Raw genomic sequence first — 57,671 nt, 5'->3', positions numbered from 1 at the left:
TGTGTTCTCACGCAATAGTAGTAAGACGGAGCGAGGGCCGCCAACTTGAATTCGTCGGACGTCGATGCAGGGACAGGCAGACGTCATCGTGCGCGCGGGCGACACTGACCGGCAAGTCCGTGGATTACAGCACGCCGACTTATCGTTTGCTGCAAGAGTGAATTATCGTCTCGGGGGTTTTCCCTGGACTAACCGCTTTCTACAATCCGCGCATGGTGCCGAGTATTCGTTGCGGCATCGGAGCACACCATTCCCGGAGGGAAGCATCATGAAATCGCTGATTAAAACAGTGGCGCTCGCTGTAGCTCTCGCAGCGCCGCTTGCTTCGTTTGCACAAACCGAACAGCCGTTGACGCGCGCCGAGGTCAAGGCCCAATTGAAGCAGATCGAGCAGGCCGGCTATAACCCCGCCAACGCCGTCGATTCGAATTATCCCGCCGACATTCAGGCCGCCGAAGCGCGCGTCGCCGCGCACAGTGCCATGGCTCAAGGCGACACGACGGGTTACGGTTCCACGGCGACGGGCTCGTCGCAAACAGGGACCGCCACGCCGGCTCAATGAGAGCCCGCTTTCCTTTGTCGATGTTCCAGTCGATACGCGAAAGGCGCAGTCTGCGGACTGCGCCTTTTCATTTGCGCGCGCGCTATTCACCTTAAGATGACGCTTCGCGATCAGGAGCGTTCATGGGATCAACCGTCAAGAATTCGCTGCTATGGGTTTTCGAGCCTCTCGAGAACGATCCCGGATTCATGAGAAAGCGCTTATTCGCCTTCGAAGCGGCTTATGTGGATGGCCTGCTGTGCCTCGCGGTCGGCAATGGCGAGGAGCCGTGGAATGGCTTGCTCGTGTGTACGTCGCGCGATCGGCACGCGGAGATCATTCGCGAGTTTCCAGAACTGACGCCGCATCCGGTGCTCGGCAAATGGCTTTATCTTTCGCAAAGGGACGAGCAGTTCGAGGCGCTCGCCGCTGCGATTGTCGCGACGGTCAAGCGGCGCGACGCGCGCGTGGGAGTCGAGCCGGGCGCGAAAAGGAAAAAAGCGATCAGGTGACGTGCGTTCGCGACAAAGTGCCTGCTTTCAAGGGCTTTTCCGAGCTTGCAGGCATTGCGTGGACGTAGAACAGCGCGGCGATTTTTGACTAAACTTTGAGGACATCTTCTGCTTTAACTTCTCTGGTAGAACATCATGCGCCAGACGATCCATCGCTTATTGCTCGCGGCACTTCTTGCCGCAACCACGGGCGCGCTCGCCGAATCGATACAGATCGAGTCCGGCACTTACGGCGCAAATTGTGGCGCTTCACGCGGCAACGTGACGCGCGTTCTGGCCGGACACTGCAACGGCCTCGACACTTGCCAATATCCGCTCGCGCTCTCGACGCTCAACCAGAACCGCCAATCTTGTCCGGCCGATCTGGTCGCCGAATGGTCCTGCGGCGCGGGTCAGTTTCACGAGGCCGTGGTTCGCGCCGCCGCGACAACCTCAGGCACGCTCGTGCTGAGTTGCTTGCCGTCGACAGGAGCGGGCAAATAGCGCGAACTTCGACACCGCTCCTTGCACGGCTTATGCCGAGAGTTTTTGCATCTCCGCAAACAGATCGGCTTTTCCTTCGAAGCCGATACCCGGCAAATCGGGCATCGTGATAAAGCCGTTTTCCACTTTCACGCCATCAGGAAAGCCGCCATAGGGCTGGAACAGATCCGGATAGGATTCGTTACCGCCGAGGCCCAAGCCAGCCGCGATATTCAACGACATTTGATGTCCGCCGTGAGGAATGCAGCGGCTTCGCGACCAGCCGTGTTGATGCAGCATGTCGAGCGTGCGCAGATACTCGACGAGTCCGTAACTCAATGCGCAATCGAACTGCAACCAGTCACGGTCGGCGCGCATGCCGCCGTAACGAATGAGGTTGCGGGCGTCCTGCATCGAGAACAGGTTCTCACCCGTCGCCATCGGCTTGTCGTAGTAGTTGCGCAGCGTGGCCTGCAATTCGAAGTCGAGCGGATCGCCCGCTTCTTCGTACCAGAACAGATCGTATTGCGACAGCGCCTTCGCGTATTGAATGGCCGTATCGAGATCGAAGCGGCCATTTGCATCGACGGCGAGTTTCTGTCCGTCGCCGAGCACGCTGAGTATCGAGTCGATGCGGCGCAGATCTTCGTCAAGCGACGCGCCGCCGATCTTCTTCTTCACGACCGTATAGCCACGGTCGAGATAGCTGCGCATTTCGTCTTTCAGCTTCTCGTGATCCTGGCCGGGATAGTAATAACCGCCCGCCGCGTAGACGAAAATCTTGCGCTCCGGCCGGCCATTACCGTAGCGCTCGGACAGCAACTGGAACAGCGGCTTGCCTTCGATCTTCGCCACCGCGTCCCAGATCGCCATGTCGATCGTGCCGATCGCGACCGAGCGCTCGCCGTGGCCGCCGGGCTTCTCGTTCGTGAACATCGTCGCCCAGATCTTGTGCGGATCGAGGTTGTGGCCGCTATCGTCGACGAGCGAGGCCGGGTCCGCTTCGAGAACGCGCGGAATAAAGCGTTCGCGCATCAGCTTGCCCTGCCCGTACCGGCCGTTTGAATTGAAGCCGTAACCCACAACCGGCTTGCCGTCGCGGATAACGTCCGTCACCACGGCGACGAGACTCAGCGTCATCTTGCTGAAGTCGATGTAGGCATTGCGGATCGGGGAACTGATCGGAACAGTCTTTTCGCGGATTTCCACGATTCTCATGAGTGCATCTCCTGAATTCTGTGTACGCGCTGCGCGCGCCGGGCTGCAACGGAAGCTAGCTTAGCCGCGAAAAGATTCAGTAGAATTCACCTGAATTCATTTCATTTTTTACTTCCAGTAAACAACGGGAGTGACCGCCGCGTGCCCTCCGATGCTTCGTCCGATTTCGAATTTTTCATTCTTCTCGCCAAACTGAAGAGCTTGTCGGGCGCGGCACGCGCGCTCGATCTCACGCCGCCCGCGGCAACCAAACGTCTCGGCATCATGGAACAACGACTTGGCGCGCGGCTCGTCAACCGAACGACGCGAAGCGTCAGTCTGACGCCGGAGGGCGAGACGTATTTGCGCTACGCCACGCAAATCGCGGCACAGGTGCGGCAAATGGAAGACGAGATTTCGGGCGCCCGGTCCGATCCTCAAGGGTTGCTGCGCATCAACGCGACGCTCGGCTTCGGGCGCACGACAATCGCGCCGCTCGTGTCCGAATTCGCGAAGCGCTTCCCCCATGTCGAGATCCAGTTTCAGGTGACGGATCGGCCCATCGACCTGGTCGAGGAGGCGTTCGACATCGCGATCCGTTTCGGAACGCTGCCCGACAGCCGGTTGAGCGCGCGACGCCTCATGAGCAATCGCCGCTTTCTTTGCGCATCGCCGAAATATCTCGAACGCTTTGGCACGCCGGAGCGTGTCGAGGATCTTGTTCGCCACCGTTGCATCATTCACCGCCAGAACGACGACGCGTATGGCGTGTGGCGCTATATGCAAGACGACCACGTCGAAGCGCTGAAAGTCAAAGGCGCGCTTTCAAGCAATGACGGCGATATCGTGTTGCGTTGGGCGCTCGACGGTCATGGCATCTTGATCCGCTCAGAATGGGATCTGGCGAAATATGTTCAGAGCGGCCGATTGAAGCTAGTTTTGCCGAATATCGTGCTGCCGTCGGCGGACCTGTTTGTCTACTATCCCAGTCAGCGAAACCAGACCGCGCGCGCGAGAGCATTCATCGATTTTCTGATCGACCATTTTCAGGCGCCGTTCACGCCGGTCGAAACGGGTGCCTTGCTTTACGGCCAGAAAAAGAAAGCGGGGCGCAAATCCTAAGTGCGTGTTTGCTGCTGCGAGAACGCTGCGTGCCGATCTCGCCACCGCGCGCGCTGACGTTTCCAATCAGAAAGCCATCCTGCCGCGCTGCGAGCGCCAGATCCCAGCAGCCAACCGGCAGCGCTTAAAGTTTTCATCCTGCGACGAATGTTATTATCGGAAACACAAGACACGACCGCCCGTTAGTGGCAACACCGCAGCAACCCCATGGACACGCACACCACGAAGCCCGCCGAACCTTCCTCCGCCGACCTCGGACGCCGCGTGCGCGCCGCGCGTCAGGCGCAGAACCTGACGCTCGAAACCGCGAGCCGCCTGTGCGGCGTTTCGCGCTCGACGCTGTCCAAAGTCGAAAACGGCCTGATGTCGCCCACGTTCGACGTGCTGCAAAAAATCGTCCTCGGGTTGAAGATCGAAATCGGCGAGCTGTTCGGCTCGACGCCGAAAGTCAGCGCAAGCGGCCGCCGCGCGCTGACGCGCAAGGACGAAGGCCAGCGCCACGCGTATCGCGGCTATCAGATGGAACTGCTCGCGACCGACCTTGCGCACAAGGCGATGCTGCCGTTTCGCATCCGCATCTCGGCGCACACGCTCGACGCCTTCGACGACTGGGGCCGTCACGAAGGCGAGGAGTTTCTGTATGTCATAAGCGGCAGCGTGTGTCTCTATTCCGAGCTGTATGCGCCGACGCATCTGAACGCCGGCGACAGCCTCTACTTCGACAGCCGCACCGGCCACGCCGCAGTTTCGACAAGTGAAGACGATGCCGAAGTATTGTGGATGGCGACCAGCGCCGACATTGCTCAACCGTCGGCCATCGGCGAACCGGTCAAGAAGTAGCGCGGATTTTCACACACGCGCCTGCGCGAGCGCGCTGAGATTGCCTTCGCCAAAGCCATGATGCCCTTGGCGCTGCACGATCTCGAAGAAAATCTCGCCCACGCGGCGGCGCACGAAAGTCTGGAAAAACAGCAGCGGCACACCGTCCGCGCCAATTTCGCCGTCCACCAGAACGCGCGTGCGCTTCAGCCGCTCGATGTCGAGACCATGGCCCGGCAAACGCGCGTCGAGCTGCTCGTAGTAACGCGGCGGCGGCTCGACGAATTCCACGCCGTTCGCGATCAACTGCTCGACGCACGCGAAGATATCGTCGGTGGCAAGCGCAATGTGCTGCACGCCTTCGCCCGGATGATCCGGCAAATACTCATGCATCAGATTCGTCCGGCGCGTGCCCTCTTCATAAAGAGGAATGCGGATCGCGCCGCACGGCGACACCATCACGCGCGATTCCGCCGACACGTGCCAGTTGGCGTGCAGCTCGTGAATCTCGCGGAAATTGAGCAGATCGCGGTAAAAATCGAGCCATTCCTGCATGCGGCCCTCGCCGACCGTTTGCGTCAGATGATCCACCGCGACAAGGCCCGTGCCCGCGTGGCTCAGGTCGGCCTGCGCGGTGTCGATCTGGATCGGACGAAAGTCGATGTCGAAGATCGAGATATCGCCGAGGCCCCCGCGCTGGCCGCCGCGTCCGCGCCAACGATCGACAAAATAGATATGCGAATCGCCAATGCCCTGAATGGCCGGAATCTGCAACTCGCCCGCGCCGATTCTTTCGCCTTCAAAAGCCCACGCGCCGAGTTCGGTCGCGCGGTCAAAGGCGCGCTGCGCGTCGGCTACCCGAATGCCGATCGCACAAATGCCCGTGCCGTACTCTTCCGCGTAGCGCGCGGCGAACGAATCGGGCTCGGCGTTGATCAGAAAATTCATCTCGCCCTGGCGAAACAGCGTCACGTCCTTGCTGATGTGACGCGCGATTGCCTTGAAGCCGAGCTTCGTGAAGGTTTCGCCGAGTGCTCGCGGATCGCGCGCGGCAAATTCCACGAATTCGAGGCCGGCCGTGCCGAGCGGATTGTGCTCAGGCGCCGACACGGCGCGCAGCGCGGCATCTGAAGTGGGCAAGTCGCTGGGCATGGCAATCTCCTTATTTCGACGCTGTTTCCGTGTTTCCGATGTCGGTGCACGCCGTGTTTGTACACCGGCTGGCGTCCCCTCCGCAACCTTCGTTTTGTACCGGATGGTTCACCGCAAGCCTGAATGCGCCGCCGCCACGCGCGTCAGACCGTAGGCGTGGCGGGGCGCCCGCGTTTGCGCGCAGGCTTGCCCGCGCTCAAGGTCATTCGCAGTTGCGCGACTTCGCGCACGGCGTCGATAAAAGCCCTTCCTACCGGCGACGGCTGCGTATCGGAGCGCCGGATCAGTCCAACGGGCTCGTCGGTGCCCGCAAACGGCAACGGCAAACGCACAAGCATGCCATGCGCCAGCTCGTATTCCACGGCGCTGAGCGGCACGAACCACACGGCGTCGTTCTGAAGCGTCAAGGCGCGGCCCGTCGAAACCGACAACACTTCGACGAACGCCGACAACGGCGGCACGCCCCACGCGCTCAGCAAACTTTCCGCCGATTGCCGGATCAGCGTGCCGAACGGCGGCAGCACGATAGGAAAATTCTGCAACGCGGCGGACGGCACGCCCGCGGCTACATCGAGTGAATGCCCTGCCCGCACGACGGCGATCAGCGGTTCGCTGAAAAGTTGTTCGAAGCTGAGTCCGACCATGCGCTCGGGATCGGCGAGGCGCCCGACGGCGAATTCGATGGTGCCCGCTTTCAGACGCTCCAGTAGTTCCGGGTTGGCGCCCGTTGCGAGGCGCACGATCACGCGCGGCCAGAGCGACGCAAAGCGCTTGAGGACAGGCGGCATCAGCGCGCCGGCTACGGTCGGCAGAATACCGACTTCGAGCGTGGCCGCCGCCGCGCCTTCCGCGCGCGCCAACAGATCGACGCCCTGCCGCAATGCGCTGACGCACGCGCTCGCGTGCGGCATGAAAAGTTGCCCTTCACGCGTCGGCACGGCGCCATGACGGCCGCGCTCGAACAGTTTTACGCCCAGAATAGTTTCGAGTTCGGCGACGGTCTTGGAGACGGCCGGCTGCGTGATCGACAGGCTGTCGGCCGCCCGCTGGACGCTCCCGAACTGGGCGACGGCCAGGAAACACTGAAGATGACGGAATTTGACGCGGCTATCCGCGAGGCTGCGTTGCATAACGAAAGGTTATATCAAAAGCGCCAAAACGTCATTTTTCATAACCGTTCAGTTTGGATAAAGTCACTTTCACAACGTCGTATTCCACCATCCCCGAAGGAGACACAGATGGACGATTCCTTTCTCAGCGCGCGCGACTTCGCGTCCCACCCCGAATACATCTATCCCAGCTACGGTTCGTCGGTTAAACGCGGCCCGACGCGTCCGCTGATTCCGCTGAAGGAAAAACTGCGCGACCAGCGCGTGCCCGTCTACGGCACGGAAGACCTCGGCGCGCTCGACAACGACCTCACGCGCAACGCGGTCCGCAATGGCGAACCGCTCGGCGAGCGCATCATCGTGACAGGCCGCGTGCTCGACGAAGGCGGCCGCCCGGTGCGCAATACGCTGGTGGAAATCTGGCAGGCGAATGCCGCCGGCCGCTACGTGCACAAGGTGGATCAACACGATGCGCCGCTCGATCCGAATTTTCTCGGCGCGGGCCGCTGCATCACGGACAACGAAGGCCGCTATCGCTTCCTGACGATCAAGCCGGGCGCTTACCCGTGGGGCAACCATCCGAACGCCTGGCGTCCGAATCACATTCACTTTTCGCTGTTCGGCGAGCATTTCGGGTCGCGCCTCGTCACGCAAATGTATTTCCCCGGCGATCCGCTGCTCGCGTTCGACCCGATTTTTCAGGGCACGCCCGAGCAGGCACGCGAGCGCCTGATTGCGAACTTTTCGCTCGACACGACGCAAGAATCCTACGCGCTTGGCTACGATTTCGACATCGTGCTGCGCGGCCGCAACGAAACCCCGATGGAGCGCTAAGCCATGACCACTCTCAAGCAAACGCCCTCGCAGACCGTCGGCCCGTACTTCGCTTACGGCCTGTGCCCGCAGCAATACGACTTCGACTTCAAGAGCCTGTTCACGCCGGTTCTGGCCGACCGTGAAGCGGCCGGCGAGCACATCACGATTGTCGGCCAGGTGTTTGACGGCGACGGCAAGGTGATCGGCGACGCCATGCTCGAAGTGTCGCAAGTCGACGCTGACGGCCACTATCCGGAATCGCGCGAAGAAATTCTGAAGACCGGTTTTCGCGGCTTTGCGCGCGTCGGCACGGGCACGGACCCGCACAAGCGCTTTGTCGTGGAAACGGTGAAACCGGGCCGCGCGAGCCCTGACGAAGCGCCGCATCTGAATGTGATCGTGACGATGAGAGGCATGCTGCTGCACACGTTCACGCGCGTTTATTTCGAGGACGAAGCCGAAGCCAACGAGCGCGATGCAGTGCTGGCAGCGGTTCCCGCCGAGCGGCGCAATACGCTGATCGCACGCCGCGACGCGAATACCGCCAATGTGTATCGCTTCGACATTTATATGCAAGGCGACAAGGAAACAGTTTTCTTCGATCTGTAACGCGGATTCGCTACACGTTTATATCGCTTTCATTTACACTGAAAACGATTCGTCTTAGCGACTGGATCGCGAAACTCCGAGTATTTAAGCCCGCCTTGCGCGGGCTTTTTTTCGCGTCGGAATGAATTACGCGGCGGCATTTGGGGTGCAATTCGCGAACAACGTGCAAGCCCGCCGCGCGCGGCATTTGCGGCCGACCTGGTGTTTTAAAGGCAGCTTCAGCATATGACAGGCACGGGTATATTTCTTTGCATCACAGCGCTTCTTATAGGCTATTGCTTTATACGCATCGGCAGCTAAAGAGGAAGTGAATAAAGCAGAAGCAACGCCGTGACTCTCATGCTATGTTTCGACCACGTTGCCCACTCGTGCGCAATAGACAGGATAGACAGGAGACACAGTTATGCCAGCCTCAACCGCCGTCATCACTATTCTTGCCGCGCTCTTATTGGGCGCGATGAGTCCGGGACCGAGCTTCGTGATCGTCGCGCGCAATGCGATCGGGCTGTCTCGCGGCGACGGACTCGCGACCGCGCTCGGCATGGGCATCGGCGGCGTGTTTTTCAGCGGCATTGCATTGCTAGGCTTGTACACGTTGCTCGCCACCGTCGAATGGCTTTATATCGGCTTGAAAGTGGCCGGCGGACTTTACCTTGTTTATCTGGCGTCGAAAATCTGGCGCGGCGCGGCCAAACCGCTCGCCTTCGACGCTACACAAGCCGCCTTTACGAACCGGCGCAAATCTTTCTGGATCGGCCTCAGCACACAACTCAGCAATCCGAAGACGGCGGTTTACTACGGCAGTATCTTCGCGGCGCTGCTGCCGCAACATCCGCCGCTGTGGTGCTACTTCGCGTTGCCGCCCGCGATCTTCGCTATTGAAGCGGGCTGGTACACGATCGTGGCGTTGTGCTTTTCGAGCAAGCGGCCGCGCGAAATCTATCTTCAATGGAAGGCATGGATCGACCGCGTGGCCGCAAGCGCGGTGGCGGCGCTTGGATTGCGCCTCGTGCTCAACGCGCACAAAGTGGGCATCTGACACTGCGCCGGCTGAAGCGGCTCGCCTTCGACGCGATACGTGATACGTGATACGTGATACGTGAAGCGTGATACGTGAAGCGTGATACGTGAAGCGTGATACGTGAAGCGCGATACGTGATACGTGATACGTGAAGCGTGAAACGCGAAGTGTGAAGGCAAGCCTCCAAGCGCCATGGCCGCGCTGAAACTGAGCCGTTTCGTCGAACAGTTACAAGTTAAATGTTGACGCGTGCGCGTCATAGCGGTTACTGTGGCACCCGAAGTTCAAGAAGTTCGATTGCTGTTCATCAATGTCTCGCTCCCTCAGCGGTATTCGTTGTCCTCTCCCTCCTTGACGCTTCTAGCGCTCTTTCACAGAGCACATTTTCTATTTCATTCCTCAAGGATTCTTCATGGATACCGGTATTGTTAAGTGGTTCAACGACAGCAAAGGCTTCGGCTTCATCACCCCGGATAACGGCGGCGCAGATCTGTTTGCGCACTTCTCCGAAATCAGCGGCAGCGGCTTCAAGTCGCTCGCTGAAAATCAGAAGGTGAGCTTCGAAACGAAGCAAGGCCCGAAAGGTCTGCAAGCGGCCAACATCACGCCGCTGTAAGTTTGAAGGGCTCGGTGTCCGGCAACGGACATCGGGCTGCAGCGACATCCTCGCGGAGCTTCGTCTCCCACAGTTGGCGCGCCATCGCTTTTGAGTTGCACGAATTAATGCAACTCGCTCAAGCGCCAAACGCCTCGTTGCACCTCATTCTCCCCTCGGCTTTAACGCCCCTTTTTAGCTTTCCGGCTGCGTTCTGATTCGGCTCGCAATGGCTTTGAATCGGCTTGTCCGCGCGACTCAATGGAATTCGCACGGCATGCGCGCATTCGACAATTATTAAAATATAAAATGCAAACCAAACATATTCATCATTACAACGGCTATGCCGTGGAACCTTCGGCGCATCGCCTGCCCGACGGCACATTTTCGTCCAACCTGTTGCTCGAACGCGCCGACAGCGCGCGCGCAGAAGGGCGCTACCAGTTCTATTCGCTCGATTATTTCACCGACGAAGAACAGGCCTTGCAGCATTCGACGCACTGGGCCCACAACTGGGTCGATACGCGCGGCTGAGGCATCAATAGCAGACGAGAAATAGCAAACGCGATGTGACACCCGGTCCGCGCCTCCCCGTTCTCGCAAGCATAAAAAAAGGTGCCGCGAACGGCACCTTTTTGTACAACAAGCAGCTTCTGCTGAAGCTTAGAAGCGGTGACGCAGACCGACCGTAGCAGCCGTCTGGTTCTTCGACGACGATGCAGCTTGCGTGATGTCGCCGCTGTAGATCGAAGCGACACCGCCGTTGCCCATTGCGTGCTGGTACACGGCTTGAGCGTAGACGTCCGTGCGACGCGACAGCGCGTAATCAGCCTGCACGCCGATCTGGTGGTAACGCACCGACGTCGAGCCGCCGTTCGCGCCAACGCCATAACCCTTGCCGTCGGTGAACGTGTAAGCCACGCCCAGGCCCAGAGCCGGGGTCAGGTTGTACTTGCCGTTGACTTCGTAGTTGTTTGCACGCAGCGATTGACGTGCGCCTGCAACGTTGTCGATACGCGATTGCGTCCATGCCAGACCGACCGTAGCCGGGCCGAACGAGTACGCACCTGCTGCGCCGAACTCACGCTGACGGAAGTTGCCGGTCAAGCCCAGGATCGAGCCGTCCGAAGCGCCGCCATTGCTAGCCGTGCCGGCTGCGTTCGTTGCGCCCGGGTTGTTCTGCTGTGCGTAAGCAGCGCCCAAACGCAGACCTTGCCACTGGTATGCAGCACCCAGGCTGTATTCGCGGTTGTTTGCAAATGCACCAGCCTGGTTCGAGAAACCATACGTGCCGCCGAACGTGACGCCGCCGTAGTTAGCGCTCGAGTACTTGATCGAGTTGTTGACTGCGGAGCCGCCGTTGGTGTTCAGGTTGTCGTTGTTGAACGGGTGCGCGAAGTACGTGCCGCCCCAGCTGCCCGTTGCGGTCAGCGGTGCGAGGTAGTCTTGCGCTGCGTCGTATTGACGGCCCAGCGTGACGGTACCGAATTGTGCGCTCGACAGACCGACGAAAGCCTGACGGTTGAACATGCCGTTGTTGTTCGCGAACTTGCCATTGTTGATGTTAAAGCCGCTTTCCAACGTGAAGATTGCCTTCAGGCCGCCGCCCAGGTCTTCCGAGCCGCGCAGACCGAAGCGGCTCTGGTCGATGCCGCCGCTGCCGGCTGCCCACTTCGAGTTATGAGCAACGTTGCTCGTGTAGGTCACGCCTGCGTCCAGCAGACCGTACAGCGTGACGCTGCTTTGTGCGTGAGCGACGGAAGCGAACGATGCGGCAACCGCAACGACGATAAGACTCTTTTTCATGCGTGGGACTCCTGTTCGATAAATTTCGCGGGGGAGCGGGACTTGCCTCGACAGCGCAGCGATGCGCCATCGCCCTTGTCGCCGAACCGTTGGTCGGCTCGGCTGGGCACCCTCTAAACGAAGCGTGAGTGTAGGGGGACACCCTAATAGCGGCGCCCGCAATTCGCACAACACGATCTTTCCGATTTCGCAACAATCGAACAGGCGTTTTAGCTAAGTGTTTGTTTTTCAGAAATTAATTGGAATGAGGGTCAGGCAGAACGCCTGCTATGAACATAAATTTTTTGCAACTTTTCAATAACTAAAGTTGTGTGTATGCAACAGGTTGTAATACCCCAGACGCAATATTGATGGTTAAGAGCGGCATTTCCAAATCAGACATTGCTCATTAATTAAGCAATGTGCCCTGACGTCCGAATGCACGGGATTTTATTTGTGAAAAGTGGGAACTTAATTGAATTCACCATGTCTCCATTCTCATCCCGTTTATTCGAAACACTCATTCGAGACTCGAATATCGCGGCATTCAGCCTTGCGCGACTTAGCGCGCACTCGTTAATGGCGAGTATCGGCGAGATCAATCCGAGAGCCGCCACGCCGGCACTTCTCACCGCGCACAAATAGAAAAGCCGCCCTTCAGGCGGCCTGACTCCAACTGCTGCAATTACGCCGATCGAATTGACGCACAGGGAATACGCTTTCTATCGATGGTCAAAAAATGAAGCCTTCAGCACGGGCGCGCCCGGAAGTGAATTGCGGCGCCGACCGCCGCGTGACAAACCCGGTGCTGAAAGCGGACGGCAATGCATTGAACAGCCTTCCAGCTACATTAACGGCACGGCCGTGCACTTTTTGACGGGTAGTTTCCCTAGTATCGTTGGCAGCTTCTCCTACAACTTGCGTTAGGAGTTCTTCTGCAACTGCTCCAGTGCGTCCTCATCCTCGGGGGAACTGCCGGGCGCCAGCGGATCGGTCTCGGGCGGCGTGCCCGGCAGCGGACGCGGCTGATCTTCGGGCGCGTCCAGCGGCTCGTTCGAAGGATCGGCTACGGGATCAATGGTCGGATCGGTTTGCATGATGGGCTCCAGTGGATGGGAACATCTCCCGTCACTCGCCGCGCAACCGCTATTCCCGCGAACAGGCGCTTTCAGCGCATCAAGCAGCCGCTTCGGCCGTCGATGTAGAAATTGCTCCGCGCGCTAGCGAAAGTTTCAACCGCCGTCTGCGCGACAACGCTCGTTATTCGCAAAAAGCGGTTCAGCGGCGACCGACGCCGCGTCGGGGAGCGTCGTCGCCGGTGCCGGTCAGGAACGGCTCCAGGCCGAACAGCCACGCGAAGTAGAACGTGGCGCGCGTAAGCGTACGGCGCCGGCGGCGCTCGCGCGCCTGCGCGCCCGCGCCCGGCAGCGGGGTGACGAGGATGGGTTGAGACTTGGAAAGCTCGCTAACGGTGTGGTGTGGCCGCATGATCGTTCTCATTATTGATGTCGCGTGGACGCCGACTCTGAGCAAACCGTGTGCCGCAGCGTGGAACGCGAATTTTCCGGTTTTAAACGCAGCTGGTTGGCCTGGTTTTCGACAGTCGGTGTTTACCCCTCAGACCACGCTTTGACCTTGCACCTTCGCCAAATCGATCACAAAATGTAAGCGCTATCATCAACGACAGATGCGGAACGCCTTGAAATAGCTCGGGTGAGCATGTCTTAAATGTAAGCGCTAACACGCATCGCCATCGCGCGGAATACGACACGAAGGGGCACAGACTCCCACGAACCGCGCGCCAGATCCGACGCGCAACTTCCGGCCGCCCGACATCGCATCGGCGCGGACGTCTATCTCAACTGCTGACATGAAACGGAGACAACGATCATGAGCGCAACCCCGAGCCACGAGCAGACGCCGCCAAAGATTCGCCGCGCCCAGATCGTGGCGCTCACGCTGCTGATGGTGAGCGGCATCGTCAACTACCTCGACCGTGGCACGCTCGCCGTCGCCAACCCGTTGATCCGTCAGGACATGGGGCTGTCGCTCGGGCAAATGGGCCTGCTGCTGTCGGCGTTCTCATGGAGTTATGCGCTGTTTCAGTTGCCGGTAGGCGGACTTGTCGACCGGATCGGACCGCGCCGGCTGCTCGGCATCGGGCTGATCCTGTGGTCGCTCGCGCAGGCGGCCGGCGGCTTCGTCTCCACGTTCGGCTGGTTCATTCTTGCGCGGATTCTGCTCGGCATCGGCGAAGCGCCGCAGTTTCCGTCGGCGGCCCGCGTGGTGAGCAACTGGTTTCCGCTGCGCGAACGCGGCAAGCCAACCGGCATTTTCAACTCGGCCTCGCCGCTCGGCACGGCGCTCGCGCCGCTCTGCCTGTCGGTGCTGGTCGTCAATCTGAACTGGCGCTGGGCGTTCATCGTGACGGGCATCGCCGGGCTGATCGTCGCCGTCGTGTGGCTCGCCGTCTATCGCGATCCGGTCAAGGCGGCCCTGAACGACGCCGAGCGCCGCTATCTGGACGGCGATGAAACCGACACGAAACCCACGCCCGCCGTTACCTTAGCCGACTGGCGCTCGCTGTTTTCGCACGGCACGACGTGGGGCATGCTGATCGGCTTCTTCGGTTCCGTCTATCTGAACTGGGTTTACCTCACCTGGCTGCCCGGCTATCTGACGATGGAACGCCACATGACGCTGATGCACACCGGCATCGCGGCATCGGTGCCGTTTTTCTGCGGCTTTCTCGGCGCGCTCACGGCAGGCTGGTTTTCCGATCTCATCACGAGCCGCAGCGCGAGCCCGGTGGCGAGCCGCCGCAATGCCGTGGTGATCACGATGCTCGGCATGGTCGCGTTCACGATTCCCGCCGCGCTGGTCCAGAGCAACACGCTCGCGATTGTGTGCATCTCCGTGGTGATCTTTCTGGCGAACGCCGCGTCGGCGTGTTCATGGGCGCTCGCTACCGCCGCCGCGCCGCCGAACCGCGTCGGCTCGCTCGGCGCGATCCAGAACTTCGGCGGCTTTCTCGGCGGCGCACTCGCGCCGATCCTCACCGGCTACATCGCGCAATCGTGGTCGTTCGTGCCGGCTCTGCTGACGGCCGCGGGCGTCGCGTTCATCGGCGCAATGAGCTATTTGCTGCTGGTGCGCAAGCCGATCGCCGACGAAACCGCCTCAAACGAAGCCATGCAGGCACCCGCGTGAGCGCGGGGGTAGTGGCGTGTGGCTCGAGATGGGCCCGACTAACGATTCTCTTCAGGAGCAACCAGGCATGACCACCGTGAAGCAACCCACCTCGTCAATTGAGGGCATCGTTCCCGTCATGCTGACGCCATTCGACGATGCCGGCGCGATCGACTACCCCGGTCTGGAACGTCTGATCGAGTGGTACATCGCAAACGGATCGGACGCGCTCTTCGCCGTCGCGCAGTCGAGCGAGATGCAGTTCCTCACGCTTGCCGAGCGCGGCGCGCTGGGACGCTTCGTCGTCGAGAAAGTGGCCGGACGGATTCCCGTCGTGGTGTCCGGCCACGTCAGCGACGATCCCGACGCGCAAGCGGAAGAACTGAACGTCGCCGCCGCGACAGGCGCACAAGGCGTCGTGCTGGTGACAAACCGGCTCGATCCCGCTCACGAGGGAACCGGCACGTTCGCCGCGAATCTCAAGCGGCTGCTCGCGCGGCTTCCGTCCGACGTGCCGCTCGGCTTGTATGAATGCCCCGCGCCTTATCGCCGTCTTCTTTCGGATGACGAACTAAAGCTGTGCATCGACACTGGCCGCTTCATCATGCTGAAAGATGTGAGCTGCGATCTGGCGACGGTCAAGCGCCGCGTCGCACTCGCCGAGGGCTCCTCGCTGAAAATCCTCAACGCCAACGCAGCCATTGCGTGGGACGCGATGAAAGCCGGCTCGGCGGGCTTCAACGGCGTGTTCACGAACTTTCATCCGGACCTGTACAACTGGCTGCGCAATCGCGCCGCGCAAGACCCGGCGCTCGCGGAAGAACTTGCCACGTTCCTCGTGCTTGCGGCCGTCTCCGAATCGCTCGGCTATCCCGCGCTCGCGAAGATGTATCACCAGCGCATCGGCACGTTCGGCTCGATTCGCTGCCGCGTGATCGACTACGACGTGCGCGAACGATTCTGGGCGCTGGACGCGGTACTCGACAAGATCGTCGCGGGCACCGAGCATTTCCGCGCGCGCATCGCCGCGCTCGATACGAGCCGCTAGATGCCGCCAGATGCCGCCAGATGCCGCAATCCGTTATCGCGCCGATGCCGCAACGAACGCGGCGGTAAGATAGCGGGCTTCCGGTTTCGCCTTTGTTTCCCAAGCTCATGTCCGACACGCCTGATTCGCCCGCCTCCTGCGCCGCCACCCGAACGCAAACCAACCGTGCGCGCCGCGGTACGGGCCGCACGGTGTTGTCGGACGTCGCGAAGCTCGCGGGCGTTTCCACTGCAACCGTGTCGCGTGTCTATAACGAGCCGGAGAAAGTGAGCGCCGCCGTGCGCGAACGCGTCGAGCAGGCCGCGGTCACGCTCAACTGGTTTCCGAATGCCGCCGGGCGCGCGCTCGCGTCCACGCGCAGTCACATCGCGGGGATCATCATTCCCACGCTCGACGATCAGGTGTTCGCTTCGCAGGTGAGCGGCATGCAGGCGGCGTTCGCGGCGCGCGGCATCACGCTCGTGCTCGGCTGCTCCAACTACGATCCCGCGCAAGCGCTCGTGCAGGTGCGCGCGATGCTTGCGCGCGGCGTAGAGGCAATGGCGGTCGTGGGCGAGGCACATCCGCCCGAACTGTTCGACGCGTTGCGACGCTATCGCGTGCCGCATGCGGTCACGTACGCGTATCGCAAGGACAGTCCGCATGTTTGCATCGGCTTCGACAATTTCGCGGCCTACGTGCAGATGACCGAGCATCTGATCGGTCTCGGCCATCGCTCGTTCGCTGTCTGCATTCAGCCGACGCGCGACAACGATCGCGTTCAGGCGCGCGTCGCGGGCATTCGCGCGACGCTCGAGCGGCACGGACTCGCCGTGCGGCCCGAACACATGTGCGAAGGCGAATCGACCATCGCCTTTGGTCGAAGCAGCTTGCGCTCGATCTGGCAAGCGCCCGGCGAGCGCCCCACCGCGATCATCTGCGGCAACGATCACATCGCGCTTGGCGTACTGCGCGAAGCGGACGAACTGGGCATTGCCATTCCGGGCGAACTCTCCGTGACGGGATTCGACGACCTGGAAATCTCGAAAGCGATTTGCCCCGCACTGACCACCATGCGCGTGAACACGTACGAGATCGGACAGTTGACCGCGCAACATCTGCTCGACATGCTCGACGGCAAGCGGCCGAAAAACGGTCACGAAGTGCGCGCGCTATTGCATGTCAGGCAGTCCACCGGACCCGCGCCCAAAGCGTGATTCACGAGCAGTGGCTACAGCGATAGCGGCAAGCGGTTCGTCTCCTTGATGGTATGCATGACGAACGCGCTTCTCACTTCCCTCACGTGCGGCAACGCCGCCAATACTTTGCGGCTGAAAGCCGCGAACGCGTCGAGATCGGTTGCGACGACGCGTAGCAGATAATCCTCCTCGCCCGAGAGGATGTAGCACGACAACACCTGATCGACCACTTGCAGCGCGCGCTCGAATTCGATCGCATCGCGCTCATGGTGCGACGTGATCTTGACGAACACGAACGCGTCGATGCCGAGTCCCAACGCCTTGCGGTTCAGAAGCAGACTGTAGCCGTCGATCACGCCGGTTTCTTCCAACCGTTTCACGCGCCGCCAGCAGGGCGATACAGAACTGTTCGTTTTTTCCGCGAGTGCGGCCATCGAAATTCGAGGATCGGCCTGCAAGAACGAGAGAATTTCCCGATCAGCAGGCGAAAGCAGGGCTTGCTCCATAAGAGGCTCCGTGGGCTTCGTTAGCACCGTTGACTTGCGAGGCGACGTCTCAACCAGACACGAATTACCTTCTACTCGAATATAAACGAAATGTCTTGCCGATATCAGGCGGCACGCAGGCAAAGATAGAAAAAACCGATCTACCCGCCATTCCTACAATGTTCATAGGTCTGGGAGTGATCATGTGCAACGAATCGACGCCTGACGATCTGGACTCGGCATACTCGCCCAGTTCGGTCGCCTCCAATTACCGCGAAGTCATCGCGGACTACGAGACAAGCAGCCAGAAGACGCTTCAGCGTGTGCGCGCCATGCGCGTGCCCTATGGCGAAACACCCGACGAATACACGATCCTGCTGGAGCCGCCAGGCGACTCATCTGTGTCGCTGCTGGTCTTTTTCCACGGCGGCTATTGGCAAGAGCTTTCCGCAGACGAGTCGTGCTTTCCCGCCGACTCCCTTCTCTCGCGAGGTTGCGCCTACGCGGCGGTGAATTACACGTTGGCCCCGCATGCGACGCTGCCCGCCATCGTCGCTCAATGCGTGAAAGCCCTGATGTGTCTAGCGAGGCTCCGGCCGCGCGCACGCATTGTCATTGCCGGCAGTTCCGCCGGCGCGCATCTCGCGGCCATGTTGATGTGCACCGACTGGAAGGCTCACGGATTGAACGACTCGCCGTTCAGCGGCGCCATTCTGATCTCGGGCATTTACGACTTGCGCCCGCTCGTGACCACTTATATCAACGAGCCGCTGAAACTGGATAGGGAAAGCGCGGCCGCCATGAGCCCGCAATGTCTTGCGCTGCGAGTGCGCATTCCCACGGTTGTCTGCTGGGGCGAACACGAAACGGGCGCCTTCAAACAACAGAGCCGCGACTATGCGGCCTTGATTGCACAGGCCGGCGGCGACGTCTCGCACTACGAAGTCGCCAATCGCAATCACTTCGACATTCTCTTCGATCTGGCGAATCCCGCGAGCCGGCTCGGCATCGACACCCTTCTACTACTTGGAGACAAATCATGAATATGCCACGCAAGCGCGTCATTCCCGAAGTGCGCGATCCCCGTCTCGAACTGTCGCTCGTCAAGGACGTTTCTATTTCCACTAACGAAAGCCGGGAAGAAACGGTCAAGAGCACCTCAGGCGAACCGCTGATCGCATTCGACGGCAAAAGCAATCCGTTCATCGACTATCATCGCAACGATTTGCTGCTGAGCATCCAGCATATGCGCAGTCAGGGCCATGACGAAATGGTCTTCATCCTGATGACGCAATGCAAGGAACTGACGTTCAAGGCGATTCACTACGAAGCCTACAACATGCAGTTGCGCATCCAGAACGGCGACGTCGCCGGCGCGCTCGCGTTAGTGCCCAGAATCAAGCGTCTTTTCGAGTATCTCGTGAAGACGTGGGACGTGCTCTCGACTATCACGACGAGCGGCTTCAACGAATTCCGCGACTGTCTCGGCGTTTCATCCGGACAGCAATCGTACATGTACCGGCACGTCGAATTCATTCTCGGCAACAAGTCGGTGCGCCTCGCGCAGGCCCACGCCAATAATCCGGAGGTGTATCCGCAACTGCAAGCGTCCCTCAATGCACCGAGCCTTTATGACGACGTGCTCGCATTGCTGCACCGTCGCGGCATTGTGGTTCCCGCGAGCGCGCTGAAGCGCGACTGGTCCGAGACTTATGCGTCGAACCCCGAAGTGGAGAAAGCATGGCTGGAGGTCTATGGCGATCCGACGCCGGATAACGATCTCTACTTGCTCGGCGAAGGCCTCATCGAAATCGCCGACCTGTTTTCGCAGTACCGGTGGCGCCATTTCACGTCGGTTGAACGCATTCTCGGCTTCAAGCCGGGCACGGGCGGATCGGCTGGCGTGGGCTGGCTCAAACATGTGGTCGAGCATCGCTTCTTCCCCGAACTGTGGGCCATTCGTACCGTGCTGGGGGCGTGATGGATCGCAGCACGACAACCACAGCGGCAAGCGACATGGAACACGCGTCGGCGGCAATGCGCGACAGATTCTGCATTCCCGAGGGCGTCCGCTATTTCGACGGCAACTCCCTCGGCCTGATGCCTAAAGTCGTGCAGTTGCACGCGTCGAACGTCATCACGCACGAATGGGGCCATGGTCTGATTCATTCGTGGCACGACGCCGAATGGCGAACCCTGCCGCAACGCACCGGCGCCAAAATCGCAGCGTTGCTCGGAGCGAAACCGGAACAGGTCGTCGCTTGCGACTCCACCTCGGTCAATCTCTTCAAGGTGCTGGTCGCCGCGGTTGGCCTCAGATCCAGCCGAAATAAAATCGTTACGGATTCCGATTCTTTTCCGACCGACCTCTATATCGTCGAACAGGTTGCCCGGCTTTTCGGCCTGACCGTCGTCGCCGTGCCCGCGCGCGAGATCGAACTGAATCTCGACGACCAGGTTGCCGCCGTCGTGTTGACGCACGTGGACTACCGCAGCGCCGAGATCTATGACATGCAGGCGTATACACGGCGAGCGCACGAATGTGGCGCGTTGATCGTGTGGGATCTGTCTCACACCGCCGGGGCCGTACCTTGCGATCTCGACGGCAGCGGTACGGACTTTGCCGTTGGATGCGGCTACAAATATCTCAACGGCGGACCTGGGGCTCCGGCGTATCTCTATGTTGCCGAACGCCACGCCGATCTCTGCGAACAACCGCTCGCAGGATGGTTCGGTCACGCACGCCCGTTCGACTTCGCGCCGAACTACACGCCGGCATCCGGCGCCGCGCGATTTTTGTGCGGCACGAATCCCGTCATCGGGCTGTCCGTGCTTTCGCGCGCGCTGGATATTTTCGAAGGCATTTCCATGGACGATCTTCGCAGCCAAAGCATTCGGCTCACCAGCCTCTTTATCGAAAGCGTGGACACGTACCTCAGTTCGCATGGCTTCACTGTTGCTTCGCCCCGCGACGCCGCGCGGCGCGGCAGCCATGTGTCACTGCGACATCAGCGGGGCTATGGCGTGATGCAGGAACTCGCGAAGCGCAAGTTCATCGGCGACTTCCGCATGCCCAATTACATGCGGTTCGGTTTCGCGCCGCTCTACAACACCGAGGAAGACGTCCACGCGCTGATCGATGCGATCGATCAGATCATGACCTCGCGCGCGTGGGAAAAGCCGGAGTATCAGGAACGCCGCGACTTCACGTAAAGCAGCAGCGCGGCGCGCCCATCGCGCCGCGCAACGATTACAAAACACGGAGATATGATGTCATCGGAAAATTTCGATTCAATCGCCGCGCGCGAGAGCGACCTCGAAAAGCGTCTCACGCCACGACAACTCACGATGATCGCCATTGGCAGCGCGATCGGAACGGGCCTCTTTCTCGGCAGCGGAGCCGCGATACAGATGGCGGGGCCGAGCGTGATCGTCAGCTATGCAATCGGCGCGTTCGTGGCGCTTCTGCTAATGGGTTGCCTCGCCGAGATGGTGATCGCGCATCCCACGACGGGCTCTTTCGGCGCCTATGCGGAGCATTATCTCGGCGCGCGGATCGGCTTTCTCGTGCGTTACACGTATTGGGTGTCGGTCGTGCTGGTGATCGGCGCGGAAGTCACCGCCGTTTCCGTGTACATGCAATACTGGTTCCCCGCAACGCCGGCGTGGATCTGGATAACCGGGTTTTCCGCGCTGCTGATTCTGGTCAACGCAAGCAGCGTGAACATATTCGGCGCGGCCGAGTACTGGTTCGCAACAGTCAAGGTGGCCGCGATCGTCGGCTTCATCGTCATCGGCGGATTGACCGTTTGGCAAGCGCCGGCTAGCGGCACTGTCGGGCTGGGCAACTACTTCTCCAACCAGGGCTTCTTTCCAAAGGGCTTCGCGGGAACGTGGTACGCCGTCGTCATCGCGATCTTCAGCTTTATCGGCATCGAGTTCATCGCGGTTGCGGCGGGTGAAGCCAAAGAGCCGCAGCGCGCAGCGCGTACCGCATTTAAATCCGCTGTTTTCCGGCTGTTCCTGTTCTACATCGTCACCATTGCGCTGACGGTAGACATCGTTCCGTGGCAGCGGGCGGGCACGGGAGAAAGTCCATTCGTGCTCGTCATGCGTTTGATCGGCGTTCCGTTCGGCGCGAGCGTAATGAACTTTGTTGTTCTGACCGCCGCTTTGTCGGCCATGAACGCTCAGTTGTACGTAGCGACTCGCATGATCTTCAGTCTCGCGCGCGGCGGCCACGCGCCGGCGTTCCTCGGCACCATCGGACGCAACGGCGTGCCGTCTCACGCACTCCTCTTCTCAACGTTCGGCGTGGCGTTCGCGGCTATCTGCAGCGTGATCATTCCTGGACATTCGTTCCTGCTCGTGATGTCGATTGCGATGTTCGGCGCGTTGTTCGCGTGGTTCATGATTTTCGTCACGCACTATCGCTTCCGGCGCGTGGCCGAACGCAACGGCACGCGTCTCACCTTCCGCATCTGGGGATTCCCTTTCCTGACAATCGCCGGCGGCACGCTGATGTTCGCCGTACTCGCGACCACGCTTGTGCTGCCCGCCTTTCGCATGACGCTGCTCACAGGCATCCCGCTACTGCTCGTGCTGAGCGTGGCCTTCGGCTTCGTCAAAGGCCGCTCGGACGAACGTCTCATCGAAACGGAAGCATTGTGAAAACCTACCCCACGCCATTCATTGCCGCCGCCGTGCAGGCGGCGCCCGTCTACCTCGACGCGGACGCCACGGTCGAACTCGCCTGTTCGCTCATCGACGAAGCCGCGAAAAACGGCGCACGCCTCATCGCGTTTCCCGAAGTATTCGTCGCGGGCTACCCGTACTGGAACTGGACGATGACGCCCGTACAGGGCAGTCCGTGGTATGAGCGCCTTTACATCAACTCCATCGACGTCCCCGGTCCGCACGTCGAGCGGCTTTGCGCAGCGGCACGCGAAGCGAACTGCTTCGTCGTCATCGGCGTGAACGAACGCGGTGCGCACAGCTACGGCACGCTGTACAACACCGTGCTTTTCATCGGCGCGGACGGCACGCTGCTCGGGCGGCATCGCAAGCTCGTTCCGACGTGGGCGGAGAAGCTGACCTGGACCGGCGGCGACGGCAACTCGCTGACCGTGTACGACACCGAAATCGGCCCGCTCGGCGCGCTGGCTTGCGGCGAAAACACCAACACGCTCGCGCGTTTTTCGTTGCTGGCGCAGGGCGAGCTGATTCACGTTGCCAACTACATCGCGCTACCCGTCGCGCCCAAAGACTACGACATGGTCGAGGCAATCAAGGTGCGCGCGGCCGCGCATTCGTTCGAGGGCAAGCTCTTTTCGATCGTCTCCTGTTCGAGCATCTCCCAGGAAATCATCGACTGTGTCGCGGGCGATGACGCGAATGGCCGCGCGCTGCTCGAACGCGAACATAGCGCGTTCTCGGGCATCTTCGGTCCGGACGGGCGACTTTTGACCGAGCCGCTGATCGACCGCGAAGGAATCGTCTATGGCGAGATCGACCTGACGCGCTGCATTCAGCCCAAGCAGATGCATGACATCGTCGGTCACTACAACCGCTTCGACATCTTCAGTCTGAGCGTGGACAAACAGCAGAGGGCCCCGATACAGATCACGGGCCGGCGCGCAGACCAGTCGTCTCTCGATAGACGCGATAGCGTGACCGAGAGTCTCGCCGCCGCGTCGTCCACGGCGCTGATGGAGAAGCGCCATGCATGACGACAACGTGGCCGGACGAGCACGCGTCGTCGAAACGCCCGAACTTGCCGCGTTTTACAGCGCGCTCGCGCAGCATGAAGCGGGCGCGCTATGGACGGTGGCGAACGACATCGAGCCATGGGAACCCAGGCCGCATGCCATTCCGATGTTGTGGCGCTATGAGGCACTGCGGCCCATGGTGCTGCAATCGCTCGACCTCGTGCGGCCCGAGGATGCGGGACGGCGCGTGGTCATGCTCGTGAACCCGAAGCGGCGCGATGTCAGCGCGGCCGTGGGTTGGCTCTACACCGGCATTCAGGTGATGAAGCCCGGCGAAGCGGCATCGGCACACCGGCATATGGCTTCGGCGTTGCGCTTCATTATCGAGGGCAGCGGCGCCTACACCATCGTCGACGGCGAGCGCCTCACGCTCAGGGCAAACGACTTCGTGATCACGCCCAACGGCACCTGGCATGAACACGGCAACGACGGCGGCACCTCGCCCTGCATCTGGCAGGACGGCCTCGACATTCCGCTGATCAACGCGCTGGAGGCGAACTTCTACGAGGTTCATCCGCAACTCCATCAGGATGTCGCGCGGCCTCTCAACGCCTCGCACCTGACCTATAGCAACCCCGCGCTGAAGCCGCTCGAGCCGGACTGGCAAAAGCCCTATTCGCCGCTGTTGAAGTTCAGTTGGGAGAGCACGTACGAGGCGCTGTTGCGCTATGCGCGAACCACGGACGGCTCCCCTTTCGACGGCGTCGTCATGGAGTACGTCAATCCGCTCACGGGTAAGTCCGTGATGCCGACGATGGGAGCGCAGATGCAAATGCTGCGCGCCGGCGAAAGCACGCAGGCGCATCGGCACACAGGCAATGTGATCTATCACGTCGCCAAAGGGTCCGGGCACTCGGTGATCGGCGGCAAGCGGTTCGACTGGAACGAGCACGACATTTTCTGCGTGCCGTCCTGGACGTGGCACGAGCATGCCAACGCATCGGCTACCGACGACGCGTGCCTCTTCTCCTTCAACGATTTTCCCGTCATGCATTCGCTCGCGATTTATCGCGAGCAGGCCTATGTGCCCAATGACGGCCACCAGACGTATTAAACGACCATCGAGGAAAACATGCAGTTAGTCACCTATCAGGATCGCGCGCGCGAGCAGGCGGCGCGCGTGGGCGTTGTGCTCGGCGACTATGTCGTCGATGTGGCACTGTTGGGTTTGCAAGCCAACGCGAGCCTGCCGTCGACGATGCTAGGCCTCATCGACGCGGGCCCCGCCGCACTGAATCTGCTTCGCGGTCTGATCGACACGCATCGCGCGCAATGGCCCGTCGGCACCGCGACCTGGCTGAGCAACGTCAGATTGCTCGCGCCGATTCCGCGTCCGCGCAAGAACATCTTCGGCATCGGTTTGAATTACGTGGACCATGTCGCCGAATCGAGCCGCTCACTCGATACCGACAAGGAAATGCCCGCAAAACCCGTGGTTTTCAGCAAACCGCCGACCACGGTGATCGGCCCAGGCGACGCCATCGAACACGACAGCGCGATCACGCAGCAACTCGACTGGGAAGTCGAACTCGGCGTCGTAATCGGCCGAAGCGCCAAACGCATCGCGCAAGCCGACGCCATAGACTACGTGTTCGGCTACACGGTGATCAACGACATCAGCGCGCGCGACAACCGCCGTGCCGGTCAGTGGATTTTTTCGAAAGGCCAGGACACGTATTGTCCGATGGGACCGTGCATCGTCACGGCTGATGAAATCTCGGACCCGCATGACCTGGAACTTTCGCTGACCAAGAACGGCCGCGTCATGCAGCGCGCGAACACGGCGCAAATGTACTTCAGGATTCCCGTGTTGATCGCGGATATCGCCGCGGCCATCACGCTCGAACCCGGCGACATCATCGCGACGGGAACGCCGTCTGGGGTCGGCGCGGGTCGCACGCCGCAGGAATGGATGCAACCCGGCGACATCATCGAAGCACGCGTCGAGCGCATCGGCACACTGCGCAACCCCGTTGTCTCCGTTTAGCAGGAAAGCCTCATGATTTCGAATAAAACTTTTCGCATCGGCCAGATCGTTCCCAGTTCCAACGTGACAATGGAAAAGGAAATTCCGGCCATGCTCCGTCTGCGCGAAACAGTCGAGCCGGAACAGTTCACGTTTCACTCGAGCCGCATGCGAATGAAACAGGTCACGAAAGAAGAACTCGAAGCGATGGACCGCGACTCCGATCGCTGCGCGGCGGAACTGGCCGACGCGAGGGTCGACGTGCTCGGATATGCATGCCTGGTCGCGATCATGAGCATGGGCATTGGATACCATCGCATGTCGGAAAAGCGCCTGAGCACCGTGGTGAGAGAGAACGACTGCGCGGCGCCGGTCGTGACGAGTGCCGGCGCGCTCGTCGATGGTCTTCGCGCACTCGGCGCGAAGCGTATCGCGCTGATTGCGCCGTACATGAAGCCGCTAACACAGATGGTTGTCGATTATCTGGAGCACGAGAACATTCAGGTGGTCAGCCATCTCGCACTCGAAATTCCCGACAACCTCGAAGTCGGGGCTCGCGATCCGAACGCGTTGCGTGCTGTCTACAAGCAACTCGATCTGTCGCAAGCGGACGCGGTCGTGCTATCCGCCTGCGTGCAGATGCCCTCGTTCGAGGCGATCCAGGCCGTGCAGGACGAATGCGGAAAACCTGTCGTCTCCGCGGCGGTATGCACCACGTTTTCGATGCTGAAGAAGCTGGGATTGCGCACTTACGTGCCTAACGCGGGCGCATTGCTCTCGGGGCGCTATTAACAATTGGCGGGCGGTAAAGACGAGCCAGTGGCTCGTCTGCGGCTCGTATTTCCAGCGTGTGCCCGACACCGTACACCGACGCATTCGGCTTACGGGCAGCATCACGTCCCGCAACATCAACGAGGGCGGCGGCAATCGCTAGGCGCTATATGCGCGCTTCAGCCGTTTCGCTCCTTCCTCGATCTCGGCGATTCCGGGCGCCGCGAAACTGAGGCGCAGCGACGCCGCATCGACCTTGTCCGCGAAAAACGCCTTGCCCGGAACGAACAAGACCTTGTTCTCGATGGCGCGCTTGAGAAGCTCGGAGGCGTCGATGCCATCGATACGCGCCCACACGAACATGCCGCCTTCGGGCTGATGAAACTGAATCGCGACGCCGAGTTGCGCGCGCAACTCGTCGCATAGGGCCTCGCATTTGCGTCCGTACATTTCGGTGATGCGCGGCAAGTGTCGTTCGAGCGCGCCGTCGCCCAGATATTCGGTGGCAATGGCTTGCGTCCACGGCGCACTGCAAAGATCGACGGTCTGCTTCGCGATCACGCAACGGCGCGCGATTTCGGCGGGCGCAATCGTCCAGCCCACGCGCAAGCCCGGCGCGACGATCTTCGAGAGGCTCGCAAAATGCACGACCCACTCGCGCGAACCTTCCACTTCGGCCGAGAGCGAAACGATTGACGGCACCTTGTTGCCCGAGAAACGCAGGTCGCTATAAGGGTCGTCTTCGACAATGAGAAACTCATATTGCACCGCCAGCTCCAGCAAGGCGATGCGGCGCGCTCGCGTAAGCGTCGCGCCAGTCGGGTTTGCAAACGTGGGGACGGTGTAGAGCAGCTTGGGCCGCGCGATCGTGCCCGACGCCAGCAGCTTGCCGAGGAAATCGACATCGAGGCCGTGTGCATCGACGGGCACCGTGACCGTTTGCGCCTGCTGAAGTCTGAGCGCCTGAAGCGTGGCGGGATACGCGGGCTGCTCGGTCAGCACGACATCGCCGGGACTCACCAGCACGCGCAGCAACAGATCGAGCCCTTGCTGCGAACCGGTGGTCACCAGCATTTCATCCAACGCGCAAGACACGCCACGCAGCGCCATCAGATTCACGAGTTCACGCTTGAGTTCGGGCAAGCCGTCAGTCGGTCCGTATTGCAGACAGCGAGCCGGCTCCCGATAGGCGCGCGCGGCGGCGCGCTGCAAACCGTCGATGTCGAAAAGATCGCTCGCGGGATATCCGCCAGCAAACGAAATCATTCCGGGCTCGCCCAGGTACTTGAAGAGTTCGCGAATCGGAGAACCGGAAGGAGTCTGGAAAGGAGCGGTGAAGTCGTACATGTCGGAGTCGGCTGGCAGCGAGCGGTCGATGGTTGATTGTGATCAGCCATTGCATTCACAGCAAGCGATATCTATGCACTACGTCGTACGGTTTTGTCATCAAGCGCGTGCAGGGCAATCCGCGCGAGCCCATGAAAAAAGGCCCGGCGAATCACGCCGGGCCTTTTCCAGCTCGAATGTATTCGAGTGACTATGTGCGCTACACCACATTCTTTTCGACAATAGGACGGTTTTCGAGCAAACGGTCCCAGCTCAACGAAGACAGATCGAGCGACGTGTATCGTCCGTTGCGGATCAGTTCGCTCACGCCGCGTCCCGTCGCCGGCCCTTGTTGAAGACCGTGGCCGCTATAGCCGTTGGCAAACACGCAATTTTCGATCCGCGGGTGATAGCCGATGATCGCGTTCTGGTCGAATACGTTGTACTCGTAATAGCCCGACCAGCAATTCTCCACGCGCAGCGCCTCGAACCCGGGCACGCGGTGTGCGAGCGTCGGCCAGATGACTTCGTCGAAAAGATCGTGGTCCACCTGGTCGAGCGGCAAGTCGTCCGGGTCGTTGTCCGCGCCCGGCGAAGTGCCGCAAATATAGGTCTTTCCTTCAGGGCGAAAGTACACGCCGGTCGGATCGATCAGCAACGGACAGCCCGCAAGACGAGCCGGAGAAGACACGTTGAAAATGCTCCGGCGGCGCGCGAACACCGGAATATCGATGTCCATCATTTGCGCGAATTTTCGCGCCCATGCGCCTGCCGCGTTCACGACCGTATCGCACGCGTAGCGCTCGCCGTCGCTGGCAATCACGTGCGTGATCTTGCGGCCCTCGCGCACGACGCCGGTTACGTCGGCGGCAAGATAACGCGCGCCGAGCGACTGTGCCTTTTTTCGCAGCGCCTGCACGAGCCCGTAGCCGTCGAACCATCCCTCGCCGCTTTCACCGAATGCGCCCGACACCAGATCTTCCACATTCAGCCACGGAAATCGGGCCTTCAACGCTGGCGGGTTCATCAGGTTGATGTCCGCACCGAGGCTCTTTTGCAATGCGTGATTCTCGCGCAGCGTGGCGTCGCCGGCCGGCGTGGCGAGAAAGAGATAACCACCTTCGTGCAGATCGATCGACGGCTGGCTGCCGTCCACTTCCAGCAGTGCGCCGAGATTGCGCAGAAACTCGATACCGTACAGCGACATCTGAATCGAAAGCGGCGTGGAAAACTGCTGGCGGATGGAAGCAGCCGATAACGCCGATGACGACTTCGCGTAAGTCGGATCGCGTTCGATCACGGTCACGGAAACCGTCGGGTCTGACGCGCGCAAGAAGTAGGCGATAGAACTACCGATTACGCCGCCGCCGACAATCACGACTTGTGAACTCACGACTTGCTCCCGATGGCAGGTTGGCTCAGAAAAACGGCCGCCTCGCGACGGCCGTCGAAACACCGTGCAACGCTTAGCCGATGTTGAAATCGATGCCCTGCGCCAACGGCAACGCCGACGAATAATTGACCGTGTTCGTGGCGCGGCGCATGTAGGCTTTCCACGAATCGGAGCCGGACTCGCGACCGCCGCCCGTTTCTTTTTCGCCGCCGAACGCGCCGCCGATTTCCGCGCCGCTCGGTCCGATGTTCACGTTCGCAATGCCGCAGTCGCTGCCCGACGCCGACAGGAATCGCTCGCTTTCGCGCAGGTCGGTTGTGAAGACGCACGACGAAAGACCATGAACGGCCGCGTTATTTCCGTCGATGGCTTCATTGAAGTCGCTGTACTTCAGTACATAAAGAATCGGCGCGAAGGTTTCCTTCAGCACAACCGGCGTTTGCGACGGCATTTCGACGATGGCCGGGCGCACATAAAACGCCTTCGAATTGGCCGCCACCGTATGACGCTCGCCGCCGAACACCTTGCCGCCCTCGCTCTTCGCCTGTTCGAGCGCCGCCTGCATGCGGTTGAACGACTGCTCGTCGATCAGCGGCCCCATCAACACGCCCTGCTCCAGCGGATTGCCGATCACGACCTTGCTGTACAGCGTCTTCAACCGTTCGACGGCTTTGTCGTACACGCTTTCGTGAACGAACAGGCGGCGCAGCGACGTGCAGCGCTGGCCCGCCGTGCCGACCGCCGAGAACACGATGCCGCGCAGCGCCAGTTCCATATCGGCCGTGCCCGACACGATGCCGGCGTTATTGCCGCCGAGTTCGAGAATCGCGCGCCCGAAGCGGCGCGCCACCTCGACGCCGACAGCGCGGCCCATTTCGGTGCTGCCCGTCGCGCTCACGATATTCGAGCGCGGATCGGCAACCAGCTTCGCGCCGACATCGCGGCCACCGTTCACGACGCTCGTGAGGCCAGCAGGTGCGTCGCCGAATTCCTTGAGCGCGTCCTGCAAGATCTTGTCGACGGCGAGCGCCGTCAGCGGCGTTTTCTCCGACGGCTTCCAGATCACCGCATTGCCGCAGACGAGCGCGAGCGCCGCATTCCACGACCACACCGCCGCGGGGAAGTTAAATGCGGAAATCACCGTGCACACGCCCATCGGATGCCACGTTTCAGCCATGCGGTGACCGGGGCGCTCCGATGCGATGCTCAGGCCGTAAAGCTGGCGCGACAGGCCCACCGCGAAGTCGCAGATGTCGATCATTTCCTGCACTTCGCCGAGGCCTTCCTGAAGGATCTTGCCGGTCTCCAGCGAGATGATGCTGCCGAGCGCGTGCTTGCGCTCACGCAGCTTGTTGCCGAGCAAACGCACCAGTTCTCCGCGACGCGGCGCGGGCACGTTGCGCCAGCTTGCGTAAGCCGTTTGCGCTTGCGCCAGTGCGGCATCGACGTCGGCAACCGTTTTGCTCGCCACGCGGCCGATCAACTCGCCGTCGATCGGCGAATGAACCGCGATGTCGCCCGCTTCCGCGAGATGGGAAATACCGAGTTCCGAAAGAATGCTTGATGCTTTCACGATTGAGGCCTCTTTAAATTTCCGATACGAAATTTTGCTACGTTCGGAAACTATACACGCACGAATTTCTGGCGACAACATGAACCGTGCAGTCCTTATTCCCATTGGCTTGCATGGCGAATTTCTGATCGGAAATGGCGGCTCGCGGTTTCCTCAGACCTGCGCCGCGCGCGCAAGCGCCTGACTCGCCAGTTGCGCGATATGCAGCGCGCGCCGGCTCGCGCCGTGTTCGATCTGCTCGCGGCAGCTAAAGCCGTTGGTCACGACAATCGTGTCGGCGGCCGCGCCGCGCACGAGCGGCAACAGCTTGTCTTCGGCGATTTTCATCGAGAGGTCGTAGTGGTTCGCGTTGAAACCGAACGAGCCCGCCATTCCGCAGCATCCCGTGTCGAGCAGCGACCAGCGCACGCCGAGCTTGTCGAGCAGCGCGGTGTCGCCCTTCATGCCGAAGATCGACTTCTGATGACAATGGCCGTGCACGATCACATTCACGTCGGCTTCGAACTTCGGCCATTCGAAATCCGCGCGCGCAACAAAGTCGGAAAAGAGAAAGGTCTGGTCCGAGAGCTTTTTCGCCATCGCGTCGTCGGGCAACTGCTTGAGCAACTCGTCCTTGAAGACCGACAGGCAGCCCGGTTCCAGACCGACGACCGGCACGCCCGCGCGAATGTGACCGGCGAGTTCGTCGACGGCGCTGCGAAGCAACGCGCGCGCTTCGTCGAGCAAGCCATAGTCATATAACGGCCGGCCGCAGCATAGACGCTTGCGCGGCAGCACGACTTCATAGCCGATGCGCGTGAGCACGTCGAATGCAGCCGTTGCGATCTCGGGCGAGAAATGTTCGTTGAACGTATCGACCCACAGGATGACTTGTTGCGCGGGCTTCCTTGCCGTCTTGCCGCTCGATGTTGCGCGGCGCCTCGCCAAAGCGCTGAACGTATGCGGCGCGAACACTGGAAGAGACCGCTCGGGCGCCACGCCCGCAAGCCACTTGCTGACAGGCGCAAATGGCCGCGCCGACGTCACGAAACGGGTCAGGCGGCCCAAGCGGCTCGCAAGCGGCGCCCATTGACCGATTCTTCCCATGAACATCGCCTGTCGTGGCCGGCGATGCCACTCGTAGTAGTGCGAAAGAAATTCTGCCTTGTACGACGCCATATCCGTATGCGTCGGGCAATCGGATTGGCAGCCCTTGCAGGCGAGGCACGCGTCGAGCGCTTCCTTCACTTCGGCGCTGTTCCAGCCGTCCGTGATCACATCGCCCTGAAGCATTTCCCAGAACAGATGCGCACGGCCACGCGTCGAGAACTTCTCCTCGCGTGTTGCGCGAAAACTCGGGCACATGGTGCCGCCTTCGAGCGAGCGGCACTTGCCCATGCCGATGCAGCGTTCCGCCGCGCGTTGCATGCCGTCGCCTTCCGGGCTCGCGAAGGTCAACCGGGTGGTGAGCTTGACTGGCTTGTACGCGGGGCCCATGCGCAGATTGTCGTCGGCGCGATAGGCATGCACCACCTTGCCGGGATTCAGCCGGTTGGCCGGGTCCCAGATCGCCTTGAATTCTTCCATGGCCTGCATGATTTCCGGCCCATACATGATGGGTAGAAATTCGGCCTTGGCCTGGCCGTCGCCATGTTCGCCGGAAAGCGAGCCGCCGAAATCGACAACCAGTTGCGCCGCCTCGCGCAAGAAGCCGCGCCACTGGAGCACGCCTTCGGCGGTGCGAATGTCGAAGCTAATACGGGCATGCACGCAGCCGTCGCCAAAGTGACCATACAGGCAGGTGTCGTAACCGTGGCGCTCGACGAGCGCCTGAAACTGGCGCAGATAGTCGCCGAGCCGCAGCGGATCGACGGCGGCATCTTCCCAGCCGACGATCGGGTCCGGCTTCGACGGATCAACCGACATAGCCACCGCCGACGCGCCCGTTTCGCGGATCGACCAGATTTTCTGCTGCTTGTGCGTCTCTTCGACGACCAACCCGGTGACGCCAGCGCCGCCCGCGCCCGCCTTGAAATAGGCATCGGCCTGATTCGCTTGCCGCACGGCGTCGGCCACTGTGTCAGCGCCGAATTCCAGCACGACCCATGCGTCGCCGCCAGGCAACAACGCGATCTCGTCGCGCTTCAATCCGCGCGCTTGCAGACCGCGAATGATCGCGCGGTCGAGTCCTTCGATGGCGATCGGCGCAAAGCGGTTGAAATGCGGAACCGCGTCGGCCGCCGTATAAATGTCCTTGAATCCGAGCACCAGCAGCACGCGGCACGAAGGACTGTGCACGAGACGCACCTTCGCTTGTAGCGTGACCGCGCAGGTGCCCTCGGTGCCCACGAGCGCACGCGCGACGTTGAAACCGTTTTCCGGCAGAAGCTGATCGAGGTTGTAGCCGGAGACACGGCGCCTGATTTGCGGAAACTCGTCGCGGATTCGCTGGGCGTAGCGATCGCGCAGGTCGCGCAGCTTCGCGTAGATTTCGCCTTGCCTTCCGCCTCGCTCGATAATCCGTTCAAGCTCGGCTTCGGTGGTCGGGCCGGCCCAGAAGCGCGCGCCGTCATAGGTGACGATGTCGAGCGCCTCGATGTTCTCGACCGTCTTGCCGCCCATCACCGAATGCGCGCCGCACGAGTTGTTCGCAATCATTCCGCCGAGGGTGCAACGGCTATGCGTCGCGGGGTCCGGCGCGAACGTCAAGCCGTGCTGTTCGGCCGCGTCGCGCAACGTGTCGCAGATCACGCCCGGCTCGACAATTGCCGTTCTGCCGTGCGGGTCCACGCTGACCACGCGGTTCACATACTTGCTTGCGTCGGCCACCACGGCGACATTCACACCTTGACCGTTCTGCGAAGTGCCGCCGCCTCGCGTGAGAAACGGCACGTCGGCGCTGCGGCACAGATCGAGCGCCGCAACGAGGTCGTCCACGTCCGCCGGAATAATCACGCCGAGCGGTATCTGCCGATAGTTCGATGCATCCGATGCATACAGTGCCTTCGATCCCGCATCGAAGCGGACCTCGCCGCGTATCACATTGCGCAGACCGGCTTCCACTTCTTGCAGCAACGTCGTGCTTGCCTCGAACGGCGTCGCCCGTTTCACCGCTGTGTCCACGTCACTGCACCGCCGCGTTGGCGGTCATTTTGAAAATGCCTTGCGCGTTGCCCGCGTCGAAGCGCAAGTCCGTGACCCAGCTGCGCGACGCCTGATCGAACGTGCGCTTGCGCGTGATGAACTCATAGAACGAACCAGGCACATCGCGCGTGACGAGCGTGCCACCCGCCGCTCTGAATTGACGCGTCACCGTATCCGCGCGATAGGCCGTCTGAAATATGCGGCCCGAGCGCGATCGCTCGACTTCGGGCTTCATTGGCCGGCCTTTGCTCTTTTCTTCGTCGGACAATGTGAACACGTCGTCGACGCGGTCGGTTGCGTGATTGAACGCGCTGCCTTCTGTCGCGATCCAGGCCATTTCGGCAGACTCGCGCAACAGGACTTCGTAGTCGGCCTCGCTCGGCACATCGTGCTGACGCGCGAACGCACCGACGATAACCGGCAACAACGCATGCGCCGCGTCGATGGGAAGCGAGCCTTCGCGCTCCAGCTCCCAGAGCTGCGAAACGGCAAGCGGCGTCAACGGTTCTTTCGACGAACCGACCACGTTGGTCACCGCCTGCTGGAATTCCGCGGAGAAGCGCTCCGGATGCAGCTCGCTCACGAAGAACTGCGCGATCTCGTCGGGCGCGTCTTCGTGTGCATACGCGCGGCCCGTCATGCCCAGTTTGTCGAGCGGATAGCGGCCGTTCACTCTGAAGCCGAGCGGTCGAAGAATGCGCGCAAACGCGGCTTCGCCAGGCGGCAGCGCGCCATTGCTTGCCCAACGAACCGTGCGCAACGCGCCGTGATCGAAATAAACCGAACCACCGTTTGCTACGGCTTCGCGCGTGTACGCGCGGCCGTTCGGCGAACGCGCCAGCAGGTCTTCGAACAACGCCATGTTCATCGCCTGGGCGAGTTCGGCGCGCGTCACGATGCCGTCTTCCCAATCGCTGAGCGAGGGCGGAAAATTCAGCGTCGTAAAAAGCGACTCGGTTTTAAGGGGACCAAGCAGCTTGAGCAACAGGCGTTCAACGTTTGAATGGCGCATCGAATTTCTCTGAGAACTCATGTTGACTGGCATTATTCGAACTGTTGCGCATTGCGTAAAGCGAGATTAAATTGCTACTTGATGATTTTCCGGAACTAACATGCGCAAGTTCAAAATTCCCAACATGAGCGCGTTGCTGGCCTTCGAAGCCGCGGCGCGGCACGAAAGCTTCACGCATGCCGCGAAGGAACTGTTTCTCACGGAAAGCGCCGTGTCGCGGCAGATCGCGACACTCGAATCGAATCTCGGCGTGCGCCTTTTTGTTCGCTCGAAGCAACGCGTGATGCTCACGCGCGCCGGGCGCCTCTATGGCACGCAGGTGCGGCGCGCGCTGGAAAATCTCGACCGCGACACGCTCTCGATCGTCGCGCATGGCAGCGGCGGCGGCTACCTGGAACTCGCGGTGTTACCCACCTTCGCGTCGCAATGGCTGATTCCGCGAATGAAGGATTTCAACGCGCGCAATCCCGACGTGCGCATCAACATGGGCGTTCGCACGGATCTGTTTTCGTTCGAGGAGTCGCATTTCGAAGCCGCCATTCACTACGGCAAGCCGACATGGCCGGGCACGTCGTCCGACTATCTGTTCGGCGAAGAAGTGGTGCCCGTCTGCTCGCCGACGCTGCTGAAAAAGCCCATCAAAAAGCCGCACGAACTGCTCGGCTACCCGCTGCTTCATTCCACCACGCGTCCGGACGCCTGGTCCCGCTGGTTCGCCAATCTCGGGGTGGAAGACAACGCCACGATGCAAGGCGTTCGCTACGAACTGCACACCATGCTGATCAGCGCGGCCGCCACGGGACTCGGCGTGGCGCTCGTGCCGAAATTTTTTGTCGACAAACGGCTCACGCAGCTCGGCCTCGTCATTCCCTACGCGGCTACCACGGTGGAAGACTCCGCCTACTACCTCGTTTATCCCACCGAGCTGAGCCACGGCAAACCGCTCGAATGCTTCAGGACATGGCTGCTTGAAAAAGCCAGCGCCTACAACACGCCCGCCACGTCCTCCAGGCGCTGAGATCCGGCAGCGATTGCGCCACCTGCCGCGTCGATTGCGACCGCTCGCGCAGGAAACCAGCGGCAAGGGCGACGACATTCACACGGCGATTTACGACGCATATCGCTTATGCGTCGCAATGTCGGTAAAAACGATAAAAACGTTTGCGCGCGACGCAATACGGCAGGCGCCACGCGCCGAAAGGCGATTTATAAATTGCGAGCGCCGACATTTAACATTTTCTGTCGCGCAATGAAAGACGCTGCGCACCGGCTTGCATTCGATGCTGCATGAGTTTTCCGTAATGAAGCGACCGCGGGTTTTGAAGCGTCGTGATTAATTCACCTATTGGTAATTTGGCGTATTTCGACTAAGGTTCGGTTGCTCACGGTTAGATAACTAAAACGAACATTGCGAGGTATGTCATGGTCACGTTAATCGACCTCGAAATCGCGCATCTCGTGCGGGTAATGGGCGCTTCAATGGCCGGGGATCTTGCAGGACCGATCCTGCCGGGCGCCTACTGGCGCTTGCGGCTCTATCAACTGCTCGATTCGCAGCACCTGACCAATGAGCAATTGCGCTCGCTGGATCTGCTGCTCCTGCAACTGGACGAACTCGAAGCTCAAGCCACGAATAACGCGGCTCATCGGACCGCCATCAGCGCGAGCTAATGCGCGCGTCGCGCATATTCAAACGCGCGCTTGACGGAAACGAAAACGTTTTCAATCGCGAAATCAATCGCTGCGCGTATTGGATCTGGCGAGTCCGCTAACATACCTGTCTGACGGATCGATTCCGCTCGTCCGTTTCAGTGCTTTCGCACCCTTTAACCTGCTGGCCTCACAGGAGATAGGTAATGAATAGATCCCGCATATTTCTCGCGTCGCTGATGACCGCGGGTATGCTGGCATCCTCGCTCGCTCTCGCCCAACCGCAGCATGACAATCCCGGCCACGAGGGACATCACGATCAAGGTCAGGACTACGATCACGGGCCGGACCTCGGTCACGGATCGAATGGCCACGGCCCTAAACACATGCCGCCCGGACACGACTCGTATGGTCCCGGCAACTCGGCCAATGCGCCGGGACACTGGCGCAAGGGCGATCGTCTGCCGCCCGAGTATCGCGACCGCCAGTATGTGATCGACGACTGGCGCGACTATCATCTCGCGCCTCCGCCGCACGGCTATTCGTGGATCGGCATCGGCGGCGACTATCTGATGGTGCAGATCTCGTCGGGGCTGATTCTGCGAGTCGGCCCGTAACCGCCCGTAATATTTTTGACGTGTTCGGCGCTTGCATTTCGGCGCAGTCATGACACACGGCGAGCGCGGCGATGAGCATCGTCCGCTCGTCTGAACATGCGCCGCACTCACTCGGCCCACTAGCGGCCAGTCAATCCATCTCTCTTGCGCGCGGCGATTAAAGAATCGCGGCCGCCGCGCCGTTATGTCAGTCACATAACGCGCTCCGCACACACATCCAACACGCTACTCCGTCCGCCGAACCGGCGTGATCGCTGCACCATTTCACCGGCTGCGGCAAGACACTTCGATGAAACCCCCACACGCGCTTCCCCCAAGATTAATTTCGAAAGACAACATCGGCAGCGAGCCGTCATACTCTGTCTCGTCTTGCACTGGACATTTCCGACCACAGGGTCGGAGGTTTCTCCGGACATCAGATCGATGCATGACCGCTTTCTTTTCGATGGCAATTTCCGCGCCGCGCCACGCGCGAATCATGTGGAGCGTACTTTGTAAATGAGCTATCCCCCCGTCGTTCCGTTCGCCCACGACAAGGCCGAGTCGGGCTCCTTCGTGGGGGGCGCGCCAGCGTTTCGCCAACTGGTCAGGATGATCGACCGGGTCGCTCCGACCGATCATCCGCTGCTCGTTCTCGGGCCGACCGGTTCGGGCAAGGAACTGGTCGCGCGCCGCGTGCACGCGCATAGTCAGCGTCGGGATCAACCGTTCGTCGACGTCAACTGCGGCGCGATTCCCGAGCATCTCGTCGAAGCCGAACTGTTCGGGCATGTCAAAGGCGCTTTTACCGGCGCGGGCGAAAACCGTCAGGGACTTTTTCAGCAGGTCGGCAAAGGCACGCTGCTGCTCGATGAAATCGGCGAATTGCCGCTCGCGCTCCAGCCGAAACTGCTGCGCGTGCTTGAGACGCGCACCTTCCGTCCGCTCGGTTCGTCGACGAGCCTGCACTTCGGTGGCCGGGTCGTTGCCGCGACCCATCGCGACCTGCGCGAACTCGCGCGCAAAGGGCTCTTCCGCGAAGACCTCTTTTACCGGCTCGCGGTTTTCGTGCTCGCGGTGCCCGGACTGGAGCAGCGCGTCGAGGACATCCCCGCGCTGGTGAACCACTTCGCGTCTCAGCACACACGCCGTCTCGAGTTTTCGCCGCCCGCCTTGCGGCGGCTCGCGCAGCACACGTGGCCCGGGCATATCCGGCAATTGCGCAATCTGATCAGCCAGTTGAGCGTGCTCGCCGAAAGCACGCTCATCGACGTCGACACGCTGGAGCCGTTCCTCGCCAACGAAGCGATCGGGCCAGTCTCGCGCGCAAGTCTCGCCGACATGCTGCTGCAACTCGAAGGCCGCGACAAACTCACCGCCGCCGAGGACCTGTTGATCGACCGCGCGCTCGAACGCACGAGCGGCAACAAAAGCGCGGCCGCCGCGCTGCTCGGCGTGGGCCGCAAGACGATCGAGCGGCGTCTGAAGTCGCGCGAGGAGCATCACCGCGAAGCACGCAAGTGCCTCGAACAGGGGAGCGCGCTGATCGGCGAATCCCGCTTCGCGGAAGCGATCGCGCCGCTGCGCCGCTGCGTCGACGTGCTGCAAACGCCGAACGAACAGGAAGCCGTGCGCCGTCTTCAGTTCGACGCCTACCGGCTGCTCGGCATGAGCTTGCGCAGCGTGCACGGCTGGCTCTACGCCGAGGCCACCGCGTGCTACGCCGCGGCGCTGGCGATTGGCGAAGGCGTCTGCACGCCGGCTGAAATCGCGGCGATCCAGTTCGGCATCTGGACCACGCAGTTGACGACACTGCAATTGAAGCAGGCGCGCGCGACCGCGCAGAACATGCTGGAGCGCGCGCAGAACGGCGGCGACCGCGTCTCGCTCGACGAAGCCCACGTCGCGATGACCAACACGCTGTTCTGGCTCGGCGACAGTGAAGAAGCCCTGGCGTGCCTCGCGCGCGGCAACCTGCTCGGCATTGGGCACAACGACATCCGCACGGGCTCGCAAGGCATCGACCTGGCCAGTCTCGCGCTTACTTTCGAAGGACTCGCCGCCTATCAGATCGGCGCTTTCGGACAGGCGCGGCGCGCCATGGAGATGCTGATCCTGCGCGCCTCGGAGCCCGGCGTGCATGCGCTCGCTCATGTCGTGAACCTGCAAGGCGCCGCGTGGCTCGCGTGCCTGTTCGACGACCTGGACCGGCTCGGCCAGCTCGCGGGCGAACTCGAAACGGTGTCGATCGCGAATGGCTTCGCGTTCTATCGCGGCGTCGGGCAAGTGCTGCGCGCCTGTCATCTGAGCGCGCTCGGCCATTCCGACGAAGCGGAAACTGTCATGCTCGACGGCTACGATAATCACGTCGTCTGCAATGGCGGTGCGCTGTTCTATTCGTTCAAGACGTGGCACCACGGGGAATTGCTGCTGCGCGCCGGCCGCGCGAAAGCCTGCGAGTCGATTCTCGCGACCGCGATCGACGAAACGCTCGCGCGTCAGGAGCGCGTCTATCTCGGCAAGCTGCTGGTCACGCGGGCACGCGCGCAATGGGCGCTCGGCGATGTGAACGCCGCGGAACTCGGCCTGCGCACCGCGCTCTCCACCGCGCTCGCATTCGGCTCGGTGCCCGCGCGCGTGGACGCCGCGCATTACCTCGCCGACCTGCTGCGCTCCACGGGCCGCGTCGCCGAAGCCATCGAAACGCTTGAGCGCGGCTTGCGCTCGTTGACACCGAATGCCACCCCGCGCGTCACGGGCGCTGCGAATCTGCTCTCCCAACTCCAGCAAGACGCTTCTTCACACAACTACACGAAAGGAATCGCAAATGGCATATGAGCTACGGCGAGAAGACCTGGAACCGCTGCTGCTGGGCGCCGCGTTCTTCGGCAGCGGCGGAGGCGGCACGATCGAGTCGGCACGGCATCTGGCCGCGCATTTCGTCGCCGGCGATTACTATCCGGCCGACACGGTCAAGGTCGTCTCCGTCGATGAGGCCACCGAGGGCGCGGCCGTCATGGTCGCCTATCTCGGCGCGCCCGAAGCGATCAACTCGGCGACCTATCCGCTCGGGCCCGTCACCGCGGTGCAGAACGTGCAAGCGCGGCTCGCGTCGCAATCCACGAAGCTCGCCTATGTGATGCCGCCGGAAAGCGGCGCGCTCGGCTTCACGGTCGCGGCGCTCGTGGCGGCGAAACTCGGCCTCGCGGTCATCGACGCCGACGGCGCCGGCCGCGCCGTGCCCTCGCTGCCCATGCTCACTTTCGCCGCTGCCGAGATCGACCCGCGGCCCGCGTTTCTCGTGAGCCAGGGCGGCCTGTGCGTCGAACTGGACGTGACGCCGCGCGACGGCAACAACGGCGCGCCGACGCATCAACGCGACGTCTCGGCAATCGTCGAACAGATGATGCGCCCGGTTGTCGCCGATCCCGAGTTCGGTCAGTTCGGCGGTCTCGCGATGTGGGTCATGACGCCGGCCGACATCGGCGCCGCCACGCCGATTCGCGGCACGCTGAAGCGCGCGCTGGACCTCGGCCGCGCGCTGCAAGCCGGACAGATCCGCAGCGCCCAGCAGATCACAGGCTATCTGATCGAACGTTGCGGACTCCACGCGCGAGCGATTTCGGAGCCGGGCGAACTGATTTCCGCCGAAGTGGATACGAGCGGCGGCTTCGACGTGGGCAAGATCCGCATTCAGGCCGGCCAGCACACTTATACGGTGATGTACCAGAACGAGTCGCTGCTCGTGTGGGACAGCCTGTGTCCGCAGCCGGTCGTGCTCGCGCCAGACAGCGTCGCATATTTTGTTGGCGGCGAAGGCCAGTCGATCTATAGCAACGGCGACCTCGTGAACGCTGACGGTTCGCTGAATCCCGCCATCGGCAAGCGTCCAGTGACGCTGATCGCCTGGCGTGCCGAACCCGAACTGCGCAAAGCCGGCCTGATTCTCGACAGCTTCATGCAGTTGCTGAACTCGCTCGGCTACCTCGGCCCGTATGTGCCGCTCGAAACGCTCGCGTCCGCGCGCAAGGGAGACGCATCTTGAACTCACCGATTCGCATCTGCGTGCTCGTGCCCGTCGCCACGTCGCAGTACAACGACCGCATCATGAAGGCCATCGCGCCGGTCGTGCCGCCGGACGTGCACGTCGAGATTCGCAACATCGCGCAAGGGCATCCGGACATTGAGAACCGCACGAACTGGCTGCAGAACGGCATGCCGGTGGTGGAGCTTGCACAGGCCATCGCGAACGACGGTTTCGACGGCATCTGGCTGACCGACTTCGATATGTGCGGCGTGGAAGCCGCGCGCGAAGTGATCGATATTCCGATCATCGGCGGATTTCCGGCTGCGGCGTTCACGGCCCTCGCACTGAGCCAGCGGTTCTCGATCATCACGATCCTGCAAAGCACGCTCGCGATGCAGCGCGCTCATCCGCAGACGTATGGCATCGAGGACACGTTCGCGTCGATCCGCGCGATCAATTGCCCGGTCGCGCAACTGGAGGACATCGACGTGGTCGTGGTGCGCACCTTCGAAGCGGCGCTGCAGGCCATCAAGGAAGACGGCGCGCAATCCATTCTGCTCGGCTGCACGGGTTTCGTGGATGTCGCGAGCCGTGTTTCCACGCTGCTCAGCGAGGCCACGGGCGGCTTTGTGCCGGTGATCGATCCGAATCAGGCCGGCTTCAGCTTCCTAGTTTCGCTGGTGCGTATGCAGGTGCGCCCGAGCCGGCTGACGTATAGCAAGGTCAGCTTGCAGCCGTAGGTTTTAAGCCCGTCCGTTTTCGTCCATCACCGTCCGATGCGGCGCGCGTGAGCCGCGCCGCATCGGACGTTCCCGCCTCGCCCGGCCTTCACGTCGACATTTATTCTCGCCCTGTCATCCTTTTTGCTTGTGATTTCATCCAAATCCGCTGCGGATGCGCACGAATTCGCCCGTCGACGCGCGCCGCATGGCGACGCGGACGAAAACGTCCACCTCCTCCACGCCGTATGGACGGAATCGACCGCATCCCACCACCCAAATAGTGCGAGATCCCCGCGCAGCCGGACTGTCACTACATGGCACAGCCATTGCTTATATAGCGTTGGCCCGATGCGGCAAAGAATGCGTCCGCAAGCAGGAACCTGAGAGAACCTATAAAGATCGCGCGCCGCAAGGTGTTCGAAGCGCCGGCGTCCAGTGAAAGCTGGCCGCCGTTGCTGGATGACTGGGACCGTTGATGGTCCGATCGCCGTCGATCGTCGAGATCCGTCGATTAGTCATACGAACGATTGTGCGAGCGCCGGTCGACGCCAACGGTCATGCGCCGTTGGCCGCGAATCACGAGAGGGCTGTGCTGTTGTTGTAGTCGTAACTGTGCCGAAACATTGCTAGCGAATACTTCCGATAGAGAAGCTCATGGCGACGCGTAGCGCAGAATGGCGGAAATCTTCTGGCTATGTACCGGACGATCCGCTGCGGGGTTGGCTAGGCTCGTCGTTGCCTCCCTTCGGGGACAGGCAACGGCGGCTCGCCGTCTGAATGGAAGCGCGGAAAATAAGCTGCCCGAGCAGCATCCCGCGGCGTCAATTGCGCGGCGTCAGGTTGTTAGCAACGCCGCGAGCAGGACCAGACTGGCCATCTACGGGGTTGACACATGCACCACCATATTTTCGAAAGCGAACTCGTTCATCTTGAACGCGTCATCGCATGGGCGTCGGAAAAACCGTTTCCGCCGACTTACTGGCGCGACCGCGTCGAGCACCTGAAAAAGGCGCCGCAAGCGCCGATGTTCAGCAATCGCCTCAGCCGGTTATGCCGGCTCATCGCCGAACTGAAGGAATAACGCCGGCCTTCGATTCAGTCGTCAATGCTTGGTTGCGCGCGTGTCCGGTGCCTTGCCGGACAGAAGCAGCACGACCGTCGTGAGGCAAAACACGGCGCCTCCATAGAACGTGGCAGCGGCGCCTATCCGGTCCCAGAGTTCGCCGGCAATCACGCTCGAAAGCAGCGTGACGGCGCCGCTCAGCAGATTGAAAAAGCCGAACGCCGTGCCGCGCAGATCCGCCGGCGCGGTATGAGACACCATGGTCGCCAGCAGGCCCTGCGTCATGCCCATGTGCAATCCCCACAACGCGACGCCCGCCAGCACGATGCTCCAGTGGCTGCCTTGCGCGAGAACGACGTCCGCGCCGATCAGCACGACGAGGCCCGCAATCAGCAGTTTCGTGTGATTCATGGTGTCGGCGAGTTTGCCGAACGGATACGCCGACAGCGAATACACGACGTTCATCGCCACCATGACGAGCGGCACCAGCGCGACGGGAACGCCGCTGCCCATGGCGCGGAGCACGAGAAACGCTTCGCTGAAGCGGGCCAGCGCGAACACGGCGCCGATCGCGGCCACCCACCAGTAATGAGCGCCGAGCTTCTTCAGATTGTCGAGCGTCACGGGATTCACCCGCTTCGCGCCGGGCTCGCGCGGTGGCTCGTGAATGCCGAGCGTCAACAGCGAGACCGCCAGCAAACCGGGTATCACGGCAAGCCAGAACGCGAGCCGGAAGTTATCCGCCGAGAACGCCATGATGATCACCGCCAATAACGGCCCCAGCATCGCGCCGACGGTATCGAGCGACTGGCGCAACCCGAACGCGGCGCCGCGTAGATGGGCAGGCGTCACGTCGGCCACGAGCGCGTCGCGCGGCGCGCCGCGAATGCCCTTGCCCACTCTGTCGATGATGCGCGCGCTAACCACCACACCGACGCTCGGCGCAAGGGCGAAGAGCGGCTTGCTGAGCGCGCCCAATCCATAGCCCGCCACCGCGAGCCATTTCCGGTTTCCCAGGTAGTCGCTGAGCGCGCCGGAGAAAACCTTGACCATGGGCGCGGTCGCTTCCGCAATGCCTTCGATCACACCGATGGTCGCCGCGCTCGCGCCGAGACCGACCATCAGAAACATGGGCAGCAGGCTATGGATGATCTCCGACGAGATGTCCATGAAAAGGCTGACGCAACCCAGCACCCAGACGCTTCGCGGAATGCTCGCGAGAACGCCGATTCGAGTTCTCGCCCGCATGACGCTTACTCCTCACACTTCACGTCGCGCTTTTGCACCGCGATCATCACCGGATAAGTGCCGTGATCGAGTTCCACACGCGCAACCACGGTCATCAACACGCTGTCGATCTCGTCGTACACGCTGACCTTTTCACGCCGCAGACTCGTGATGCCGGTGCATGCCGTCGCGCGCCCTTCGTCGGAAACGCGGCATTGAATCGGGTTGTCAGCCAGGTAGCGATACTGGTCGCGCGGCGGCGTGGCGAGGTATTCGCGCACGCTCTGCTCCGATCCGCCGACGCCGGTCACCTGGCCAATCGCGCAGTCCAGCTTGGGGGTATCGGCGTTAGCGGACGTTTGGGCGTTCGCGGCCGTGCTCGCGGCCACGGCCGCCGCGAGAGTCAGTGCAAGGAGGTATCGCATGGCGCAATTCACGTTTGTCGAATCGAAGTGCTGAATTGTAAAGGCACCTCGCTTGAACCGGTCATGAATGCGCCACGCCTGCCGTCAATGCAGAATGTCCTGAATCCGGTAATACGCGCCGACGAGCGGCAGCATCCACTTGCGCGCCGCGTGCGCGGGCACCGGCGACCAGGGCAGCGCGCGCCACGGGTTGGCCTCGGCGGAAGAACCGGACATCAGGTCGGCCATCACGCGGCCCATATGCGTGGACATCTGCACGCCATGCCCGCTGTAGCCCATGGAATAGTAGAGCCCGTCATGCTGTCCGGCGCGCGGCAGCCGGTCCACGGTGATGTCGACAAGGCCGCCCCAGCAGTAGTCGATCCGCGTGGCGGCAAGCTCGGGGAAGTACTTCGCGAGGTTGGCCTGCAACACGTGCCCGCTCTTCGCGTCAGACTGCGGATCGGACATCGCGAAGCGGGCGCGGCCGCCCCACAGCAGCCGGTCATCGGGCGTCACGCGAAAATAATTGCCGATGTTCAGCGACGTCACATAGTTGCGCCGATGCGGAAAAAGCGCGTCCAGTTGCGCTTTGGCCAGCGGCTCCGTAACCACGATAAAGCTGCCGACAGGCGCCATGCGTTGCTGGAACCATTGCAGCGGCCCTTGCCGCGAAGGCCCCGTTGCCACCAGAACGTTTTGCGCGCGGATCACACCGCGCGCGCACGTGATTTCGTAGCCGCCATTCATGCGTTTGATCTGCGTGACGGCTGCGTTTTCGAAGACGCGCGCGCCATAACGCGACGCCGCCTGCGCAAGGCCCACGCCGAACTTGCCCATGTGCATCTGCGCGCAGTTGCGTTGCAGCAGTCCGCCATGAAAACCATCGGAGCCAACCTCGCTGCGCATGCGCGCCGGCTCGATTAGTTCGATATCCTGATCGACTTCGCGATACAGCACGTCATGAGTGCGCGCCAGTTTCTCGAAGTGCTTCGGCTTCGCCGCCAGCTTGAGCTTGCCGGTGCGCATGAAATCGCAGTCGAGCCGATGTCGCGTCACGATCGATTCGACCGTCTGCACCGCGCTTTCATACGCGCGATAAAACGCGCGAGCCTGTTCGAGTCCGACGCTCGCCGCGAGTGAAGCGAAATCCTGCGCGACGCCCGTGTTGCATTGCCCGCCATTGCGCCCCGACGCCTGGCCCGCGATCCGCCCGGCTTCGAGCACCGTAACCGAAACGCCGCGCGTGGCGAGTTCCAATGCGGCCGACAAACCCGTAAAGCCGCCTCCAATCACGACAACATCGCTGCGCCCCTCCACGGGACCTTCGACGCCGTCCTTGAACTGAGGCGCAGTGTCCAGCCAGTACGAATCAAGCTTCATTGCATTTTTGATTGAAAGCCATGACACAAGCCGGCCGCATCATCGCGGCCGGCAACCGGATTCATCGGCGTGCGAGCCGCTTTGTCAGGCAGACCACCACGCGTATTCGGCAAACGAGAAGCCCATCATCCCGCCGGTCGGAATCGAGCCGAGACCCTTCAGGCGCTTGTCGTTGGCGTCGAGCAGACTGATGAACGTCGGAATGCCGATACCGCCTTCGTCCGCGACCAGCGCCTGCATTTCGCCGTACATCTGCTTGCGCTTCGCGTCGTCAGTTTCCGCGCGCGCGGCCACCAGCAGTTGATCGAACTTCGGGTCCTTCCACGCCGACTCGTTCCATGGCGCATCGGATTTGAAGAACTGCGTGAACAGCACGTCCGCGCTCGGGCGCGGGTTGATGCTGCCGAAACCGAGCGGATGCTTCATCCAGTGATTCGACCAGTAGCCGTCGCCGGGCACGCGATTCACCTGCACGTTGACGCCGATTTTCGCGGCCGTCTGCTGGATCAGCTGCGCCATTTCGATGGAGCCGTTCGCGTCCGTGGTGGCGTAGATGGGCGGCAACGCCGTGCCGATCGCGCCCGCCTTCTGCATATAAAACTTGGCTTTGTCGAGGTCGAACTTGCGTTGCGGCAGCGACGCGTTGAAGTAACGGTGTCCGGGCGGAATCGGCTGGTCGTTGCCGACCACCGCATAACCGAGGAACACCGCCGAACGGATCTGATCGCGATCGAACAGGTACTTCATGCCCTTCACGAAATCCGGGTTGCCCGTGAGCGTGTTGTCACGGCGCATGATCAGGTCGGTGTAAAGACCCGACTTGGTTTCCTTGATCTCGTAGCCGGGCGTCGACGCAATCCGTTTCGTCGCGCGCGGATCGACCGAATTGATGAGGTGCACGTCGCCGGCAAGCAGCGCGCTCACGCGCGCGGCGTTGTCGCTGATGCTGATCAGCTCGACCTGATCCAGATACGGCTGGCCGGACTTCCAGTAGTTGTCGTTGCGCACGCCGACCGTGCCCGCGCCCGGCTTGAAGCTCTTCAGCTTGTACGGACCCGTGCCGATCGCCGAGTTGAAGTTGGTCGTGCCGTCCTTCACGATGACCAGTTGCGGCGTCGCGAGAATCACAGGCAGGTCGGCGTTCGGCACTGCGAGCGTCAACGTCACTTCGTTCGGCCCGCTCGCCGTCACGCTGGCGAACTGGTCGGCGAGCGTCTTCACGCGCGAGGCCGTTTTCGGGTCCTTGTGACGCGTCAGCGAATAGACCACATCGGCGGGTTTCAGCGGCTTGCCGTCGTGAAAGGTCACGCCCTGGCGCAACTTGATGATCCACGTCTTGGCGTCCGTGCTGGTTACCGATTCGGCGATGTTCATGCGCGGCGAGAGGCTTTCGTCGAGCTGCGTGAGGCCGCTATAGAACATGAAGAAGCGAATGTAGTCGCTGCCGGTCGATCCCGCGGCGGGATCGAGCGTATCGGAGACGGAACCCGCGTCGTAAGCCACGCGAATACTGCCGCCCTTCTTCGGCACTTCGGCGGCCAGCGCGCCCGGCGCGGCCGTGAGCAGTCCTGCGCCGGCGACCATCATGCCGGTTCCGGCCAACAAGCGCATCATGTCGCGGCGGCTGATGCCGCGGTTATAGATTTCGTCGTTCACGTCAATTGGCTCCGCGGAAGTAAGTGATCTAAACAACGTATGTACGCGACGAGAAGATTTCCGTGTCTCGTTAGCAGAATCGTATGCCTGCAGAAAACGCGCGGAACGCCGACAAAAAAACGTAGACGGCATAATCAAGCTGTTCTTTCGCTGCTAACGCGTCAATTTGCATGGTCGCCGGCTTTGCATCCCGAACACGCCGCCAGTGCCGCGCGTCAGGCGCTAACGGGCGTTTGTGCTTCGAGCAGTTGCGGGTAGCGTTGCAGAACTTCGTCATACAGTTGCGCGATCACGTCCGCGCCCGGCGTCAACGTGCCGGCTGCCTCTCTTGCGTCCAATGCGTCGAAGATCTTGTGCTTCAGGAAGTGCCGCCACACGACCGGCGCGCGCACGAGAATGCCCGTCAACACGTCATAGCGCTCGCGAGTCCATTTCGCTTCGTACGCGTTGCGCTCCGCGCCATAGTCGAAGTGACTTGCCGGACGCTGCTGCGCCGCGCTTTTCGCGGCCTCGCGCAAGCGCGCGGTGGCATCCGCATCGATCGCGCCGTCGGCGAGCACCACACCATAGAGATCGCGCGCCTGATCGATGGAAAGATAGCCGCGCCGGATGTCTTCCAGCACCTTCTGCGTATCGCGTTCGTAAGGATGACCATACCCGCCGCCGCCACATCCTTCCAGACGGATCACGTCGCCTGGTCCGCACATCACGAGGTCGGTCACGCCGAGGTTCTCCTCGGCTTCGGTGTCCGGGTTACGGGTAAACCGCGATACGGCGCCCGCCTTTCCGCCCAGCACGCCCCACGAAGCGAAGCGCGAACGATCGCGATTGCGCGCGGTGACGAGGGTGCCGGGCGAGAACACGCGGAACTCCATCACGGTGCCGAGTCCGCCGCGATATTTGCCTGCGCCCGCGCTGCCAGGCACGACGCCATAGCGTGTGATGCGAATCGGCACTTCCGCTTCGTTGATTTCGACGGGCGTATTGCGCAGGAACGCAACGTTCGCACCGGACGCGTCCGATCCGTCCGCCGACGCCATGCCGCCCGCGCCGCCGCCCACCGGTCCAATCGACGCGATCACCGTGCGGCCGTTGCGATCCACCGTCTTCACGTTGAGGATCGACATGCCGCCCGCCGGACACGCGGGCAAGCGCTCGGGGCACACCATCGAGAACGCGCCGAACGTGACGTACTGCGCGACCTTCGCAGTCAGGCTGCGCATGCCGACCGCGGCGGGCGGCACGCAGTTCATGATCGTACCTTCCGGCATGATGCAACGCGCCACCTTCAGCATGCCCGCGTTGAGCAGCAAGTCGGGATTGAGCGAATACAGCACATAGTTGAGGCCGACGAGCGCGAGCACATGCCGCTCCTTGCCGCCCGTCGGCATATTCAGCGACGAATTCAACTGCGGGTCGCTGCCGGTAAAGTCGAACACGAGCGAGCCGTCTTTCACGGTCAACGTCAGCGCGACACGCAGCGGTTTGCCGTTGACCGAATCTTCGTCGGCGTATTCGGCGAAAAAGTATTCGCCCTCGGGCATGCTTCGCACGATCGTTCGCGCCTGCTCTTCCGAATAGTCGAGCAGCGCGTCCATGCCGGCGCGAAACTGTTCGATGCCAAAGCGCTCGATGATCTCCAGCACGCGCCGCTCGCCGGTCATGAGCATTGCGATCTGCGCCTTCAAGTCGCCGCGATTCTGCTCGGCCGCGCGCACGTTGATCGCCATGTGTTCGAGCAAGGTCTCATCGAGCACGCCCGCGCGGACGATCTTGGTCGGCGCGAACCGGATACCTTCCTGATAGATCTCGGTGAGCGTGCGCGACAGCGACGCCGGCACTGCGCCGCCCATGTCGGTGTTGTGAATGTGGCCGCCGACATAGCAGACGATCTCGCCTTCGAAAAACACCGGCTTCCACATCATGACGTCGGGCGTATGAGTGGCGACGTAGCCGCTATACGCGTCGTTGGTCATGCAGATGTCGCCCGGTTCGTAGTGATCGATCATGTCGATCACCGCGCCGAAATCGAGGCCAGGATACCAGGTCGCGCCGAGCGTTTTCGGCGACGCGAACGTGAGGCCGCGCGTGTTCATCAGCGTGCAGGAGAAGTCTTCGGTTTCCTTCACGAATGCGGAATGCGCGGTGCGTACGAGCGTGTACGCCATGCTTTCGGCGGCCGCGACGCAGTAGTTCGCGAAGATCTGAAGGACGGATTTATCGAATGTCATGGTGCGTTTTCCAAGGTCGGCCAATCAGACGGCTTCGAGAAAGAGGTTGCCGTATTCGTCCACGCGTCCGTCGAAACCCGGCAGCACGCAGGTCGTGGTGTCGTCCTGCGCGACGATCGCGGGGCCCGTGAAGCGGTGTCCGGCGAGCAATGCGGCGCGCCGGTAAAGCGGCACGCGGCGCCAGCTTCCATCGAGATAGACATCGATCTCCGACTCGACGCGCGGCGCGCCCTCGCCCACCGCGATCTGCGGCAGTTCGGGTTTCGGCGTGGGCGCGGTGATGACGAGGCGCAGCGCGACCACCTGAATCGGCGACTTCTCGTCGCTGTGTCCGAAGAGCCGCGCATGTTCGCGGTGAAACGCCTGCGCGATTGCTCCGATATCGCCGCTGGTGATCGCCTCGGCCGCAAGCGGCGTGTCGATTTCGAACGATTGCCCGCGATAGCGCATATCGGCCGACACGACAATGTCGGCGCTGGCATCCGTGCCGGTCTCGCGAGTCACCCAGGCGCGCGCGTCGGCTTCGAGCTGCGCGAGGTCCTGCGCGAGCAAGCCGAGCGATGCGCGATCGAGCGGATAATACGTCGTCCGAACGAAATCGTTCTTGGTGTCTGCGATCAGGCCGCCCAGCGCGCTGAGCACGCCAGGCGTCGTGGGAATCAGCAGATTGCGCACGTTCAACGCGCGCGCGAGAAAGCAGCCGAGCATCGGGCCCGCTCCGCCGAACGGCATCAGCGCGAACGTGCGCGGGTCGATGCCGAAGCGCGAACTGAGGCGGCTCACACCTGCATACATGCCCGAAATCGACACCTCGACGATAGCCGCCGCGGTTTGATAAACGTCGAGACCGAGACGCCGCGCGAGCGGGTCGATGGCTCGGCGCGACGCGTCCACGTCCACCTTCACCGCGTTGTAGCCGAGCGCGGCGCTGCCGAGCACGCCGATCACCGCGAACGCGTCGGTGATGGTCGGGCGTGTGCCGCCGCGTCCATAGCACACCGGGCCGGGGCTCGATCCCGCGCTTTCGGGGCCGACCTTGAGCACGCCGAACTCGTCCACCCATGCAATCGAGCCGCCGCCGTCGCCGACCGACGACACCGACACCGACGGAATATGAATCTGGAATTCGCCGATGTATTCGCCGGTCGCGTACTGCGGTTTGCCGTCCACGATCAGCGCGATATCCGCGGTCGTGCCGCCAATGTCGAGACTCATGCAGTCCTTGACCTTGCACAGCTTCGCGAGATACGCGGCGCCGATCACACCAGACGCCGTGCCGGATAAAATCATCTGCACGCAATTCTGTTTGCCGTGCTCGGCGCTCATCACGCCGCCGTTCGACTTCGTGACCTTGAGGTCCGCGTTGACACCGCTTTCGGCGAGCGCCGCCTGCAACTGCGTCAGATAGTTCGACACGCGCGGCTGCACGTAACCGCCAATCGTCGCCGTCACCGTTCGTTCGTATTCGCGGATGATCGGCCAGACTTCGTGCGAGCACGACACGAAAAAGCCCGGCATCGCCGCCTCGATCATCGCCTTCACCTGCTGCTCGTGCGCCGGGTTGCGATACGAGTGCAGCAGCGATATCACGACGCCCTCGCAGCCCGCTGTCTGCAGGCCGCGCACGGCATCGAGCACACTCGCTTGGTCAACCGGTGTTTCTTCCGCGCCGTCCGCGCCAAGACGCTCGACCACGCCGAATACGCGGTCGCGCGGAATGAGCGGCGCGGGCCGGCTCGACATCAGGTGATACATGTCAGGGATTTTCAAACGCGCGATGTCGAGCACGTCCTCGAAATTGCGCGTGGTGATGAGCGCGAGTTTCAACCCGCGGCGCTGCACCACCGCATTCACGCCGACGGTCGTGCCGTGCGTGAAATAGGTCACTTCGTGTGGCTCGATGCCGTAGCGCTCGCGCAATCCGTCGACGCCCGCGAGCACTTCGCTACCGGGGCTGTCCGGCCGCGAAAACACTTTCAGCGTGCGAATGGTGCGGGTGGTTTCGTCCAGCACCGCGAAATCGGTGAACGAGCCACCAATATCGACTCCGATTCTCAAACCCATGGTCGTGTCCCTGCCTGTCTCAAGTAATATGCGTGCCGGCGCTGCTGCCGGGTTCAAGCGTGCTGCTTGCGTTTATCGATTACGTCGCGAATCTGGTAGTAGCTGCCGAGCGCGGGCATGAACCACGGCTTGCCGCTGTACAGCGGATGCGTGACCATCGGCGTGCCGTAGGCGCTGGTTTCAGGCGCCTTTCCTTCGACGATCAATCGCGCGACCTTGTAGCCGAGGTACGTCATCATCACCACCCCGCTGCCGTTGCAGCCGAGCGCGTAGTACAGGCCGTCCGCCGTGCGGCCGAGATGCGGGAGAAAGTCGAGCGTGAGCGCCACGGTTCCGCCCCAGCTGTAGGCCACCTTGACGTCGGCCATCTGCGGAAAGCGCTCGACCATCTGTGCATGCAAAATCGCAGCCGACTGCCGGCGATCGAGGTTGTAAAAGCGCGCGCGGCCGCCGAACATCAGACGCTTGCCATCTGGCGAATAGCGGTAGTAGTTGACGACACGGCGCGTCTCCGAAATGCCGCGACGCCTGGGTATCAGCGAGCGCTGCAAGTCAGCCGGCAATTCTTCCGTCGCGATCTGATGCGACACGACCGGCACCACCCGGCGTTGCAGGTCGGGCATCGACGCGCCGGTGTAGCCGTTCGTGCAGATCACCACGTGGCGAGCGACGAGCGCGCCGCGCGAAGTCTCGATGCCGTATTGCGCGCCGACGCGCGCGATGCTCTTGACCGGAGCGTGGCTGCATACCGTGACGCCTGCACGGCGCGCGGCGGCGAGCAGACCGGCGAACATGAGCGACGGATGAACCTGGCCTGCGCGTTCGAGCAGAACGCCGCCCGCGTAGATGTCGCTCGCGAGTTCGCCGCGCAGTTCTTCGCGCGAGAGAATTCGTGCGCCGGCGCGCGCATAAGTGTTCAGATTGACAATGCGTTTGCGCCACGCCTCCATGTGCGCGTCGGTCCACATCGCGTTGATGCGGCCTGCCTTCACATAACTGCACTCGATGCCGTTGTCGCGCAGAATGCTTTCGAATATCTCGTATGACACGGACGCCTCGGTCAACAGCGTGCGCTGACGTTCTTCGGATACCGAACTATCCAGCTTCTTGCCAGACGGCGCCTTCCCGACATTCACGCCGCCCGACACCTGTCCGCCGCTCAGCGTGCTCGCGCCGATGCCCGGCACATCGGCTTCGAGCACGGCGACCTGCACGCCCTGCTTCGCGAGTTCGAGCGCGCAGGACAAGCCCGCGTAGCCGGCGCCGACGATTGCCACGTCCACTTCGCGCGGCAGTTCCGACATCAACGGATCATGAGGACGCCAGTCTTTCCACCAGTACGGTGTGTCGGTGAAATCAGACGAGAACACTGGATTGCGCGTGGACACGATTGAGTCCCTGGTTGGTTGGACAGCCGCTCTCGCCGGTCAGGCGAGGGCGCGAAAAAAAAGCACGGCGAAAAGCACGGCGAAATGCACGGCGAAATGCACGGCGGTCATGACGCGAGTAAGCCCGCGCTTGCGTCGTGCAACGCGTCGCGCGTGATCGCCACGATTTCGTCGATGTCGCTCCGCGTGGCGACGAGCGGCGGCGCGAATCCAACGATGTCGTGCGTGCCGAGCGCACGCACGATCAGCCCGCGCGCCAACGCCGCCTGCGCAACGCGCTGACTCGCCTTCAGCGCCGCTGGAAACGCGCGGCGCTCCGTTTTGTCGGCCATCAATTCGAGCGCGGCGAGCATGCCCACGCCTCTGACATTGCCGACGAGCGGATGCGCGTCGAACTCTTCATGCAAGCGCGCCTGCAAATAAGCGCCGACCTCGGCCGCGTGGCGCACCAGTTGCTCGCGCTGGATGATGTCGAGATTCGTCAGCGCCGCAGCCGCGCATACCGGATGCCCCGAGTAGGTCCAGCCGTGATTCATCGCGCCCTGCTCGCGCGAGCCGCGCTCGATCACATCCCACACGCGCTCGCTGACGATCACCGCGGACAACGGCAAGTAGCCGCTCGTCAGTCCTTTCGCGACCGACATCAAATCGGGTTCGAGGCCGTAGTGCTCGCTGCCCGTGCGCGAACCGAGACGGCCGAAGCCGCACACCACTTCGTCGACGGCAAACAGAATGTCGTGACGCTTGAGCACGGCTTGGATCGCGGGCCAATAACCGGCCGGCGGCGGCACGATGCCGCCCGAGCCCATCACCGGTTCGCCGAAAAAGGCGGCGATGGTGTCGGCGCCTTCACGCGCGATCAGTTGTTCGAGTTGCTCGACGCACGCCGCGACAAATTCCGCTTCGCTCGCGCCAGGCCGCGAATCGCGATAGAAGTCGGGGCTGGCCGTGTGCAGCACTTGCGGCAAGGGCAGATCGAAGCCCGCGTGGAATTTCGGCTGCCCCGTGAGGCTGCCGGTTGCGATGCCCGAGCCGTGATAGCTGCGTTGCCGCGCGATGATCTTCTTCTTGCGCGGCCTGCCAAGCACGTTGTTGTAGTACCAGACGAGTTTGACTTGCGTCTCGTTGGCATCCGAGCCCGACATGCCGTAGTAGACCTTCTTCATGCCGGGCGGCGCCCACTCCTCGATCAGGCGCCGCGACAACTCGACAGCGGGGTCGTTCGAAAAACCCGCATACGTGTGATAGAACGAGAGGTTTCGTGTCTGCGCCGCGATCGCGTCGGCCATTTCCTCGCGTCCGTAGCCGATGTTCACGCAATAGAGTCCCGCGAACGCGTCGATGTACGAGCGGCCCGCGTGGTCCTCGATGCGAAGGCCCTTCGCGCGCGTCATCAGGCGTGCATCCAGTTCGCCGGACGCGTGATCGGACGCATGCGTGCCGGGATGCATCAGATGCCGCCGGTCGGTTTCGAGTGTGATCTCGCCTTGCGTGCGAGCGGCAGGGTTCATCACGGTGTCGATGAAGTTCATGGTGTCTGTGTCGCCGAGATAGATGCCGGGGTGTCCCATTGCGGATGCCATGCCGCTTTGCTCACGCGGCCGTCGGCGCGGGCCAGCGCGCCGATGCGCGCCATCGAATCGGCATCCAGCTCGAAATCGGATACCGCGAGGTTCTCGCCGATCCGAACCGGGTTCGACGATTTGGGAATGGCCGCCACGCCGGGTTGCTGCATCAACCAGCGCAAGATGATCTGGGCCGGCTGGCGCGCATGCTCGCGCGCGATCTCCGCGATGACCGGATCGGCGAGCAGCTTGCCGCTGCCCAGCGGCGTGTGCGCAATCATCGCGATGCCGTGGCGCCGGCAGGCGTCGAGCACTTTGGTCTGATCGAGATACGGGTGGTACTCGCATTGATTGGCGACGAGCGGCACCGAGGCGAGCGCGACCGCGCGATCGAGCAGCGCCACCGGAAAGTTCGATACGCCGATGTGCTGCGTGAGTCCACGGCGCTGCGCGTCGCATAACGCGCCGATGGTTTCTTCCAGCGGCACTTCGGCATTGGGCCAATGCACCAGCAACAGATCGACGTGATCCAGCCCGAGCCGCGCGACACTCGCCTCGGCGGCATGCTTGAAATCGGCGGCGCGCAATTCGGTATGCCAGACCTTGGTCGTGACGAACACCTCGTCGCGCGGCAGACCGCTCGCGGCCAGCGCCTGGCCGACTGCCTGTTCGTTCTCGTAGCGCGCAGCCGTGTCGATGTGCCGATAGCCCGCTGCGAGCGCCGCGCGCACGGCCCGCACGCCTTCGTCATGAGTGGACTGCCAGGTACCGAGGCCGATCCGCGGAATGCGTGCGCCGTGCGCTTCGATTACCGGCAAAGCGGCGAGCGGCTGAAATGAGTCTCCCATTGCCCTAGTCATTCCCCAGTGCTTTTCAACGCGAAGAAGGTGTGCCACAATACGGCACGGCGTTCCAAATCCAGCGCATGAAAAGTAACACGCGCTTTTTTGCGTTGCAAGCGCGGCGTGCGCGCGTGCGTGAGCTGTCGCCATCTTTCATGGGAGACGTGCATGAAAAGCTTGTTGAAGAGCCTGGAAATTCTTGAGGCGGTGTCGCAGAACCAGCCGGTCAGCGTCGGCGTGCTCGCACGGTTGCTCGACATGCCGAAGTCCAGCGTGCAGCGCGTTCTATTGACGTTTCACGAGGCCGGCTGGCTGCGTCAGACGAGCGGCGACCTCACGCGCTGGGAAGTGGGTCCGCGCATTCTCGGCGTGCGGCCCGCGGCGCTGCGCGGCGGCGCGCTCTACGCGGCCGCACGCGAGCCGATGCGCGAACTGCGCGACCTGACCAATGAGACCGTTCACCTGTCGGTGCCGGACAGCACGAAGTCGATGGTGTTGATCGACCGCGCAGATTGCACGCAAACCGTGCGCACGTTCAGCCCGATCGGCGACCTCAGCCCGTTTCACGCCACGGCCACGGGGCTCGCCGTGCTGGCGCACATGAAAGAGCGCGATGTGGAGGAAATCCTGAGCCGCGACCTCGCGAAATTCAGCGAGGCGACACCGTGCGATCCCGCTGAAATACGGCTCGAACTGGAGCGCATCCGGCAACGCGGCTATTCGGTGAATCTCTCGCAGTATCGCCATGCGGTCTGCGCGATCGGCGCGCCGATCATCGATTCAGACGGCGCGCCGGCGGCGAGCATCTGCATCTCCATGCCGGAATCCCGCTATGACCCGGCGCGTCTCGAAGAATGGGGCAACGCCGTGGCGAAGGCGGCAGCGGCGATCAGCGTGTAGCGCCGGGCGGCGACACGGACAGGCGCGTCTCATCACGCGCGAACCGTCGTTGCACGCTGACGCAATCGAGTAGATGTGTTGCTAAAAAAGACCGTGGCGCTGAGCGGACCTTGCACCGGATTGCCCGCTGCAATCGATTACGTCAACGCCACCGCCTTCGCGAGGAAATTCGCCGTCTTGGCCGGCGCTTCCTCGATACGCGATGCCAGCACCAGGCGAATCGAAATCGCGTTGCCGAGCACGTCGGTATAAGCGACGCCTTCCACCTGGATCTGACACACGGAAGCGGGCACGAGCGAAACACCGAATTCCGCCGCGACCAGATTCACCACGGACGAAAGCTGAGGCGCCTGCTGTCCGGCAATCGGCTCGAAGCCGGCCTCGCGGCATGCTCCGACAATGACGTCGTGCAACGTGGGGCTCGCCTCGCGCGGCAGCATGACGAACGGATCGTCCGCCAATGCGGACAGTGCGATCTTGCGTTTCTTCGCGAGTCGATGCGTGGCCGGCAGCACGATTTTCATCGGCTCGATCGCAATGTGATGGAACTGCACGCCGGCCGGCGACTGGCTGCCGAGACGAACGAAGGCAACGTCCACACGCCCGTCGCCGAGATAGGCGAGCAGTTGCGCCGTATTGCCTTCGGCCAGCGTGAGAGTGACATTCGGATAAGCCTGCCGGTATGAGCGGATCAGCTTCGACACAACCGGATTGAAGGCGGCCGAGCCCGTAAAGCCGATGTTGAGCTGCCCGACCTCGCCCCGCCCCGCGCTTTGCGCCTTTTCGACAGCAAGGCGCGTGTCGTGCAGGATGCGCTTGGCGTCGCTCGCGAATGCCTCGCCGGCCTCCGTCAACACGACGCCATGGCCTGTGCGGCGAAACAGCCGCACGCCGATTTCGTCTTCGAGGGCGTGGATCTGCTGACTCAGCGGCGGCTGGCCAATGCCCAGTCTTTCGGCCGCGCGCGTGACGTTGCGCTCTTCGGCAACCGCGAGAAAGTAGCGAATATGGCGCAGTTCCATCTGATATTCGAAAAAAACTATTTCAGGAAGACGCGATAGATATTGGACAGTATATCAGCGGTGCGACAAAATATCGCCATCGCGCAGTCCGCGTCCTTATAAGTCTTCCCGCAATACACGGGCCATTCACCGTTACACGATGCATGGCGGGACGAGTCGCGCCAATCAGGGCGCGCGGCGGTGTGCGCCGTTGTGTTTATCTAATGAAGTGAAGGGGTCTACTGTGGCTGACACATTAAAAAAACCGAGGCCGGAATTCCGGAACATCGGTATCGGGCAGATATTGACGGCGTATCGCCTTCCGCTCGCGGGACGCGTGTCGATTCTTCACCGCGTGAGCGGAGCCCTGCTGTTCGTAT

The 57,671-nt window shown here is 61.9% G+C and carries 52 protein-coding genes; 30 read left to right on the top strand and 22 right to left on the bottom strand.

Features of this window, described 5'->3' with window-relative positions:
- Positions 1-268: 268 nt before the first annotated feature.
- The 3 genes from VOM14_RS29435 (at position 269) to VOM14_RS29425 (ending at position 1,536) form a co-directional block, all read left to right on the top strand.
- Positions 269-562 (top strand): DUF4148 domain-containing protein, encoded by a 294-nt coding sequence (locus tag VOM14_RS29435; RefSeq protein WP_327632243.1) that lies wholly within the window; start codon positions 269-271, stop codon positions 560-562.
- A 122-nt stretch (positions 563-684) separates the two neighbouring features.
- Positions 685-1,053, top strand: a complete 369-nt coding sequence (locus VOM14_RS29430) for a hypothetical protein (RefSeq protein ID WP_327632242.1) — start codon at positions 685-687, stop codon at positions 1,051-1,053.
- A 135-nt stretch (positions 1,054-1,188) separates the two neighbouring features.
- A complete protein-coding gene (locus tag VOM14_RS29425) occupies positions 1,189-1,536 on the top strand; it encodes a hypothetical protein (protein ID WP_327632241.1) in 348 nt (115 codons plus the stop codon).
- A 30-nt stretch (positions 1,537-1,566) separates the two neighbouring features.
- Here VOM14_RS29425 and VOM14_RS29420 read toward each other — a convergent pair whose 3' ends face one another.
- A complete protein-coding gene (locus tag VOM14_RS29420; RefSeq protein ID WP_327632240.1) occupies positions 1,567-2,733 on the bottom strand; it encodes a mandelate racemase/muconate lactonizing enzyme family protein in 1,167 nt (388 codons plus the stop codon).
- 141 nt (positions 2,734-2,874) lie between these two features.
- Here VOM14_RS29420 and VOM14_RS29415 point away from each other — a divergent pair, with 141 nt between their 5' ends.
- Together VOM14_RS29415 and VOM14_RS29410 are read left to right on the top strand one after the other, a co-directional pair.
- Positions 2,875-3,834: a LysR family transcriptional regulator gene (locus VOM14_RS29415; RefSeq protein WP_327632239.1), complete on the top strand. Its 960-nt coding sequence runs from the start codon at positions 2,875-2,877 to the stop codon at positions 3,832-3,834.
- Between the two features lie 207 nt (positions 3,835-4,041).
- Positions 4,042-4,674 (top strand): helix-turn-helix domain-containing protein, encoded by a 633-nt coding sequence (locus VOM14_RS29410; protein ID WP_327632238.1) that lies wholly within the window; start codon positions 4,042-4,044, stop codon positions 4,672-4,674.
- A 9-nt stretch (positions 4,675-4,683) separates the two neighbouring features.
- Here VOM14_RS29410 and VOM14_RS29405 read toward each other — a convergent pair whose 3' ends face one another.
- Entirely contained in the window at positions 4,684-5,805 is a 1,122-nt protein-coding gene (locus VOM14_RS29405; protein WP_327632237.1) for a 4-hydroxyphenylpyruvate dioxygenase family protein, read from the bottom strand.
- A gap of 143 nt (positions 5,806-5,948) precedes the next feature.
- Positions 5,949-6,935 carry a pca operon transcription factor PcaQ gene (gene pcaQ, locus VOM14_RS29400; RefSeq protein WP_327632236.1) on the bottom strand — a complete coding sequence of 329 codons (987 nt, stop codon included), beginning with the start codon at positions 6,933-6,935 and terminating at the stop codon, positions 5,949-5,951.
- Positions 6,936-7,043: 108 nt separating this feature from the next.
- Here pcaQ and pcaH point away from each other — a divergent pair, with 108 nt between their 5' ends.
- From pcaH to VOM14_RS29375, 5 genes are all read left to right on the top strand, one after another.
- Positions 7,044-7,748 (top strand): protocatechuate 3,4-dioxygenase subunit beta, encoded by a 705-nt coding sequence (gene pcaH / locus VOM14_RS29395; protein ID WP_327632235.1) that lies wholly within the window; start codon positions 7,044-7,046, stop codon positions 7,746-7,748.
- A 3-nt stretch (positions 7,749-7,751) separates the two neighbouring features.
- The gene (gene pcaG / locus VOM14_RS29390; protein ID WP_327632234.1) at positions 7,752-8,339 is read left to right on the top strand and encodes a protocatechuate 3,4-dioxygenase subunit alpha; all 588 of its coding nucleotides are present in this window, start codon (positions 7,752-7,754) and stop codon (positions 8,337-8,339) included.
- A gap of 403 nt (positions 8,340-8,742) precedes the next feature.
- A complete protein-coding gene (locus VOM14_RS29385; protein WP_327632233.1) occupies positions 8,743-9,378 on the top strand; it encodes a LysE family translocator in 636 nt (211 codons plus the stop codon).
- A 394-nt stretch (positions 9,379-9,772) separates the two neighbouring features.
- Positions 9,773-9,976, top strand: coding sequence for a cold-shock protein (locus VOM14_RS29380; protein ID WP_327632232.1), 204 nt, complete (start codon positions 9,773-9,775; stop codon positions 9,974-9,976).
- A 288-nt stretch (positions 9,977-10,264) separates the two neighbouring features.
- Positions 10,265-10,489, top strand: a complete 225-nt coding sequence (locus VOM14_RS29375; RefSeq protein ID WP_327632231.1) for a hypothetical protein — start codon at positions 10,265-10,267, stop codon at positions 10,487-10,489.
- Between the two features lie 129 nt (positions 10,490-10,618).
- On the opposite strand, the gene VOM14_RS29370 is transcribed toward VOM14_RS29375, so the two are convergent.
- The 3 genes from VOM14_RS29370 to VOM14_RS29360 all read right to left on the bottom strand — a co-directional run bounded on the left by VOM14_RS29370 (position 10,619) and on the right by VOM14_RS29360 (position 13,228).
- Positions 10,619-11,761: a porin gene (locus tag VOM14_RS29370; RefSeq protein ID WP_327632230.1), complete on the bottom strand. Its 1,143-nt coding sequence runs from the start codon at positions 11,759-11,761 to the stop codon at positions 10,619-10,621.
- 902 nt (positions 11,762-12,663) lie between these two features.
- Positions 12,664-12,837, bottom strand: a complete 174-nt coding sequence (locus VOM14_RS29365; RefSeq protein ID WP_327632229.1) for a hypothetical protein — start codon at positions 12,835-12,837, stop codon at positions 12,664-12,666.
- A 181-nt stretch (positions 12,838-13,018) separates the two neighbouring features.
- Positions 13,019-13,228, bottom strand: coding sequence for a hypothetical protein (locus tag VOM14_RS29360; protein WP_327632228.1), 210 nt, complete (start codon positions 13,226-13,228; stop codon positions 13,019-13,021).
- Between the two features lie 402 nt (positions 13,229-13,630).
- On the opposite strand from VOM14_RS29360, the gene VOM14_RS29355 reads away from it, so the two are divergent.
- The 3 genes from VOM14_RS29355 (at position 13,631) to VOM14_RS29345 (ending at position 17,173) form a co-directional block, all read left to right on the top strand.
- Positions 13,631-14,950 (top strand): MFS transporter, encoded by a 1,320-nt coding sequence (locus VOM14_RS29355; protein WP_327632227.1) that lies wholly within the window; start codon positions 13,631-13,633, stop codon positions 14,948-14,950.
- Positions 14,951-15,017: 67 nt separating this feature from the next.
- Positions 15,018-15,977 carry a dihydrodipicolinate synthase family protein gene (locus VOM14_RS29350; protein WP_327632226.1) on the top strand — a complete coding sequence of 320 codons (960 nt, stop codon included), beginning with the start codon at positions 15,018-15,020 and terminating at the stop codon, positions 15,975-15,977.
- 107 nt (positions 15,978-16,084) lie between these two features.
- On the top strand, positions 16,085-17,173 hold the full coding sequence (locus tag VOM14_RS29345; RefSeq protein ID WP_327632225.1) for a LacI family DNA-binding transcriptional regulator: 1,089 nt from the start codon (positions 16,085-16,087) through the stop codon (positions 17,171-17,173).
- Positions 17,174-17,187: 14 nt separating this feature from the next.
- Here VOM14_RS29345 and VOM14_RS29340 read toward each other — a convergent pair whose 3' ends face one another.
- Complete coding sequence (locus tag VOM14_RS29340; protein WP_327632224.1) at positions 17,188-17,661, bottom strand: Lrp/AsnC family transcriptional regulator; 474 nt, start codon at positions 17,659-17,661, stop codon at positions 17,188-17,190.
- A 182-nt stretch (positions 17,662-17,843) separates the two neighbouring features.
- Here VOM14_RS29340 and VOM14_RS29335 point away from each other — a divergent pair, with 182 nt between their 5' ends.
- From VOM14_RS29335 to VOM14_RS29300, 8 genes are read left to right on the top strand one after another with little or no spacing between them, the layout of a single operon-like run.
- Positions 17,844-18,683 (top strand): alpha/beta hydrolase, encoded by an 840-nt coding sequence (locus VOM14_RS29335; protein ID WP_327632223.1) that lies wholly within the window; start codon positions 17,844-17,846, stop codon positions 18,681-18,683.
- Positions 18,680-19,621 carry a tryptophan 2,3-dioxygenase gene (locus VOM14_RS29330; protein WP_327632222.1) on the top strand — a complete coding sequence of 314 codons (942 nt, stop codon included), beginning with the start codon at positions 18,680-18,682 and terminating at the stop codon, positions 19,619-19,621. Before VOM14_RS29335 ends, VOM14_RS29330 begins: the two co-directional genes overlap by 4 nt.
- Positions 19,622-19,656: 35 nt before the next feature.
- Entirely contained in the window at positions 19,657-20,853 is a 1,197-nt protein-coding gene (gene kynU / locus VOM14_RS29325; RefSeq protein ID WP_327632221.1) for a kynureninase, read from the top strand.
- Between the two features lie 57 nt (positions 20,854-20,910).
- Positions 20,911-22,311: an amino acid permease gene (locus VOM14_RS29320; protein WP_327632220.1), complete on the top strand. Its 1,401-nt coding sequence runs from the start codon at positions 20,911-20,913 to the stop codon at positions 22,309-22,311.
- Complete coding sequence (locus VOM14_RS29315; protein WP_327632219.1) at positions 22,308-23,369, top strand: carbon-nitrogen hydrolase family protein; 1,062 nt, start codon at positions 22,308-22,310, stop codon at positions 23,367-23,369. Before VOM14_RS29320 ends, VOM14_RS29315 begins: the two co-directional genes overlap by 4 nt.
- The gene (locus tag VOM14_RS29310; RefSeq protein ID WP_327632218.1) at positions 23,362-24,462 is read left to right on the top strand and encodes a cupin domain-containing protein; all 1,101 of its coding nucleotides are present in this window, start codon (positions 23,362-23,364) and stop codon (positions 24,460-24,462) included. The genes VOM14_RS29315 and VOM14_RS29310 overlap by 8 nt, the downstream gene beginning before the upstream one ends.
- A gap of 18 nt (positions 24,463-24,480) precedes the next feature.
- Positions 24,481-25,395 carry a fumarylacetoacetate hydrolase family protein gene (locus VOM14_RS29305; RefSeq protein WP_327632217.1) on the top strand — a complete coding sequence of 305 codons (915 nt, stop codon included), beginning with the start codon at positions 24,481-24,483 and terminating at the stop codon, positions 25,393-25,395.
- Positions 25,396-25,407: 12 nt separating this feature from the next.
- Positions 25,408-26,166: a maleate cis-trans isomerase family protein gene (locus VOM14_RS29300; protein WP_327632216.1), complete on the top strand. Its 759-nt coding sequence runs from the start codon at positions 25,408-25,410 to the stop codon at positions 26,164-26,166.
- Positions 26,167-26,304: 138 nt separating this feature from the next.
- Here the strand turns inward: VOM14_RS29300 and VOM14_RS29295 are convergent, their stop codons facing one another.
- From VOM14_RS29295 to VOM14_RS29275, 5 genes are all read right to left on the bottom strand, one after another.
- Positions 26,305-27,492: an aminotransferase-like domain-containing protein gene (locus VOM14_RS29295; RefSeq protein ID WP_327632215.1), complete on the bottom strand. Its 1,188-nt coding sequence runs from the start codon at positions 27,490-27,492 to the stop codon at positions 26,305-26,307.
- A gap of 199 nt (positions 27,493-27,691) precedes the next feature.
- On the bottom strand, positions 27,692-28,864 hold the full coding sequence (locus VOM14_RS29290; protein ID WP_327632214.1) for an NAD(P)/FAD-dependent oxidoreductase: 1,173 nt from the start codon (positions 28,862-28,864) through the stop codon (positions 27,692-27,694).
- Between the two features lie 73 nt (positions 28,865-28,937).
- Entirely contained in the window at positions 28,938-30,437 is a 1,500-nt protein-coding gene (amaB, locus tag VOM14_RS29285; RefSeq protein WP_327632213.1) for an L-piperidine-6-carboxylate dehydrogenase, read from the bottom strand.
- Between the two features lie 153 nt (positions 30,438-30,590).
- Entirely contained in the window at positions 30,591-33,527 is a 2,937-nt protein-coding gene (locus VOM14_RS29280; protein ID WP_327632212.1) for an FAD-binding and (Fe-S)-binding domain-containing protein, read from the bottom strand.
- A gap of 13 nt (positions 33,528-33,540) precedes the next feature.
- Complete coding sequence (locus tag VOM14_RS29275) at positions 33,541-34,572, bottom strand: DUF1338 domain-containing protein (protein WP_327632211.1); 1,032 nt, start codon at positions 34,570-34,572, stop codon at positions 33,541-33,543.
- Between the two features lie 100 nt (positions 34,573-34,672).
- Here VOM14_RS29275 and VOM14_RS29270 point away from each other — a divergent pair, with 100 nt between their 5' ends.
- The 7 genes from VOM14_RS29270 (at position 34,673) to VOM14_RS29240 (ending at position 42,648) form a co-directional block, all read left to right on the top strand.
- Positions 34,673-35,590 carry a LysR substrate-binding domain-containing protein gene (locus tag VOM14_RS29270; RefSeq protein ID WP_327632210.1) on the top strand — a complete coding sequence of 306 codons (918 nt, stop codon included), beginning with the start codon at positions 34,673-34,675 and terminating at the stop codon, positions 35,588-35,590.
- A gap of 404 nt (positions 35,591-35,994) precedes the next feature.
- Positions 35,995-36,243 carry a hypothetical protein gene (locus VOM14_RS29265; protein WP_327632209.1) on the top strand — a complete coding sequence of 83 codons (249 nt, stop codon included), beginning with the start codon at positions 35,995-35,997 and terminating at the stop codon, positions 36,241-36,243.
- A 185-nt stretch (positions 36,244-36,428) separates the two neighbouring features.
- Positions 36,429-36,839, top strand: a complete 411-nt coding sequence (locus VOM14_RS29260) for an RcnB family protein (RefSeq protein WP_327632208.1) — start codon at positions 36,429-36,431, stop codon at positions 36,837-36,839.
- A 498-nt stretch (positions 36,840-37,337) separates the two neighbouring features.
- Positions 37,338-39,656 carry a sigma-54 dependent transcriptional regulator gene (locus VOM14_RS29255; RefSeq protein ID WP_327632207.1) on the top strand — a complete coding sequence of 773 codons (2,319 nt, stop codon included), beginning with the start codon at positions 37,338-37,340 and terminating at the stop codon, positions 39,654-39,656.
- Positions 39,646-40,863 (top strand): DUF917 domain-containing protein, encoded by a 1,218-nt coding sequence (locus tag VOM14_RS29250; protein ID WP_327632206.1) that lies wholly within the window; start codon positions 39,646-39,648, stop codon positions 40,861-40,863. The genes VOM14_RS29255 and VOM14_RS29250 overlap by 11 nt, the downstream gene beginning before the upstream one ends.
- Complete coding sequence (locus VOM14_RS29245; protein WP_327632205.1) at positions 40,860-41,585, top strand: aspartate/glutamate racemase family protein; 726 nt, start codon at positions 40,860-40,862, stop codon at positions 41,583-41,585. The genes VOM14_RS29250 and VOM14_RS29245 overlap by 4 nt, the downstream gene beginning before the upstream one ends.
- An 874-nt stretch (positions 41,586-42,459) precedes the next feature.
- The gene (locus VOM14_RS29240) at positions 42,460-42,648 is read left to right on the top strand and encodes a hypothetical protein (RefSeq protein WP_327632204.1); all 189 of its coding nucleotides are present in this window, start codon (positions 42,460-42,462) and stop codon (positions 42,646-42,648) included.
- 21 nt (positions 42,649-42,669) lie between these two features.
- Here the strand turns inward: VOM14_RS29240 and VOM14_RS29235 are convergent, their stop codons facing one another.
- The 9 genes from VOM14_RS29235 to VOM14_RS29195 all read right to left on the bottom strand — a co-directional run bounded on the left by VOM14_RS29235 (position 42,670) and on the right by VOM14_RS29195 (position 55,396).
- Positions 42,670-43,878 (bottom strand): MFS transporter, encoded by a 1,209-nt coding sequence (locus tag VOM14_RS29235; RefSeq protein WP_327632203.1) that lies wholly within the window; start codon positions 43,876-43,878, stop codon positions 42,670-42,672.
- Between the two features lie 5 nt (positions 43,879-43,883).
- Positions 43,884-44,282, bottom strand: coding sequence for a hypothetical protein (locus VOM14_RS29230; protein WP_327632202.1), 399 nt, complete (start codon positions 44,280-44,282; stop codon positions 43,884-43,886).
- A gap of 84 nt (positions 44,283-44,366) precedes the next feature.
- Positions 44,367-45,644, bottom strand: coding sequence for an NAD(P)/FAD-dependent oxidoreductase (locus VOM14_RS29225; protein ID WP_327632201.1), 1,278 nt, complete (start codon positions 45,642-45,644; stop codon positions 44,367-44,369).
- 84 nt (positions 45,645-45,728) lie between these two features.
- Positions 45,729-47,258, bottom strand: a complete 1,530-nt coding sequence (locus tag VOM14_RS29220; RefSeq protein ID WP_442955602.1) for an ABC transporter substrate-binding protein — start codon at positions 47,256-47,258, stop codon at positions 45,729-45,731.
- A gap of 257 nt (positions 47,259-47,515) precedes the next feature.
- Positions 47,516-49,531 carry a hydantoinase B/oxoprolinase family protein gene (locus VOM14_RS29215; protein WP_327632199.1) on the bottom strand — a complete coding sequence of 672 codons (2,016 nt, stop codon included), beginning with the start codon at positions 49,529-49,531 and terminating at the stop codon, positions 47,516-47,518.
- 24 nt (positions 49,532-49,555) lie between these two features.
- Entirely contained in the window at positions 49,556-51,595 is a 2,040-nt protein-coding gene (locus VOM14_RS29210) for a hydantoinase/oxoprolinase family protein (RefSeq protein ID WP_327632198.1), read from the bottom strand.
- Positions 51,596-51,648: 53 nt separating this feature from the next.
- Entirely contained in the window at positions 51,649-52,983 is a 1,335-nt protein-coding gene (locus VOM14_RS29205; protein ID WP_327632197.1) for an NAD(P)/FAD-dependent oxidoreductase, read from the bottom strand.
- Positions 52,984-53,090: 107 nt separating this feature from the next.
- Complete coding sequence (locus VOM14_RS29200) at positions 53,091-54,515, bottom strand: aminotransferase (RefSeq protein ID WP_442955601.1); 1,425 nt, start codon at positions 54,513-54,515, stop codon at positions 53,091-53,093.
- The gene (locus VOM14_RS29195) at positions 54,512-55,396 is read right to left on the bottom strand and encodes an aldo/keto reductase (protein ID WP_327632196.1); all 885 of its coding nucleotides are present in this window, start codon (positions 55,394-55,396) and stop codon (positions 54,512-54,514) included. Before VOM14_RS29195 ends, VOM14_RS29200 begins: the two co-directional genes overlap by 4 nt.
- Positions 55,397-55,558: 162 nt before the next feature.
- On the opposite strand from VOM14_RS29195, the gene VOM14_RS29190 reads away from it, so the two are divergent.
- Positions 55,559-56,290, top strand: coding sequence for an IclR family transcriptional regulator (locus VOM14_RS29190; RefSeq protein WP_327632195.1), 732 nt, complete (start codon positions 55,559-55,561; stop codon positions 56,288-56,290).
- Between the two features lie 137 nt (positions 56,291-56,427).
- On the opposite strand, the gene VOM14_RS29185 is transcribed toward VOM14_RS29190, so the two are convergent.
- Positions 56,428-57,312, bottom strand: coding sequence for a LysR family transcriptional regulator (locus VOM14_RS29185; protein ID WP_327632194.1), 885 nt, complete (start codon positions 57,310-57,312; stop codon positions 56,428-56,430).
- Positions 57,313-57,535: 223 nt separating this feature from the next.
- Between VOM14_RS29185 and VOM14_RS29180 the strand changes: the two genes are divergently transcribed.
- On the top strand, positions 57,536-57,671 hold a 136-nt coding region (locus VOM14_RS29180), incomplete at its 3' end, for a succinate dehydrogenase, cytochrome b556 subunit (protein ID WP_442955600.1).

The organism is Paraburkholderia sp. MPAMCS5, assembly GCF_036016995.1.
GTDB lineage: Bacteria > Pseudomonadota > Gammaproteobacteria > Burkholderiales > Burkholderiaceae > Paraburkholderia.
The sequence above is the reverse complement of the archived record's forward strand: the minus strand, read 5'-3'. Positions and strand labels throughout refer to the sequence as shown.

Bases quoted from the DNA above. Each gene is read 5' to 3' on its own strand.
- VOM14_RS29435 (WP_327632243.1), top strand. From the start codon at position 269: ATGAAATCGCTGATTAAAACAGTGGCGCTCGCTGTAGCTCTCGCAGCG.
- VOM14_RS29430 (WP_327632242.1), top strand. From the start codon at position 685: ATGGGATCAACCGTCAAGAATTCGCTGCTATGGGTTTTCGAGCCTCTC.
- VOM14_RS29425 (WP_327632241.1), top strand. From the start codon at position 1,189: ATGCGCCAGACGATCCATCGCTTATTGCTCGCGGCACTTCTTGCCGCA.
- VOM14_RS29420 (WP_327632240.1), bottom strand. From the start codon at position 2,733: ATGAGAATCGTGGAAATCCGCGAAAAGACTGTTCCGATCAGTTCCCCG.
- VOM14_RS29410 (WP_327632238.1), top strand. From the start codon at position 4,042: ATGGACACGCACACCACGAAGCCCGCCGAACCTTCCTCCGCCGACCTC.
- VOM14_RS29405 (WP_327632237.1), bottom strand. From the start codon at position 5,805: ATGCCCAGCGACTTGCCCACTTCAGATGCCGCGCTGCGCGCCGTGTCG.
- pcaQ (WP_327632236.1), bottom strand. From the start codon at position 6,935: ATGCAACGCAGCCTCGCGGATAGCCGCGTCAAATTCCGTCATCTTCAG.
- pcaH (WP_327632235.1), top strand. From the start codon at position 7,044: ATGGACGATTCCTTTCTCAGCGCGCGCGACTTCGCGTCCCACCCCGAA.
- pcaG (WP_327632234.1), top strand. From the start codon at position 7,752: ATGACCACTCTCAAGCAAACGCCCTCGCAGACCGTCGGCCCGTACTTC.
- VOM14_RS29385 (WP_327632233.1), top strand. From the start codon at position 8,743: ATGCCAGCCTCAACCGCCGTCATCACTATTCTTGCCGCGCTCTTATTG.
- VOM14_RS29380 (WP_327632232.1), top strand. From the start codon at position 9,773: ATGGATACCGGTATTGTTAAGTGGTTCAACGACAGCAAAGGCTTCGGC.
- VOM14_RS29375 (WP_327632231.1), top strand. From the start codon at position 10,265: ATGCAAACCAAACATATTCATCATTACAACGGCTATGCCGTGGAACCT.
- VOM14_RS29370 (WP_327632230.1), bottom strand. From the start codon at position 11,761: ATGAAAAAGAGTCTTATCGTCGTTGCGGTTGCCGCATCGTTCGCTTCC.
- VOM14_RS29365 (WP_327632229.1), bottom strand. From the start codon at position 12,837: ATGCAAACCGATCCGACCATTGATCCCGTAGCCGATCCTTCGAACGAG.
- VOM14_RS29360 (WP_327632228.1), bottom strand. From the start codon at position 13,228: ATGCGGCCACACCACACCGTTAGCGAGCTTTCCAAGTCTCAACCCATC.
- VOM14_RS29355 (WP_327632227.1), top strand. From the start codon at position 13,631: ATGAGCGCAACCCCGAGCCACGAGCAGACGCCGCCAAAGATTCGCCGC.
- VOM14_RS29350 (WP_327632226.1), top strand. From the start codon at position 15,018: ATGACCACCGTGAAGCAACCCACCTCGTCAATTGAGGGCATCGTTCCC.
- VOM14_RS29345 (WP_327632225.1), top strand. From the start codon at position 16,085: ATGTCCGACACGCCTGATTCGCCCGCCTCCTGCGCCGCCACCCGAACG.
- VOM14_RS29340 (WP_327632224.1), bottom strand. From the start codon at position 17,661: ATGGAGCAAGCCCTGCTTTCGCCTGCTGATCGGGAAATTCTCTCGTTC.
- VOM14_RS29335 (WP_327632223.1), top strand. From the start codon at position 17,844: ATGTGCAACGAATCGACGCCTGACGATCTGGACTCGGCATACTCGCCC.
- VOM14_RS29330 (WP_327632222.1), top strand. From the start codon at position 18,680: ATGAATATGCCACGCAAGCGCGTCATTCCCGAAGTGCGCGATCCCCGT.
- kynU (WP_327632221.1), top strand. From the start codon at position 19,657: ATGGAACACGCGTCGGCGGCAATGCGCGACAGATTCTGCATTCCCGAG.
- VOM14_RS29320 (WP_327632220.1), top strand. From the start codon at position 20,911: ATGTCATCGGAAAATTTCGATTCAATCGCCGCGCGCGAGAGCGACCTC.
- VOM14_RS29310 (WP_327632218.1), top strand. From the start codon at position 23,362: ATGCATGACGACAACGTGGCCGGACGAGCACGCGTCGTCGAAACGCCC.
- VOM14_RS29305 (WP_327632217.1), top strand. From the start codon at position 24,481: ATGCAGTTAGTCACCTATCAGGATCGCGCGCGCGAGCAGGCGGCGCGC.
- VOM14_RS29300 (WP_327632216.1), top strand. From the start codon at position 25,408: ATGATTTCGAATAAAACTTTTCGCATCGGCCAGATCGTTCCCAGTTCC.
- VOM14_RS29295 (WP_327632215.1), bottom strand. From the start codon at position 27,492: ATGTACGACTTCACCGCTCCTTTCCAGACTCCTTCCGGTTCTCCGATT.
- VOM14_RS29275 (WP_327632211.1), bottom strand. From the start codon at position 34,572: ATGCGCCATTCAAACGTTGAACGCCTGTTGCTCAAGCTGCTTGGTCCC.
- VOM14_RS29270 (WP_327632210.1), top strand. From the start codon at position 34,673: ATGCGCAAGTTCAAAATTCCCAACATGAGCGCGTTGCTGGCCTTCGAA.
- VOM14_RS29265 (WP_327632209.1), top strand. From the start codon at position 35,995: ATGGTCACGTTAATCGACCTCGAAATCGCGCATCTCGTGCGGGTAATG.
- VOM14_RS29260 (WP_327632208.1), top strand. From the start codon at position 36,429: ATGAATAGATCCCGCATATTTCTCGCGTCGCTGATGACCGCGGGTATG.
- VOM14_RS29255 (WP_327632207.1), top strand. From the start codon at position 37,338: ATGAGCTATCCCCCCGTCGTTCCGTTCGCCCACGACAAGGCCGAGTCG.
- VOM14_RS29250 (WP_327632206.1), top strand. From the start codon at position 39,646: ATGGCATATGAGCTACGGCGAGAAGACCTGGAACCGCTGCTGCTGGGC.
- VOM14_RS29240 (WP_327632204.1), top strand. From the start codon at position 42,460: ATGCACCACCATATTTTCGAAAGCGAACTCGTTCATCTTGAACGCGTC.
- VOM14_RS29235 (WP_327632203.1), bottom strand. From the start codon at position 43,878: ATGCGGGCGAGAACTCGAATCGGCGTTCTCGCGAGCATTCCGCGAAGC.
- VOM14_RS29230 (WP_327632202.1), bottom strand. From the start codon at position 44,282: ATGCGATACCTCCTTGCACTGACTCTCGCGGCGGCCGTGGCCGCGAGC.
- VOM14_RS29225 (WP_327632201.1), bottom strand. From the start codon at position 45,644: ATGAAGCTTGATTCGTACTGGCTGGACACTGCGCCTCAGTTCAAGGAC.
- VOM14_RS29220 (WP_442955602.1), bottom strand. From the start codon at position 47,258: ATGATGCGCTTGTTGGCCGGAACCGGCATGATGGTCGCCGGCGCAGGA.
- VOM14_RS29215 (WP_327632199.1), bottom strand. From the start codon at position 49,531: ATGACATTCGATAAATCCGTCCTTCAGATCTTCGCGAACTACTGCGTC.
- VOM14_RS29210 (WP_327632198.1), bottom strand. From the start codon at position 51,595: ATGGGTTTGAGAATCGGAGTCGATATTGGTGGCTCGTTCACCGATTTC.
- VOM14_RS29200 (WP_442955601.1), bottom strand. From the start codon at position 54,515: ATGAACTTCATCGACACCGTGATGAACCCTGCCGCTCGCACGCAAGGC.
- VOM14_RS29195 (WP_327632196.1), bottom strand. From the start codon at position 55,396: ATGGGAGACTCATTTCAGCCGCTCGCCGCTTTGCCGGTAATCGAAGCG.
- VOM14_RS29190 (WP_327632195.1), top strand. From the start codon at position 55,559: ATGAAAAGCTTGTTGAAGAGCCTGGAAATTCTTGAGGCGGTGTCGCAG.
- VOM14_RS29185 (WP_327632194.1), bottom strand. From the start codon at position 57,312: ATGGAACTGCGCCATATTCGCTACTTTCTCGCGGTTGCCGAAGAGCGC.